Raw genomic sequence first — 55,549 nt, 5'->3', positions numbered from 1 at the left:
ATGTCTGAACCCGTAACCGCTCTCACCGGCTGTCTTGCGCCGGATGTCGACGGGCTGGACCCGATCTCGAAAGAGGGGCTTGAGGCGCTGATCGCGTCCGGCAAGGCCAACCCGAAGGCGATCAAGACGCTGAAATGCAAAACCGTCGCGGAAGGGCGTTTCCGTCACGCCAACTACATCCGCGATCTCGCCCCCTACATCGTGGACGAGCCGCCGGGGCTTCTGGGCGACGACACCGCGCCGAACCCGTCGGAGGCCTCTCTGGCCGCACTCGGCTCCTGTGTCGCCGTCGGTCTGCACGCCAACGCCATCGCACGCGGCATCAAGATCAAGAAGCTTGAGCTCGAACTCGAAGGCGATCTGAACATCACCGCCGTCTGGGGCACGGGCGACGTGTCCGAGAAGCCGGTGGGCTTCACCGATGTGCGCATCAAGGTCGATATGGAAGCCGATTGCCCGCAAGAGGAAATCGACGCCCTGATCACCCATGTCACGCAATGGTCGCCGGTGTTCAACACCTTCTCGCGTCCGGTGAACATGGTCGCCGAGCGCGTCTGACACCCTTTCCGGGGGCCGTCCGAGAGACGCGCATAGGACGGCCCCCGCTTTTTCGAAACCCAACCTCTGGAGAGATGAGATGAACGTCGCCACCTCCCTCACGGCTTACGATTTCGACGAGATCGACCGTATTTCCCGCGAAGATCTCGCAAGCATCGTCCAAAAGATCGACGACGAACGGATCTACGCCGAAGACATCATGCGCGCATATGGCAAGGCCGGCGCTTACGGCACCCATGTGGGTGGGATCGAGGGCGAAGTCGATCTGACTTCGGCCATCCTGTCCATGGCGCGTGCCTCGGAAGAATGCCTCTCGACCGGGTTCTGTGTCTGGTGTCAGGACACTCTGGCCTGGTATATTTCCTCGTCCGACAACGATTTTCTGAAAACCGAGATCCTGCCGAAGGTGATCAAGGGCGAGGCTCTTGGCGGCACCGGCATGTCCAACCCGATGAAGGCCATGGGCGAGATCGAGAAGATGCGGCTCAAAGGCGAGCGCGTCGAAGGCGGCTACAAGGTCAAGGGCCTGTTGCCTTGGGTCTCCAACCTCGTTGAGGACGGCTATTTCGGCACGATGTTCCATGTGGATGTCGAGGGCGAAGAGAGCCCGAAACGCGTCATGGCGATCTTCCATGCCGGATGGGAGGGGATCAAGCTCAAGCTCGACCACGATTTCGTCGCCATGGGCGGAACCGCCACCTGCAACGTGCAATGCCGCGATGTCTTCGTGCCCGATGAGTACATTCTCGGCGACCCGGCGATGGAGTTCGTCAAACGCATCCGCCCCGGTTTCACCATCCTGCAATGCGGTATGGCGGCGGGGATCATCAAGAATTGCATCGAACTGATTGAACAGGTCGAAGCGCCGCTTGGCCATGTGAACCGGTATCTCGACAAACAGGCCTCCGATCTGCGCGCAGACTATGACGCGCTCGTCGCCGAGGTACTGGAGCTTTGCAAGACGCCTTACGATCTGTCCGACGCTTTCTACCTGCGCGTGCTCAGGGCGCGTCTGCGCGGTGGTGAACTGGCGATGGAGGCAGCGCACTGGGCACAGCTTCACATGGGCGCGCGCGGTTACGTCACTCAGGGCGCTGCCCAACGCCGCCTGCGCGAGGCTTATTTCATCGGTATCGTGACCCCCGCGACCAAGCATCTCAAGATGCTGATCGCCCAGATGGAAGGTTGAGTTTCCGTCTGGATTTTTCCGCACAAAATTCCCCATGGGGGAGGGCGCGTCTCTCCCCCCAATAATCAAAACACAGGTCACACAACGTCAAACGGAACCAACAACAGGGAGCCGCCGCATGGACTCTGCGCTCATTACCCCGACTGATCTGAAGACCCTTTCCGACGCCGATCTCGCGGTCATCATCGACACGCGCGATCCCGAAAGTTTCGCCGCCGGGCACATCCCCGGTGCGGTGAACATGCATGACATCTTTACTTTCCTCGCCACGTCGGACGCCTCCGGTATGGCCGCGCTCAAGGAGAAATTCGCCGCCGAATTCGGTGCTGCCGGTCTCGACGGCGAGAAAACCGCCGTGATCTACGAGGCGGCGATGGACGGAGGTTTCGGCCAGTCCTGCCGTGGCTTCTACTTGTTGTCCTTCTTGGGTTACCCGAAGGTCAAGGTGCTGCACGGCGGGTTCGCCGCATGGACCGCCGACGATCTTCCGGTTTCGACCACTGCCGTCACGCCGACACCGGCAGGCTTCGAGATCGTTGAGGCCGCAGGCGCGATCATGATGGATGCCGCCGACATGAAGGCCGCAATCGGCGATCCGGAGGCGGTGATCCTCGATGTGCGCGACATCGACGAATGGATCGGCACCTCATCCTCGCCCTATGGCGTCGATTTCTGTCCGCGCAAGGGCCGCATTCCGGGCGCGGTCTGGATCGAATGGTATCGCATGATGAAACCATCCGCCCATGGCAAGATGATGAAATCGCGCGAGGAAGTCCTCGCCGAATGCGCCACCGTCGGCATCACGCCCGACACGCCGGTCAAGCTTTACTGCTTCAAGGGCGCGCGCGCCTCGAACACGTTTTTGGCCCTCAAGGAGGCCGGGATCAAGGATGTCGCGATCTATTTCGGCTCCTGGAACGAATGGTCGCGCGATATGTCGCTTCCCATCGAAGAGGGGCTGCCCTTCGGCGCCTGATCTCAAATACCCAAATGAAACATCTGAACTTACGGAGACATACAGATGACCACCCGTGCAGAACTCACCGAGAAAATCATCGCCCACAAGGTGTTCAACGACATCAAATGGGCCGACGTCGCCAAGGCGGTCGGGCAATCCAAGGAATGGACTACCGCCGCGCTGATGGGGCAGATCTCGCTTACGAAAGACCAGATCGCCAAGGTCGACAACGCCATGGGGATCAATTTCTCGGACGAGGAAGTCGCCCTTCTGATGACCGTGCCTTACCGTGGTTCGCTGCCGACCGCCGTGCCGACCGATCCGCTGATCTATCGCCTCTATGAGGTGGTGAACGTCTACGGCACCACGATGAAAGCGCTGATCGAAGAGGAATTCGGCGACGGCATCATGTCCGCCATCGACTTCACCATGGATATCTCCCGCACCGAGGACCCGAAAGGCGACCGCGTCAAGATTGTGCTCGACGGTAAATTCCTGCCTTACAAAATGTACTGATCTATCTGGGCGCGGGCTCTTCCCGCGCCCGTTGTCTCACCGAGGAAGAGTTATGACGCATATCGCCGTGATCGGCGCGGGGCAGGCCGGCTCCGCCCTTGCCGCCAGACTGCGCGCTTTGGGCTATGAGGGACGCTTGACGCTCATCGGAGCCGAAGCCCAGCCGCCCTATCAGCGCCCGCCCTTGTCGAAGAAATACATGTCCGGCGAGATGGAGTTGGACCGATTGTTCCTGCGTCCCGAAAGTTTCTATGAGGAACAAGGGATCGCGCTTTTGACCGGCACGCGGGTGACGGGAATTGATCCTGAGACGATGGTCATCACGCTGTCGGACGGAACCGAAATGCCGGTCGATCAGATCGCGCTGACCACCGGGGCCGATCCGATCTGCTTGCCGCCTGCCATGGGCGGTGGCGAAGCCGGGATTTACACCATGCGTTCTCTGGCCGATGCCGATGCCATGGCGCATGAATTCCTCGCGGGGCGGCGGGTGTTGATCGTCGGCGGTGGCTATATCGGGCTTGAGGCGGCGGCGGTCGCAGCGCTCAAGGGGCTTGACGTGACGCTGGTCGAGATGGCCCCGCGCATTCTGGCGCGCGTGGCCTCTGTTGAGACCGCCGACTGGATCAAAGCCCTGCACAAATCGCATGGCGTGGACATTCGCGAGGGCTGTGGCCTTGAAAGGCTGTCAAAGGGCGCGACCGGGTTCTCCGCCGAGTTGTCGGATGGTGCGACGCTTGAGGTCGATTTCGTGGTCTGTGGCATCGGTGTGCGCCCCGGAACGGCGTTGGCCGAAATGGCGGGTGTCGAGATCGACAACGGGATCAAGGTCGACGCATTCGGCCAGACTTCGCATCCGAAAATTTTCGCGGCGGGCGATTGCGCCTCCTTCCCATGGAAGGGGCAGCGCATCCGGCTTGAGAGTGTGCCCAATGCCATCGAGCAGGCGGAAGCGACGGCGGGCACGATGTTGGGTCAGGGCGTGCCTTATGTGGCGAAGCCGTGGTTCTGGTCGGATCAGTATGACGTCAAACTGCAAATCGCCGGGTTGAACACCGGTTTCGACAATGTGGTGGTGCGCCCCGGAGACAAGCCGGGGACGCAGAGCCACTGGTATTTCAAGGGCGCGGAATTGCTCGCGGTCGACGCAATGAACGACCCGCGCGCCTATATGCAGGGCAAGCGTTGGATCGAGGCGGGACAGTCGCCGGAGAAAGGTGCGCTTGCGGACACGTCCGTTCCGCTCAAATCCGTGCCGTTGCGGGCGGAGGAGACCGCCTGAGCGGGGCGGGGATCACACCCCGCCCGAATGCACGATCTCGTAATAGATTTTCTCAAGCTCTTCCTTGTGCTCGGCCTCCTCATTGGCGAGGAAGGTGAAGGCCTCTTTCAGGGGGCCTTCCGGCGCGGTTTCGGCCAGTTCCGTGTATTGCTCCATCGCGGCGGTCTCCCGCATCAGGGCGTATTGCAATACCTCTTGATCGTCCGGGTTCTCGCCCAGATCGGGTACCTGCACGCAGTCGGAAAATTTGCCATCCGCCACCGGGCGCTGGATTTTCTCCGCCATCACCTCGGAGACTTTCGGGTCGTTGGCGAGCTTGGTGAACAGGTCGACGTGGCCCTGTTCTTCTTCCGCAAGTTCGTCCACCAACCATCTGATGTTCTTAGACACTTTCGGGGCGAGCGATTGATAAAAATCGCGCGCCACCACCTCGAAGGACGTGGCCGTGTCCATGATCTCCCTGACCGTGGTCAGCCCGGTCAGCTTGGCCTTGTTTGCTTCGCTCATTGCAATTTCTCCCGTTTTGCCGCCAGCATTTTGCCGACCGACCGCGCGACGCGGTGACCGTCGGCGACCGCATGAATGACATCGGGGCCCGATGTTACATCGCCAGCAGCCCAGAGCCACGGCTCCGAGGTCTGGCCTTCGCTGTCGATCATGATCCGACCGCGGTTCCATTCGAGTTGTTCTGTCAGATCCGCGCCCAAAAGCGAGATGTCGGACATTTGCCCGATGGCCTCGACCACCATGCCAGCGGGGTGGATCATCTCGTCCGTCTCGTCATATTTCGGGGCAAACCGGCCTTCTTCATCAAAAATCGCTTTGACCTTCCAGGTTCTGAGCCCCGTGACCGTGTCGCCCGCAACGGTGATCTCCTGTGGCCCGCGGGCCGGGTAGATCACGCAACCTTCTTCCTGTGCCTCTTCGATTTCCTCGCGGTCGGCGAGGAAACGGTCGAGTTCTTCCAAAGCGGTGACGGTGACGCCCACCGTGCCGTATATGATCTTTTGCAGCCGGGCCATGGAGCGCGCGATGTCCATCGCCACGTTGCCACCGCCGATCACCGCGACCTGTTCCGGCACCGGGACTTCTTCGCCTGCCGTGATCCGGCGCAACAGGTCAATCGCAGCCTCGGCTTTCTCCGACCCCGGAACGCGGGTCGAGCGGCCTTGGTGCAGCCCGATGGAGAGCACCACGGCGTCATAGGCTGTCTTCAGTTGGTCTATGGAAATTTCCTTTCCAACCCGCATGTTGCAGCGAATCTCGACACCCATGGCCTCAATTACGGAAATCTCGTGATCCAGAACGTCATAGGGCAGGCGGTATTCCGGGATGCCATAGCGCATCATGCCTCCGGGTTTATCCAAGGCTTCGAAGACCACGACTTTATGCCCCGCACGCGCCAGATCATAGGCCGTGGTCAGCCCCGCAGGCCCCGCGCCGATGATCGCGATTTTCTGCCCGGTTTCCGGCACGTCGGGTTTCCGGATCAGGTCGAAATAGCGCTCGCGCGGCACGCTATCGGTGATCGCGCGTTTGAGCCAGCGGATCGCAATCGTATCGCCTTCATGCATCGCGGCGCAAGTGGTTTCGCATTTGTGGGTACAGATGCGGCCACAGGCCTGAGAGAAAGGGTTCGTCTCGTAAAGCAATCGCAGGCCACCCTCGAAATCGCCGTCGCGCACCTTCGCGATATAGTCCGGGATGTCCATATGCGCTGGGCAGGTGGCCACACACAGCCCGCATTCGACGCAGCGGTCGGCTTCGATCACGGCCTGTTCGGGGGTAAACCCGTCGACAATCTCGCAAAAATTGCCGATCCGCTCCTCAGCGGGCATTTCGCCCATCGGCGCGCGGGTGGTGCCGGTCAGGCGGCGTACATCTTCGCGCTGATAGCCTTTGACATCGAGGTCCCATGACTTTCCGTCTGCACCGGGCACGAATCGGAACGCGTCCGGGTCGCTGTCGACCCAGGTGTATTCGTTGGACATGGTGAGCGAGCCGGTCATGCAGACATCCACGCACAGGGCGCACCAGCAGCAGCGACCATAGTCGATCATCGGCCTGAGGCCACTATCGCCGGGACCCGCGTGTTGTCCCTCGACCGGCACCATGTCGATGGCGGCGTTCTGACAAATTTCTTCGCAGGAGCCGCAGCCGATGCATTTGTCCATGTCGTTCTGGTGAAAGCCGCGATAACGGTCGGCGCCCGGACGATTGAACGGGTCCTTGATGGTCACCGGATCGTCGATGACATGTTTCCACGCGGTGAAAGGGGAGAGAACATCACGAAGGGACATGGGCTTACCTCTCGATCTCGGGCGGATAGGTGTGCAGCGACACCATGAGGGCTGCGACGTCGGAAATATTGGTGCCGGGGATCAGATGTTCGAGCAGAGCCATGGCATGGGTGTAGCTCGGCCCCCGGACATTGACGCGGCGGGGGTAGCCCGTGCCGTCCGTCACCAGATAATAACCATATTCGCCGCGCGAGCTTTCGCCCTTGATATAGGTCTCGCCGCGCGGGATTTTCCAATGCAGCACATTCGGGAGGTTCGTCATGACCTCGCCTTCTTTCGGCATTTTACGAAGGATCTGTCGGATAAGCTGGATCGTCTCAAGCAGGTCTTTGTAACGCACGAGGGTGCGGGCGTAGATGTCTGAGGCCTCTTCCGTGTGGACGGTGAACTCAAGCTGGTCATAGACCAGATAGGGGCTGTCCTTGCGCACGTCTTTCGCCACGCCGCCGGCGCGGGCATTGGGGCCTGTCACGCCGAAACGCTCGAACAAAGCGGGGTCGATCACGCCCACGCCCTGTGTGCGGGTTTTGAACACCGAGCTTTTGAACATCAGATTTTCGGCATCCGCCAGATAGCGCTCGGCGGTTTGCAGAACCTCTTCCATCCGCGCTTCGAACCCCTCGGGCAGATGCGCGCGCACGCCGCCGGGCAGGATGAACATGTGATAGATGCGCGCGCCCGTGAGTTCCTCGAAACGGTCCAGCATGATGTCGCGCACATAGGTCATCCACTGGCCGACCACGCCGAGGCCAAGCGCGCCGGAGATGCCGCCCATGGCCATCATGTAGCTGTTGAACCGGCCCATTTCCAAAATGAGCGTTCTGATCCAACTGGCCATTTCGGGAACTTCGATCCCCGCCAGTTCCTCGACGGCGGCGGCGTAGCAATATTCATTGAAATCCGGCTCCGGCACACAGACGCGGCACACAATCGGGAAGACCTGAATGAAGGTGCGACGCTCCATGAGTTTCTCGAAACCCCGGTGCAGATAGCCGACATGGGTCTTGCCCTCGACGACCTCATCGCCACAGACGGTGAGTTCGACCGACATATTGCCGGTGATGCCGGGGTGGTTCGGGCCATGCCAGAGTTTCAGGTATTTGCCGGTTTCCAGATCGACTTCGAGTTTGCCATCGGGTCCGGGGGCGGGATATTGCGAGCGATCGGGTTTGAAGGAGAACATCATTTGGCTCCTTTCGGATAGCTCGGATACAGCGTCTTTTGCATATGCGTTTTCGGATCATGGGTGACGCGCCCCGGACGGTCGTTATAGGTCTGCTGCGAATAGGCCAAAGTATCGAAATCGCGCCGGTAGGGGGGCAGGTCGGTCCAGCCCTCCAAGATGAACTCTTCGTCCACACGGGGGCTGCCGGGGAATTTGATGCCGAACATTTCGCGCAACTCGCGCTGATAGGTGGCGGCGGTGGGCCAGAGATCGTGGATCGTATCCCCTGTGGCGTCCTCGCGGTCGAGCAGGACGCGCAGGCCGAGCGAAAGATTGGCTTCGCGGTTGTTCACCATATAGGTGAGTTGAAAAAGTTGTTCCTCGATCCAGTCGACGGCAGTGAGGAAAGTCAGATGCGTGAACCCCTCCATGTCGCGCAGTTCCGTGAGGATCGCGCGAATCTCATCGCGGCGCACGGTGACAAAGCACAGGTCGGTCCGCTGGAATGTCGGCGTGCCGAGATGATAGCGGTCCTTGAGGCGGTACAGAATTTCTCTCATCGTGCTCACCAATTGTAATCCGGCATGTCCCAGTCCTTGATCACCGCCTTTTGGTTGGCTTTGTACTGGTCGAAATTCTCGGCGTATTTGTTCGCGCCTTCGCCCTTGCCTTCGCGGATCACGCGTTTGAGTTCCATGAACCCGTGCAAGAGCGCTTCGGGGCGGGGCATACAGCCGGCGACATACATATCCACGGGCAGGTAATCGTCGAGCCGCTTGATCGTATTGTAGCTGTCCCAATACATGCCGCCGTTGATCGTGCAGGAGCCAAGCCCCATGACGTATTTCGGCTGCGGCATCTGCTCATAGGCGCGAATGGCGCGTTTGAGGGTCTTGACCGACAGGTAGCCGGAGATCACCAAAAGGTTCGCTTGCCGGGGCGTGGGCCGCCATTGGATGCCATAGCGATAGGCATCGAAGCGCGGCGTCATCAGCGGGCGCATCTCGATCGCGCCGCAGCCGGTGCCAAAGCCCAGAATCCAGAGCGAATTCGCCCGCGCCCAGTTGTAGAAATCCTCGACAATCTTGGAATAGGCCTTGGGGTGCACCTTGGGCTTGGCCTCGCAGAAATAATCGCGCAGCGGGTCGATGTCGATTTCCTGCCCGTCGGGTGTGGTCACCTTGCGTGGGCGCAACTCTTCGCGGAGTGGCACTTCGGTGTCGGTCTTGCGGAACTTGTCGTCAACGTCTTTCATGGTGTCACCCTCACACGGTCAGGATGGCGAGGACGCCGAGAGGCAGCCCCCATTTGAGGAAGAAACGGATGCTCTGCTCGACCCTAAAGCGGGGATGCACGACGCCGATCACGACGGAAATCATGTAGAGGCAGAACACCTTGATCGCGAACTCGGCCCAGCTTGTGGCGCCGCCGAAGAACAGGTTCATGTAGATCACCGTTTTGGCGACCGGGAAGAGCACGCGGTTGGTCTGCATCAGCGCCAGATAGGACGAGTGATACTCGGTCGGCGGGCCGATGGGGATTTCCTGCGGCGCCATGGCGACATCGAAAGGCGAGCGCATCATCGTGCCGACGAAAGCCACCATCGCGGCCACGGTCGCAAGCGGGTTGGTGAAGAGCGTCCAGTTGAAGATGGAGCCCTGCTGGGCGGCGACGATTTTGGTGATGTCGAGCGTGCCGTATTGCAACGACAGGGCATAGACGCCCAAGGCCAGCGGCAGTTCCGCCATGGTCACCTGCGCGAGGCCCCGCGACACACCGATGGCGCTATGCGGATGCCCGCTCTCGCCCGCGCCCAAGGCCATGCCCAGCGTGCCGAAGAACACGAAGTACAAAGCAAGGATCAGATCGCCCGCATAGGAGAAATTCTGATGCCATTCGGAGCCGTAGATCGTCGGCACGAACATCAAAAGACCCACGCCGCCCGTCAGCCGGAACACCGGCCCGAGGTAATACATCACGCCATGGGAGATCTTGGACCGCAGCGCGATGTTTTTCAAAAGGTCAACATAGTTCTGCCAGACCGGGATGCCGTAACGCCCACCGACCCGCGCACCGATTTTACGCACCACGGCGGTCATCACCATGCCGTAGTTGATCACGATGAACAGCGTCAGCAGGGCATAGGCGATCTGGACCCATTCGAAATTCGGAAACGCGGTCATGACGAGGCTCCCATGCTGATCAGGTAGACGGCGACGACAAAGAGCATGAGTTGCACCGCATAGGTCTGGCCATTGCCGGTGTAGAATTTGCGACTGAACTCGGCGGTGCCATGAAGTGCGTTCGACACGCCGGTCCAAAAGCTCGTGGACACGGGCATCTCAAGGAACCCCATGGCCTTGCGGTAGGGCGCAAAGAAGTTCCATGCGAAATGCGTGGTCTGCGGTTTGAACGGGCGCTCCGCCGAAAAGACGATGTTGAACTGTTTTACGTGCTGGGCGTTGTGGTTCATCCAGACGAGGAGCAGAAGCACGGTCACAAAGACCACGATGATCACACCCCAGATCGCCACCGGGTTCCATGTGCCGTATTGGCTGTCGATGATGCGGCCCGTCCAGACGAGCGGCCGGTCGCCAAAGAGCGTGCCGATATAGCCATCGACCCGCTGTAGCACCATGCCGGGCAGGGCGGCGAAGGCGATCAGGAAGGCCACGAAAATCATCTGCGGCAGGATGATCCAGAACGGCGCTTCCTTGACCTTGCGCAGTTCGTCTTTTGGCTGACCGAGGAAGATCGTATGGATCAGTCGGAAGAGATAGAGAAAGCCCACGGGACCCGCCATGAAGATGAGGATCATCGGCAGGCGCAGATCGGTCGACATGATCGCATTGTAGAAAATCCAGCGCCCACCAAAGCCCGACAGCGGCGGCACGCCCGACATGGCGATGATGCCGACGAGGACGGAGACGAAACTGTAGGGCATGAGCGTGATGAGCCCGCCCATCTTGTACATGAGCTTGGTATGAGTACGTTCCTTGACGCCGCCGACGGCGAGGAAGAGCATGGATTTATAGACGAAGTGGTTGATCGCGAACATCATGGCCAGGAGCCAGCCAAGATGGTTCATCAGTGCAAGGCCAAAGACCGCATAGCCCATTTGGGAGATCGAGCTATAGGCCAGAAGGCGTTTGGCGTCTTCCTGAAAGGCCGCAAGAACCGCGCCGATGAAGGCCGAGATCGCCCCGAGCCAGACGAGCAACACGGTGAGATCGACGCCGTAAAGCTCTTGGCGGCCCATTTCCATCAAGAGGACGAAAAGCCCGAAAAGCCCGGCTTTGAGCAAGATACCGGAGACCATGGGAGAGACATCGGTCTCGGCCTCGGCATGTGCCCCCGGCAGCCAGATATGAAGCCCCATGATGGCGGTTTTCGTCAGGAACCCGATGGCCAGAAGGACAAAGACATAGGGCGCAATCTCGGGCGCAACTTCGGAGAGGTTTGCAAGCGGGATGACGAATTGCCCTTCGGAGGCGACGGCAAAGCCTGCAAGAAGGGCAAAGGCACCGCCCAGGGAGAAGGTGATGTAAGAGAGCGCATGCGGTTCGCTGTCATGGCCGCGCAGGATCAGGAAATACGAGCCGACGGTGAGGAATTCCCAAGCCGCGAAGAACTGAAAACTCGTCTCTGCCGTAACCAAAAGCGCCATGCCGGCAAACATCAGCATCGCAGGCGTATAAAAGCCCATGCGACGGCCTTTGGCATGGAAGGAGGCGAGCAAAAGCAGCGCGCCGCCCAGAACCATGATCGTCAGGAAGATCAGCCGCAGTGGATCGAGCCCGTCTTTCGAGAGAAAGAACCAAAGCACCAGCCCGGCGATGGCGATCACGTTTTTGATCCGCGCGGGCAGGATGTCGAGCGGCAGGAACAAAAGCGCGAAGAGTAGGGGCACAAGAGTCACGAGATTGTCGAGCCCGGAGATGGCGCCCCAGACAAAGCTCAACGCCCAGCCTGCCGTCATGGCAATCAGAACGACGGTCTCATGGCTGAGATTATAGGCGAGCGGACGTATTGCCTCGCGTTTGATCGCCATGCCGAACCAGCGGAACAGGACTGCGGCCTCGATCAGCGCGGCAATCAGGAAGATCGCGATCAGCGGATAATCGCCATAATCCGCCATAGCGTGCACCAGCGTCCATTTGGCGTAGAAGGCCGGGAAGGGTGGCAAGCCGGTGAGCATGGCGATGAAGGTGGCGAAGGCCACGACCAGAGCCGGGTTCTGCCGGAGCGCGGCCCAATCGGAGAGCTTGCGTGCCTTGACCAGACCCGAAAGCCAGAACAGCCCGGCCTTGGCGATGGCATGCGAGATCAGCAGCCCGCCCGCGACATAATAAAGCCCCGCATCCCAGTCATAGCCATAGCCCACGACCATGAGCACAAGCCCGATTTGCCCGACGGAGGAATAGCCCAGAAGGCGGCGATCATGATCTTGGGCTAGGGCGAGAATATTCGCGCCGACGAAGGTCACAAGACCAATGCCGGTGGCCAGAGGGGCCCAGTCGGGACCGGCGGCCTCGAAAAGCTTGAGCACGGCAAAGAGCGCGGCGGACCCCGAGGCGGCGGAGAACAGTGCCGAGAAACCGGGGTGTGCGGCCTCGTAGATGTCGAGCGCCCAGCCATTGGCGGGGAAGGGCTTGAGTTCGAGCACAAGCGCGATAAGCACGAGGAAGATCGCCAGAGACGCACCGGTGAACCCCATAGGTGTGGCGGCGATGTCGTCGATATTGAGCGAACCGTTGGCGTGATAGGTAAAGATCACGCCGACGAGCAGCAGGATCGAAATCACCTGAGATACGATCAGGTATTTGAACCCGGCCCCCAGTGCGCGCGTGTCCTGCGACAGGAGCACAAGACCGGCGGAGGCGATGACGATCAGTTCGATGAAGACGAAAAGGTTGAACAGGTCCCGCGTCATGATCAGGCCCGAAAGCGCCATGATCAGCACCATCAGGACCGCCATGGCCCGCCGTCCGAGGCGCATGAGATCGCGGCGCATGAAGACGGCGGAGAGAAGCCCGGTGAGCGTGACGACGGAAGTCAGCGCCGCTTCCGGCAGGCCCATGCGCAGGTTGATCGCGAAGGGCGGACGGGCGCCCGCGGTATAAATCTCCACGGGTTGCGCCTCTCCCAAGGCCAGAGAGACGGTCCAGGACAGGCCGACAAAGCTCATGAAACCCAGAGCGATCACGGTCAGGTAAAAGGCCATGCGTTCGGAACTGTCGCGCAGAAGCCCGAGGAGAAAGGCCGCACCGAGGCCAGCCGCGAGGATCAGAAGAGGGCTTACCATTTCAGCTCCGTAAACTCAGAGATGTCGAGGCTGCCGCGGGCGCGAAACAGCCGGTAGGCGTAGGCGAGCATCAAGGCGGTGACGCCGAGGCCGATGACGATGGCGGTGAGGACCAATGCCTGCGGCACCGGGTCGGTGATGCGGCTTGCGGCCTCCGCGACAGGGATGGTGTCGAGGATCGGGGCCTCGCGTCCCGGCAGATAGCCGACCGCCACCAACACCACGTTGACGCCGGTGTCGGCGATGGTGAAGCTGACGATCATGCGGATGATGTCACGGTTCGTCAAAGCGCCGTAAAGCCCGAGAAGGATGAGCAAAAATCCGGTTGCAAGGGAAAGCTGAACGAGGCTCATTGCGCGTCCTCCGTTTCTTCGAGCGAGGTCAGGATGGAGGAAAACTCCGCACCGACCTTGAGGCCGATCAGCGCATAGATCAGCGGGATGACCCCGGCCGAAAGGATCGAGCCAAAGCTGCCGAGCGGAAGGATACGGTTGTCCAGAAAGCCGCCCGCAAAGAGCATGCCGAGAAGACCTATGATCACATAGGTGAGGCCTGCGGAGCTTTCGATCCGTGAGATCAGCCGGTGCGAGAAACGCTGGGCCGGGTCGGACAGGAGCATCAGCAGTATGGCCGAGGCCACGATCGCGCCGCCCTGAAAACCGCCGCCGGGGGTCAGATGGCCGTTCAGGAAGACATAAGCACCAAAGAGCAGGATCACCGGGACCAGCATGCGCGTACCGGTGGTGAGCAATTCGCCCGAGGGCAAAAAGCCGGACCCGGAGCGGCTTTTCGGCGCTTTCGAATGCGCCAGAACCAGCCCGACGATGGCGGCGGTCAGAAACAGAACCGTGACCTCGCCCAGCGTATCGAGCCCGCGATAGGTGACGATGATCGCCGTCACAACGTTCTGCGCGCCGGTTTCCTGCACCGTCTGGCTGGCGTAATAGCTGGCTGTGCGGTTCAGGGTCTCGTCCGGCGTGTAACCGGCGAAAAGGGCATAGAAGACCGAGCCCAGAAGCAGCAGGAGAACGAGGGGAATGGCTTTGCGGGTGGTAAAGTTCATTTCGTGCCCTCCCTGCGGATGCGCCCGAGGACGAAGAAGAAGAGGAAGGTGGTGAGGCCCGAGCCGATGGCAGCTTCGGTCATTGCCACATCCGGCGCGGCCAGAAGCAGGAACATCACAGAGGCGAAGAGGGACACCAGCCCGGCGGACAACACCGCGACCACGGTTGAGCTGGTGAAAAGCGCGATCAGCGCGGCACCGAGGGTGGCGACGGCCAGAAGGGCGGCCATGAAGAGGAGAAGCGTCATGCCAGATCCTCCGCATCTTCCGCGAGGCAATCCTTGGAGGCCACGGGGGGCACACCGGCGCGGTGGGCGGCGCGGGCCAGAACCTGAGAACTCAGCGGGTTGGTGAACATGAGAAACAGCATGATCAACAGCAGTTTGATCGACCACGACGGCACGATCAAAGCCGCGCCCAGAAGCACCAGAAGAGTGCCCAGAGTGGTCGCCTTGGTCCCAGCCTGAATGCGGTTGTACACGTCGGGCATGCGCACGAGGCCAAGCCCACCCAGAGCGAGAAACACGGTGCCGCCCAGAAGGGAGAGCGCGCCGAGCGTGTCGAGAACACCTTCGAGGATCATTCTTCGCCTCCTTCGAGATAGCGGGCGGCGACGATCACGCCAAGGAAGGAAAGGAGCGCGTAAATCAGCGCCACGTCGAGATAGATCGACCGTCCCGTGATCAGAGCGGCAAGCACGATGCCGGTGACGGAAATGATCGTGAGCGCGTCGAACGCGACGACCCGGTCGGTGGCGCGGGGGCCCTTGACGAACCGCCATGCGGCGAGGGCGAAAGCGAGAGCGGCGACGAGGGCCGCGAGGGTGAAAAGCAGATCAGCCATACATCTTCTCCAGATAGCGCTCGAACTCAGCGACGATTTCCGCCGTGGCGGCATCGAGCTCGGTGTCACGGGCTGTGACCCAATGGACGTAAAGATGGTCGCCCCTGATCTCGCAGGTCAGCGTGCCGGGCGTCAGCGTGATCGCATTCGCGAGCAAAAGCCGCCCGACTGGATCGGTGAGCCTTGTGCGCACCTTCACGATGGCGGGGGAGATTGGCAGGGAGGGGGTCAGCACGAGGGTGGCGAGCGCCAGATTGGCCTTTACCAGTTCCTTGAGGAAATAGCCGATGAACAGGAAGGCCGCGCCGATCCCTTCGGGCGTCAGGTTGAAGCCTGATAGGAAAGAGAGATCGCGGGCGAAGAAGACCGCGATCGCCCCCGCGACGATCACGCCAGTAAAAAGGGTCGCGGGGGAGATCGAGCCGTTCAACATCAGCCAGAACAGGAGAAGCGTTGCGAAAAGCCGCGTCGCAAGTCGCCTCAGCGGCGGGGCGATGGGCCCCGTTTTGAGGCCTGTTTGTGTGGAAGTGCCAGTGTCGCTCATGAATGCGGCCTCCGGATGGCGTGGGGGCAAACCTTTTCCGTTCGGTGCCGCCCTGTGCGGTCCGGTCTGTCCGAAGACATGGCATGTTCGCAGACAGGCCATGACGTGGGAGAAGTGTTCGCGCTGTCCTGAGTGGGGTTAGATCACATATTCAAACTGCTTAATTTGACTTCGGACAAAGAAATGCGTTTTTTGCTGTCGTTGAAGGCGGTTTCAGACAGTTTTTTCGCAAGGGGCCCAGTGGATCTGTTTCCTTGTGCAGGGCTATGGCTTAGGAAAAAATGCACAGGCAAAATGAACGAGCGCGCTGCCGCGCCGCAGACTGAAAGGCGATCCATGACCTATCCCGCGATTCTGATATCCGCCCCGTATTTTTCGGAGGACGAAAAGGCGAGGATCGAGGCGGTGCGACCGGCGGTTCTGGCGGGGACGCCCGAGGCGCGCGCGGCGATGCCGGAAGAGGCACGTCTGGCGATCCGGGCTATTGCCAACAAGGGGCATAAACCGATTGATGGGGCAACAATGGACCTGTTTCCGAACCTAGCGGTGATTACGCAGTTCGGCGTGGGCTATGACGCCATCGACGTGGCGGCGGCGACAGCGCGCGGCATCACAGTGACCAACACGCCGGACGTGCTGAACGAGGATGTGGCCGATCTGGCGCTGGCCCTGATGCTGGCATGGTCGCGGGAAATCGTCAAAGGCGACGCCTGGGTGCGCGAGGGCACATGGGCCGCGGGCAGGGAACTGCCTCTGAACCGGAAAATGTCCGGCGCGCACGTCGGGATCGCGGGCATGGGGCGGATCGGCCGCGCCATCGCGGATCGCTGCGCCGCCTTCGGCATGCCGGTGCATTACACCTCACGCACCGCAAAGGACACGCCTGAGGGCTGGACCTATCATGGCGAGGATGTGGTGTCTCTTGCGCAGGCCGTGGAATGGATGGTCGTGGCCGTTGTCGGGGGGGACAAGACCAAAGGTTACCTGTCGCGCGAAGCCATTGACGCATTGGGTCCGCGCGGGGTGGTGATCAACATCGCCCGCGGTACCTGCATCGACGAAGAGGCGCTGATCGGGGCGTTGGAAGCGGGCCGGATCGCGGGCGCGGCGCTCGATGTGTTTTACAACGAACCGCATGTGGACGCGCGACTGATCGCGCTTCCGAATGTGCTCCTGCAACCGCATCAGGCCTCTTCGACGGTGGAGACCCGCCGCGACATGTCGATTGCGCAATGCGCCAATCTCAAAGCCTATTTCGACGGGGAACCTTTTCCCACTCCGGTGAATTAAACCTGAGTGCGGTGCTTCCCGGCAAAACACCGGATGTTTGTCGGGCATATGGGCATCGTGGGGCGGGAAATGGTTTTACTGAAAAAACATAAGGGGTAAGACGGAATATGGCGATCACGAAAGGAAAACGTCGGATGAAACATCTTCTGGTGCTTGGTGGGCTTCTGGCCTTGGCGGGCTGTGCGGCTCCGATGCCGGAAACCACCGTGGACGGATTTTTGATGGACGTACCGGAAAGCGTGATCGCGCTGGCCGATCCCTCTCAGAACCTCTCCGCGGTGCAGCTCAACCCGGCGGACGGATGCTACTGGTATCAGCATGAGGGTCCGGTCGAAACCACCATGTTGCCCCTGCGCGCCACCGACGGTCGCGTGATCTGCGCCCAGTCTCAGGGACAGCTCGAAACGGCGATGTGATCCGTGTCCGGCAGGGCATGCGACATTTTGAGATAAAGAAAAGGCGGTGGAGCACTCCATCGCCTTTTTCGTTGCCGGGTTGTCTTTTGTGCACGATTCAACTCGTCGCCGTCACGTATTGTTCGGCCGGGTAGAGATGCGCCGTCGCACCGGTGTCGACGCGTTCGTAGAGGTCGATGACATGGGCCATGACCATGCGCACGCAGCCGGAGCTGGCGCGGGTGCCGATGGAGCGCGGGTAAGGGGTTCCGTGGATGCGCAGGTAGGTGTCGCGGTTGCCGATATAAAGGTAGAGCGCGCGGGAACCGAGCGCATTGCGCGGTCCCGGCTCCATGCCATCGGCATATTGCGCATAAATTTCCGGCTCGCGTTTGATCATGTTCGCGGTGGGCGTCCAGGTCGGCCATTTCGCCTTGCGTTTGATCGTGTAGGTGCCGGGGGTGTAAAGCCCGTCGCGCCCGATCGCCACGCCGTAGCGCATGGCGGTGCCGCCTTCCTCGACGAGGTAGAGATAGCGGGCCACGGCATCGACATGGATATCGCCGGGGGTCAGACCGGCTCTGGCCTCGACCCGGCGCGGCAGGAAGCGGGTGTGCAAGCCCCAGGGGTTCGAGGTTTCGAGATCAAAACCGGCAGGGGTCACCTGCGCATCCCACGCCTCCCAGTCGCTTTGGGTGGCCGCCATTGCGGGAGAGCCAGTCGCCACACCGAGCGCTGTGGCGGAAAACAGTGCGGTGGAGGTCTGGATGAAGTGGCGGCGTGTCAACATGGCAGGGTCCTTTTAAGACGTCTTTTCAGGCGGAAGAGCAGCTTTCCGCATTCTCTCATACCTAGGCGAAACCCCCGAAAACGCAAGTTGTTCCAAAATATGTGCGGGGAGTGTTGTATCCGGTGTTCAGACATCCAGATGATAGGGCTGGATCAGTGTATCCGAAGGAATTTTCCATGCGGTATGAATCTTGCGGATCATATCGAGAGAAAGGCGTCTTTTTCGGGACATCACTTCGCTGGCGCGGGGGCGCGATCCAAGGACGCGGCCAAGCTCGGTGATGTTCTTGTGCGTTTCTTCCATGTAGAACTGAAGCGCCTCAACCGGGTCGGGTGCCTGAATGGAATGATGGCGATCTTCGTAGCTTTCGATCAGGTCGGTGAGGACATCGAAACGGTCTGCGTCCGGGGTTCCCGGCGCAGGCGGCGTCACGAAATAGGGCTCGATCTCAGCAAGCGCCCATGTCAGGTCTTCTTCGGTTCTGATTGGTCGAATGTTGTCCATCATACCTCTCCGGGGTCGATTGCATCGTATTCTTTATGCGTTCCGACGAATTTGATCAGCACGCGATAGTAGGGGCCGTAGGCGACATAGGCAACGATGCGATAATCATTGCCCTTGATGTTGAACACGATCCGATTGCCGACCTGATCTGCCGAGTTGAAACTCTTTTTGACATCGGCAAAATTTTCCCATTGTACGGACAGCACATGATCATGCCAGGCCCTCAACGGCTTTTCTGCACGCGGATATTTGGTCCAGAACTCGCGTAACGTGCGTTTCGACAGAACTCTCATGATTTTGTTTAGTTCCCAAAATGGGAAACGTCAAGAGTAATTCCCATGGTGGGAATTTTGCACTCGAAGCAAACACCCGATCCAGCAAGGACCGGGTGCTTTTTTCAGGACATCGTTGCGTTACAGGATCAAAACGACCCTGTGCCCATCACCCGGCTCGGGTCGGGGCCCTTTTCCATCTCGGCGAATTCCTCATAGGTGCGGTATTTGTCCCGAATACCGTTCTGCGCCAGTTCCAGAAGTTCGGCAGCTTCCTCGGGGCGGGTCTGGGTAAGCTGGCGGTAGCGCAGCTCGCCGTAAGCGTAGTCCTTGAACGGCAGCGTCGGGCGGGGGCTGTCGAGCATGAAGGGCGGTGTGCCGGTGCCATGCAGCGCCGGGTCGTAGCGCAGGAGCGGCCAATAACCGGATTTCACGGCCTTTTGCTGTTGGTTGAGACCTTTGCGCATGTCGATCCCGTGCGCGATGCAATGCGAATAGGCCAGAATGATCGAAGGACCGTCCCAAGCCTCGGCCTCCCGGAAGGCGCGGAGCGTCTGTTGCGGGTTCGCGCCCAAAGCGACCTGAGCCACGTAGACATTGCCGTAAGCGATGGCCTGAAGTGCCATGTCCTTGCGGTTGGTGCGTTTGCCGGCGGCGGCGAATTTGGCGATGGCGCCCAGAGGTGTTGCCTTGGAGGCCTGACCGCCGGTGTTGGAATAGACCTCCGTGTCCATCACGAGGATGTTGACGTTGCGCCCTGAGGCGAGGACGTGATCGAGCCCGCCATAGCCGATGTCATAGGCCCAGCCATCGCCACCGACGAGCCAGATGGCGCGTTTGACGAGATGGTCGGCGAGCGAGAGCAGGTGTTCGATATCCTCATTGCGGGGCAGGGCGAGAAGTTTGGTTTTAAGGAGGCCCACACGCTCACGCTGCGCCCGGATTTCGCTTTCACGGACCTGTGGCGCGGTGAGGATCGCATCGACAAGCTCCTGACCCACGTCGGGGGTGAGTTTGCGCAAAAGGTCCTGCGCCAGAGCGGTTTGCTTGTCGGCGGCAAGGCGGAAACCGAGACCGAATTCCGCGTTGTCCTCGAACAGCGAGTTGGCCCATGCGGGGCCGCGACCCTCTGCGTTTTTGGACCAGGGTGTCACCGGCAGGTTGCCGCCATAGATCGAGGAACAGCCGGTGGCATTGGCGACCATGAGGCGGTCGCCGAAGAGCTGGCTCAGGAGCTTGACATAAGGCGTCTCGCCACAGCCCGCACAGGCGCCAGGGAATTCGAACAGCGGTTCGAGGAACTGAACACCGCGCACATTGGCGAAATCGACGCGGGAGCGGTCATTGACCGGCAGGCTCTCGAAGAAGGCGATGTTTTCGCGCTCACGCTCCGGCAGGTCTTCCTTGAGGTGCAGGTTGATCGCCTTGCGGCTCGGGTCGTCCTCGGAGATCGCCGGGCAGGCCTCGACACAGAGGCCGCAGCCGGTGCAGTCTTCAAGGTAGAATTCGAGCGAGAATTCGGCGCCCGGGTAGCCGCGGGCGTTGACCGGGGCGTGCTTGAACCCTTCGGGCGCGCCCTCCAAAAGCTCCGCATCGAAATATTTCGCGCGGATGACGGAATGCGGGCAGACAAAGGAACACTGGCCGCACTGGATGCAATCCTCGGCAATCCAGACGGGGACCTCGTCAGCGACGTTACGTTTTTCCCATGCGGCAGTGCCCGACGGGAAGGTGCCATCGACGGGCAGGGCGGAGACGGGAATGTCGTCGCCGATGCCCTCCATCATCTTGGCGGTGACGTCGCGGACGAAAGAGGGTGCGTCGTGGGGGACGAGGGAGGGGCGCTCGATCACGCTGGTGGGGGTCGTGGGCACTTTGATTTCGTGCAGGCCTTTCAGCGCGCCATCGACGGCGGCAAAGTTCTTCTCGACCACCTCGCGGCCTTTTTTCGAATAGGTCTTCTCGATCGCGTGCTTGATTTTCTCGATGGCCTCATCGCGGGGGAGCACACCGGAGAGGGCGAAGAAACAGGTCTGAAGGATCGTATTGGTGCGCCCGCCAAGCCCCAGTTCGCGCGCGGCGGCAGTGGCGTCGATGACGTAGAATGTCAGCCCCTTGTCGATGATCGCCTGTTGCACGGAGCGCGGCAGGCGGTCCCATGTGGCCTCAGCGCCGTAAGGGGAATTCAAAAGGAAGGTCGCGCCGGGTTTGGCGAGTTTCAGCACGTCCATTTTCATCAGGAAATGGAACTGGTGACAGGCAACAAAGTTGGCGGACGAAATCAGATAGGGGGCCTCGATGGGCTCCGGGCCGAAACGCAGGTGGCTTTCGGTTACGGCGCCGGATTTGTGACTGTCGTAGACGAAATACCCTTGGGCGAAGTGGTCCGGTTCGGCGGCAATGATCTTGACCGAGTTCTTGTTCGCGCCGACCGTGCCGTCCGCACCGAGGCCGTAGAACACCGCGCGGACCACGTTGTCTCTCTCGATATCATAAGAGGTGTCGACCTTCAGAGAGGTGAAGGACACATCATCGTTGATGCCCACGGTAAAGTTGGTTTTCGGTTTGTCTTTCGACAGGTTGTCGAACACCGCCTTGACCTGTGTAGGGGTGAAATCCTTGGAACTGAGACCATAGCGCCCGCCGATCACGCGCGGCATGATGGCGCGGCTGCCGGTTGCGACGGCTTCCGCCAGCGCGGAGACTACGTCGAGATAGAGCGGTTCGCCCGTGGTGCCCGGCTCTTTCGAACGGTCGAGCACGGCGATTTTCTCCACCGTCTCGGGCAGGATGGAGAACAGGTGTTTCGCGGAGAACGGTCGGTAGAGCCGCACCGCGATCATGCCGATTTTCTCGCCTTTTGCCACCAGATCCTCAACGGTTGCCCGGATCACATCGGTGCCCGAGCCCATGGCAAAGACCACGCGGGTCGCATCCGGTGCGCCGGTGTAATCGAAAGGCCGGTATGTGCGCCCGGTCATCTGGCCCAGCTTCATCATCTCCTCTTCGACGATGTCGGGGACTGCGGCGTAGAACGGGTTGGCGGCTTCGCGCGACTGGAAGAACACGTCGGGGTTCTGGGCGGTGCCGCGGATGAACGGGTTTTCGGGGCTCAGTGCGCGTTTGCGATGGGCGCGCACCAGATCGTCGTCGATCATCGCCCGAATCTGGCTATCGGGGATGAGCGAGAGCGTGTTGACCTCATGGCTGGTGCGGAAACCGTCGAAGAAATGGATGAAGGGAATGCGGGCCTTGAGGGTCGATGCGTGCGCGATGAGCGCCATGTCATGGGCTTCCTGCACGGAAGAGGCGGCGAGCATGGCAAAGCCCGTGGAGCGCGCGGCCATCACGTCGGCATGATCGCCGAAGATCGACAGCGCATGGGTCGCGAGAGAGCGTGCCGCGACATGGAAGACGGTGGGGGTCAGTTCGCCGGCGATCTTGAACATATTGGGCAGCATGAGCATGAGGCCCTGCGAGGCGGTGAAGGTCGTGGTCAGCGCACCCGCTTGCAAAGATCCGTGCACCGTGCCTGCGGCACCGCCCTCGGATTGCATTTCCTGAATGACGGGAATGTCGCCCCAGATGTTTTTGACACCCTGCGCGGTCCAGTCATCGGCCAGTTCCGCCATCGGCGAGGAAGGGGTGATCGGGTAGATCGAGCAAACCTCATTCACCCGATACGCGACATGGGCCACGGCGGCGTTGCCATCCATTGTGGCCTGAACGGGGGCGTTTTCACGGTCAAGCATGGGAGACCTCCCCTTGAATGGTCGTCTCTGAAATCATTTCGAGCGCGTGGCAGGGACATTGATCGAAACAGGACTGGCAGCCGGTGCATTTTTCCGGGTCGATCTCGTAGCCCTTGCCTTTGCCCAATTTGACGATGGCGTCTTCCGGGCAGGCGGCGTAGCAGTTGTCGCATTCATAGCAGGAGCCGCAGGAGTAGCAGCGGGACGCCTCGTAGCGGGCTTCTTTCTCCGACAAGCCGCTCAGGACCTCATCGAAGCTGTGGCGTTTGCTGGTCGCCAGCGCGGCCTGCTCCTTCGGGTCCACATCGGAATAGACCGGCAGGTGCAGCATGTCGGCGGTGACCAGCGCGGGCGGCGCGGAGGCGACGTAAACCGTTCCCGCAAGCCATGCGTCGATGTGCCGGGCGGCCAGTTTGCCGTGGCCGGTGGCGATGGTGACGGATTGCTGGTCGGGGACCATGTCGCCACCCGCAAAGACGCCTTCGCATCCTGTCATGCGGTTCTCGCCGACTTCCACGGTGCCGTTCCAACTGAACTCCAGCCCCGGCATGGATTTGAGGAAGGAACTGTCGGTTTCCTGCCCCAAAGCCAGCACGACGGCATCGGCGGTCAGGGTTTCGAACTCGCCCGTCGGGTGCGCACGACCGTCTTCGCCGATTTCCATGCGCTCGACCTTCAATTCGTCGCCGTCGATCTCCTTGATCGTGGTGAGCCACTTGATTTTCACACCTTCGGCCATGGCCTCGTCGGCCTCGAATTCATGGGCGGGCATGTGCTGGCGGTCGCGGCGGTAGACGATCAGGGTCTCGGTGGCGCCGAGGCGTTTCGCGGTACGCGCCGCGTCCATCGCGGTGTTGCCGCCACCATAGACCACGACGCGACGCCCCAGAAGCGGGGCTTCGCCTTTCGATGTGTCGGACAACAGGTTTACGGCGTCGAGAATTTTGGGCGCTTCCTTCGCAGGGATATCGACATGCTTGCCCGCGCCCGCACCGATGGCGAGATAGACGGCGTCGAACCCGCCCGCCTGCTTTTCGACCATCAGGTCGGTGACCTTGTGGTTCAGGGTGATCCTGACGCCAAGTGCCTCGATCCGGGCCACATCCTGTGCCAGTTCCTCGCGCGGCATCCGGTAGGCGGGAATGCCGAAATGCATCATGCCGCCCGCGACCGGTCCGGCCTCGCGAATCTCGACCTCATGGCCCAGACGCGCGAGGTGGTAGGCACATGAAAGCCCCGAGGGACCTGCGCCCACCACCAGAACCTTTTTGCCCGACGGCGGGTTCACAGGTTTGAATTGCCAGCCCTGTTCATTGGCCATGTCGCCCAGAAAGCGTTCGACCGCGTGGATCGAGACGGCCTCGTCCACTTCGCCACGGTTACAGCCCCCCTCGCAGGGATGATAGCACACCCGACCATGCACGGCGGGCATTGGGTTTTGTGCCGTGAGGATTTCCCAGGCCGCGCGATAGTTTCCCGCCGTGGCTTCCGCCAGCCATTCGCGGATGTTTTCCCCAGCCGGGCAGGCCGCCGCGCAGGGCGGGGTAAGGGTCACATATTGCGGGATCTGGCTGCGGATCGGGCCGGTACCGGTGGTCTTGGTCTGATCTACCAGTGGCGTGAAATCGGCGCGCTTGGTGCCGGCTTTTTTCTCGGCGTTCTGGGTCATGGCTGGGCCTTCATAGTGTCTGGCGCTTGGCGTGATGTCGTATGTGCTGTTCGCGTCTTTTGGGGCACCATTACGGGGAAACGGGCGCGGAGCGTTGATATATATCAACCCTTGCATGAGTTGGCATCGCCCCGCAACTCTATGATTTTTGATCTCTTTTTTTTGAAACGAAATGTCGCATCGGATGTGCATCTTTTAGGCGCTGCGCATGAAACTTGCGTGACAGGGGGGGATTTCGACCGGTCTTTACTTTTGTGTTGGAAATAAATAAATGACTGGTCAGTTAGTTGTTGAGGGTGCGACTCGGAAAGGTACGATCATGTCGGATCGGGAACGCGATACGGGCGAAAACGCGCCGAAATTTCGCCGTCGCAAGGAGGCGCGGCCCGATGAGTTGCTCGACGCCGCTCTCGATCTCTTCACCGAGCAGGGCTTCGACCGCACCACGGTGGAACAGATTGCGCGACGGGCGGGCGTTTCGAAAGGTGCGCTCTATCTCTATTTCCCCTCGAAGGATGCGGTGATCGAGGCGCTGGTGGACCGCGCCGTCGGTCCCATCGTGGGCGAGGTCGTGACGCAGATCGAGGGCTACCGCGGCGATCCGCGTGTGCTTCTGAAACGCTTCGCGCCGCTTTTTGCCGCGCGCATGTCCGACCCGCGTATCGTCGCCGTGCCGAAACTCGTGGTGCGTGAAGCGGTGAGCCATCCGCAACTTGCACAGATGTACCGCGAGCGGGTGATCGGGCGGGCCGTGCCCGCGCTCACCGCGCTGTTCCGGCAGGGTAGCGAGGATGGGTATATCCGCCCTGTCGATCCGGACATGGCGGTGCGTTGTCTTCTGGGGCCGGTGCTCATGCACCTGCTGCTGGCCGATGTCTTCGGCATTCGGGTCGAGGGTGCGACACCCGGGGACATCGGCATTGCACGGCTCCTCGATGCGCATCTGAGCATTTTCTTCGCGGGGCTTGAACCCGCCCCCGAACAGGAGGCCCCTCATGGCTGATCTTCCGAGCTGGTTCGTCTCCGTCATTGCGGCGATTTATCCGGGCTTCAACCCGCCGCCCGCGCATGTCTATGACGGCTATATCGAGGGCGAATTCACCTATGCGGCCCCGGCGTCTGGCGGGCGGATCGAAAAGATCGGCGTGACGGAGGGCGATCGGGTCGGCAAGGGCGTGCTTTTGTTTTCTCTTGAGGGCGAACAATATGCGGCGGCCTTGCGCACGGCAGAGGCGCAGTTGGCGCAGGCGCAGGCGACGTTTGAGAACCTGTCGACCGGCTCGCGGGAGGCGGAGATCGCGGTGACGCGGGCCTCTTTGGATCAGGCGCGGGTGGCGGAGGATATTGCGAAAACCCGGCTGGAACGCGGTGAGGCCCTGCTCGCGAAAGGGGCGACGACGCAGGCAGGCGTGGACGATTTGCAGGCCGCGCTTGATGAGGCGCAGGCGGCGGTCGCGCAGCTTGAGGCGGAGTTGAAGGTCGCGGAGCTTCCGGCGCGCGATGCCGAACGGCGCGCAGCGGAGGCGGCGGTGGCCGCGGCGCAGGCGCAGGTCGATCTGGCGCGTTCCGACCTTGACGACCGGCAGGTGTTCGCCCCTGTGACCGGGCAGGTGGAGAAGGTGTTTTATGAGATCGGGGAAGTGGCGAGCGCGGGGTCGCCGGTGGTTTCGATCCTGCCGCCGGATCAGATGACGGCGCTGTTCTTTGTGCCGGAAGCGGAGCGCGCGGACCTCGCGATAGGGGGCGTGGTGGCGATTTCCTGCGAAGGGTGCCTCGACGATTTGAGCGCGAAGATCACGCGGCTGGCCTCCGATCCGCAATACACGCCCCCGATCCTCTACACGAGCGATCAGCGCGGGCGATTGGTCTATCGCGTCGAGGCGGAAGTGCTTGATCCGGAGGGTGTTCTGCCGGGGCAACCGGTAACTGTGGATGCGCGGGTGGCGGTGAAAGAATGACCCGCGAACTGGCCATATCGGTCACCGGGCTGACCAAGATTTTCGGCGACCGCAAGGTGGTCGACGGCTTCGATATGGAGGTCGCAAAGGGCACTATATACGGCTTTCTCGGCCCGAACGGTTCAGGGAAAACGACGACGATCCGCATGATGTGCGGGCTTCTGACGCCGGACGGGGGCGAGGGGCAATGCCTTGGCCTCGACATCATTCGCGACAGCCGCGAGATCAAGAAGCGCGTCGGTTACATGACCCAGAAGTTTTCGCTCTACGAGGACCTGACCATCGCCGAGAACCTCGATTTTGTGGCGCGGATGTTCGGGATGAAGAACCGCAAGGCGATTGTCGCCGAGGCGGTGCGCGATCTCGGGCTTGAGGGGCGGGCGGGGCAGCTTGCCGGGACGCTCTCGGGCGGCTGGAAACAGCGGCTCGCGCTGGCCGCTTGTATGATCCACAACCCCGATCTTTTGCTTCTCGATGAACCGACCGCCGGGGTGGACCCGAAGGCGCGGCGCGATTTCTGGGATGAAATCCGGCGACTGGCGGCAAAAGGCGTCACTGTGCTGGTTTCGACGCATTACATGGACGAGGCGGTGCAATGCGATCACATTGCTTATATCGCCTATGGCAAGAAGCTGATCGACGGGGCGGCGAATGCGATCCCGGGCCAGATCGGGTTGTCGACCTTTGTGGTCACGGGGCCGGAGTTGACCGCATTGGAAGACCGGCTGGAGGCCGAGGGAGCGGCGGGGCAGGTCATTCGATTCGGTGCGGAACTGCATGTCTCCGGTACGGATCGCGCGGCGCTTGTGGCATTGGCAGAACGTGAACGGGCGCGCGGCAGCCATGAATGGACGGAAAAACGCGCGGGGCTGGAAGAGGCCTTCATCTACCTTATGGCGGGTGCGAAGGACAATTTCGGCGCGGAGGTAGCAGGATGAGACGCAAACGCGCCCTCTTCTCCTTCGCGCGTTTTCTTGGCGTTCTGGTCAAGGAATTTATCCAGATGAAGCGCGACCGGGTGACCTTTGGCATGATGATCGGCATTCCGGTGATGCAGCTTCTGCTTTTCGGCTATGCCATCGACACCGACCCGCACAACCTGCCGACACTCATTGAGGTGGCGGATGAAAGCCCGGTGGTGCGTAGCCTGACGGCGGCGATGGACACGTCGGATTATTTCGATTTCATCGGCATCGTAACGTCCGAGGCGGAAGGCGTGGAGGCGCTGAAGGACGGGATGGCTTCGGTCATCCTGACCGTGCCACCAGCGTTCGAGCGCGACATGATCCGTGGGCTGGTGCCGGAGATTTTGCTGACCGTCGATGCCTCCGACCCGGTGGCCGCCTCCGGCGCAATCGGGGCGATGAGCGGCGTGGTGGAGACGGCCATGGCGCAGAGCCTGACGGGCGCACTGTCGGGATCGGCCAGCACGGATGCGCCCTTCGATCTGATCGTGCACCGGGCATTCAATGCCGAACAGGAGACCTCGACCAACATCGTGCCGGGGCTTCTGGCAATCATCCTGTCGATGACGATGATTCTGATCACCGCCGTGGCCATCGTGCGCGAGAGCGAGAAGGGCACGATGGAAAGCCTGATCGCCACGCCCGTGCTGGCCTCCGAGGTGATGCTGGGGAAAATCCTGCCCTACGTCTTCGTCGGCTATGTGCAGACCTTCGTCTTCCTGCTGGCGGCGCGCGCGCTGTTCGATGTGCCGTTTTCCGGCTCGTTTCTGGCGTTTTTCGCGGGGTTCAACCTTTATATCGTGGTCAATCTCGCCATCGGGTTTCTGGTCTCAACGCTGGCGCGGACCCAGATGCAGGCCATGCAACTGTCGTTTTTCACCATCCTGCCGACCGTGCTCCTGTCCGGTTTCATGTTCCCCTTCGCGGCGATGCCGGGCTGGGCACAGGCTTTGGGAACGGCGATTCCCGCCACGCATTTCCTGCGGCTGGTGCGCAAGGTGATGCTCAAGGGGGCGGGCTTGCCGGAGGTTGCGGGCAATATGGGAGCAATTGCGGTGATCCTGCTGATCGTGGTGGTGGTGGCCCTGCGGCGCTACCGTCAAACGCTTGATTGACCTTGGAAAATCCCAAAGGTCTGGAGCGGTCGGGTGTGGGGCCGTATTGTAGGTCACGGAAGTTTCATATTCCTATCAAAACAATCAGGATTGACTTGTCTGACTAAAGAAGTCAGTTACTTGGGGAGTGCGTGAAGACCACGCGGATTGGAACGACCTGTCCGTGCGCCAAAGTGGCGCGGGACGCCAAGATAGGGACAAGACCTGATGAAACGTATGATGACGGCCATGATCGCCGCCACCCTGCCTGCCACCGCCTTTGCCGGCGAAGCCGAAGTGGTGACCAACTATGCGGATATCGCCCATGCCGCCTATGAGGACAGCCTGATCAAAGCCAAGGAACTGGATGCCGCCATCGAAGCCTTCGTCGCGGCACCGTCCGAAGCAACGCTGGCTGCGGCCAAAGCCGTCTGGATCGAGGCGCGCGTGCCTTATCAGCAGACCGAGGTCTATCGTTTCGGCAATGCCATCGTGGACGATTGGGAGGGCAAGGTGAACGCTTGGCCGCTCGACGAAGGTCTGATCGACTATGTGGACGGTTCCTATGGTGGTGCGACCGATGAGAACCCGCTCGCCGTGCTGAACGTCATCGCCAATCCGACCTTCGAGATTTCCGGCGAGGAGATCGACGCGACCGAGATCACCCCGGAGCTTCTCTCCGAGACCCTGCATGAGGCGGACGAGGTCGAGGCCAACGTGTCCACCGGTTATCACGCCATCGAATTCCTGCTCTGGGGACAGGATCTGAACGGTACCGATCATGGTGCGGGCGAACGTCCCTACACCGATTACCTGACGGGCGACGATTGTACCGGCGGCAACTGTGAGCGTCGTGCGCAATATCTGACGGCGGCCTCCAAGCTTCTGGTTTCCGATCTGGAATGGATCACCGAACAATGGGCCGAAGGTGGCGAGGCCCGCGAAGCCGTGGTGTCCGATCCGGCGGCGGGGATCACCGCGATGCTGACCGGCATGGGCTCGCTGTCCTATGGCGAGCAGGCGGGCGAGCGCATGAAGCTCGGTCTCATGCTGAACGACCCGGAGGAAGAGCACGATTGCTTCTCCGACAACACTCACAACTCGCATTTCTACGACGGTATGGGCATCCACAATGTCTACACCGGGCAATATGTCCGTGTTGACGGCACGCTGGTGAAGGGCGAAAGCCTTGAAGACCTGCTGACCGCGAAAGACCCGGAACTGGCCGCTGACCTGACCGCTGCTGTGGATCATTCCATGGCTGAGCTGGGCCAGATCAAGGCCGCCGCCGAGGCTGGCTTCTCCTATGATCAGATGCTGGGTCGTGGCAACGCGGCAGGCGAAGAACTGATCATGACGGCGGTCGACGCGCTGGTCGCCCAGACCCGCCAGATCGAGCGTGCGGTGACGGTGCTGACCGCGGGCGAGATCGAGGTCGAAGGCTCCGACAGCCTCGACAACCCGGAAGCCGTCTTCCAGTAAATCTTGGCGGACAGGCTGTGAGGACGTTCCTTTCGGCCTGTCCATTGAGGCAGGGGGCATCCTGTCGAGCAGAACACCCAAATACGATAACCGGAGCCTGTCATGATCGTCTGTTCCTGCAATTCCATCTCGGATCGCGACATTCACGCCGCGATCGACTGGATGCGGGCGTCCGACCCGGAGACGATCATCACGCCCGGCAAAGTCTACCACGCTTTGGGAAAAAGACCTGATTGTGGGGGCTGTATGTCGCTTTTCCTTTCCACCATGCGTCAGAATGATAACCTTGTGGTGCCTGCCGAATTGCGCGGGCTCAAGGAACACCGCATGAAGAGAGGATAACCCCTATGAAAGGCGACGCGAAGGTCATTGAGTACCTGAACGCAGCACTCCGGTCGGAACTGACCGCGATTTCCCAATACTGGGTGCATTTCCGGCTCCAGGAGGACTGGGGGCTGGCGAAAATGGCGAAGAAGTCGCGCGAGGAGAGCATCGAAGAGATGAACCACGCCGACAAGCTGATCGAGCGCATCCTGTTCCTCGAAGGCCATCCCAACCTCCAGAAACTCGATCCCTTGCGGATCGGCGAAACCCCGAAAGAGACGATGGAAGCGGATCTGGCGGGCGAACACGATGCGCTCACACTCTATCGTGAGGCGCGCAGCTATTGCGAATCTGTCGGGGATACGGTCTCGAAGAACCTCTTCGAGGAGCTGATCACCGACGAGGAAGGCCATGTTGATTTTCTCGAAACCCAGCTCGACCTCTACACCCGTCTTGGCGAGCAAGGCTATGCGCTGCTTAACGCAGCACCTATGGACGAAGCCGAATAAGGCCGTTGTCACGCTGACCCTGTCCCTGATGGGGCAGGGTGTCTTGGCCGATCCTCTCCCGACAACCGATCCCCATTTGCCCGCCGTGCAGCGCACGCAGGCCGAGCGCGCGCGCGTGGCGGCGGTGACCGCGCCCGCGATGGATTTCTCCGCCCCCGAGGCTTTCGAGGCCAACCCGGGTGGATCGGGAACAGTGGCGGATACCGGGGACAACAAGGTCTTCACCCTGCCGCCCGCAAATCTGCCCTTCGACAGCAAACTTGATTTCGAACTGGGCAATGCGCTTTTCGCGAAGCTTTGGGTGTCAGCTCCCTCCTCGACAAAAGCTTCCGACGGGCTGGGGCCGCTTTACAATGCGCGCTCCTGTCAGCGCTGCCATGTGAATGACGGGCGCGGCCATCCGCCGGAACATGCCGAAGACGAGCGCACTTCGATGTTTCTGCGTCTCTCCGTGCCGGCGGGGGATGCACCGCTGAGCGCGCTTGAGACCTACCTGGCGCATCTCGACGGGGCGCAGGCGACGGAGCGTACGCGGCCCGTTCCGGGCTATGGGTGGCAGTTGCAAGACCTGTCTCTGGCGGGGTTCACGCCCGAGGGGCGGATGGAGATCGCCTATGAGGAAATCCCCGTCACGCTTTCGGGCGGCGAAACAATTTCTATGCGCAAGCCTTTGTATTCGATTTCAAATCCGGGATATGGGGCGTTACCGGACGATGTTCAGATTTCGCCGCGTGTGGCCAATCAGATGATCGGGCTGGGTCTGTTGGAAGCGATCCCGGCGGAAGACATTCTGGCCCTGGCCGATCCGGAGGACGCCGATGGCGACGGTATTTCCGGCCGTCCGAATCTCGTCTGGTCGCGACGCTATGAGCAGGTGATGCTGGGCCGCTTCGGCTGGAAGGCCGGGGAGCCGACGGTGGAGGAACAATCCGCCTCGGCCTTTCATGGTGACATCGGAATTTCCTCGCCGCTCTTCCCGCAGCCCTCGGGCGATTGCACGGCGGAGCAGGTGGATTGCCTGAATGCGCGGAACGGGGCGAATGATGCGCGGGGCGATGAGATCGACCAGACCGGCATGGACCTCGTGACCTTCTATGCGCGCAACCTCGCCGTGCCCGCGAGGCGCGACGTGGATGACCCCGAGGTGTTGCGGGGCAAGGCGCTGTTCCATGACACAGGGTGCGCGTCCTGCCATACCCCAAAGCACGTCACCGCACGGCTTGAGGGCGCGGAGAACGCGCCGCAATCGTTTCAGTTGATCTGGCCTTACACCGATCTGCTTTTGCATGACATGGGGGAGGGGCTGGCCGATAACCGCCCGGAGCACCGCGCCACCGGGCGCGAGTGGCGCACAGCACCTTTGTGGGGGATCGGTTTGACGGCGCGGGTTTCCGGGCATACCACCTATCTGCATGACGGACGGGCACGCAATCTTCTGGAAGCGGTGCTCTGGCACGGAGGCGAGGCGCAAAACGCCCGTGATGCCGTGACGGAGATGCCGCCCGAGGACCGTGCCGCCCTGATCCGTTTTCTCGAAAGTCTCTGAAGGAGCACACGATGCGCAAACTGGCTGCTTTATGTTTCCCGCTCATGCTGGCCGCACCTCTGGCCGCCGATCCCCTGAGTGATCTCCTGAGCGAGGCGCTGGAGCGTGCGGTGAATGAACATACGGTGCCGGCGGTGGATCATTTCGACGTGGCCACGGCGCTTTTGTCCGATGTGGCGGGGGACAATTGCCTGCCCAATGCGGTGAAACCCGCTTATAATGAGGCTTTTGACGCCTGGATGGGGTTGCAGCACCTGCATTTGGGGCCGGTCGAGGCCAACGGGCGCATCCTTGCCATTGCCTTCTGGCCCGACAAGAAGGGCATGATCCCGCGTACACTGGCGGGCTATATCGCCGATGAAGATCCGGTGATCGAAGATCCAGAGGAGTTTGCCCAAGCCTCCATCGCGGTGCGCGGGCTCTTTGCGCTCGAATACATGCTCTATGACGAGCAGTTCAATGACTACAGCGAGGACAGTTATTCCTGTCATCTGGTGCAGGCGGTGGCCCGTGACCTGCATCGCATGGGCGCGGCAATCAAGGCGGAATGGGAGGCGCCCGACGGTTTTGCCCAGACGCTTTTGCTTGCGGGGGAAGCGCCGCATCCGCTTTATCTCACCAGGACGGAAAGTGTGCAGGCGCTTTACACCATGCTGACCTCTTCGCTGGAAGTGACCCGCGATCAGCGGATCGGGCGGCCTATCGGGTCTTTCGAGAAGCCGCGCCCGACGCGGGCCGAAGCCTATCGCTCGGACCGGGCGCAGCGCAACGTGGTGTTGCAACTCCAAGCCGCCCGTGATCTGGCGCGCAAGCTGGCACCGGGAGAAATGCCCTTGGCCGAGGCGGCGTTCGAGAAGACGATCGCGCTGGCCGAGGGGCTCAACGATCCGGGGTTTGCCGGTGTGGAGGACCCGATGGGGCGGCTCAAGGTCGAGATCATCGGCCAGAATATCACCACTATCCTCGGCCATCTCGCCAATGAGGTCGGCGCGCCTCTGGGGGTGTCGGCCGGGTTCAACGCTTCGGACGGTGACTGATCCGTCCGCGTTTCGTGCTTGAAAACAAAAAGATACTGGATAACAGCTATGACATCACGCCGCACTTTCCTCAAGGCCGCGCTCGCCGCCACAGTCGTTCCGCGGCTGAGCTGGGCGGATGCGGGATCGCCCGCCTTTCTCGGGGCCGCGAAGGATGCTTCCGGCGATTACGCGCTTTACGGGCTCGACGCGCAGGCGCAGATCCTGTTCCGCGCGCCTCTGCCCGCCCGCGGTCATGCCGCCGCCGCCCATCCGTTCAAACCCGAGGCCGTGGCTTTTGCCCGTCGTCCCGGCACCTTTGCCGTGGTGGTGAACTGCGCCACCGGGCGGATCACCCACCGGCTCGACGCGCCCGAGGGGCGGCATTTCATGGGGCATGGACTGTTCGTGGAGAATGGCGATCTGCTTTTGACGCCGGAGAACAATTACGCCGAGAAAAAGGGTATTCTCGGCATCTGGGATCGCCGCAAGAATTACGCGCGTGTCGGCGAGGTGGCGACCCACGGCATCGGGCCGCATGACGTGAAACAGCTTTCCGACGGCACGCTGGTCGTGGCCAATGGCGGGATTTTCACTCATCCGGATATTGGTGAGGGACGGCAGAAACTCAACATCGACGTGATGGAACCGTCGCTGGTCTACCTGTCCTCCGACTATACGCTGGTCGAGAAACATGTCCTGACGCCTGAGCTGCACAAGAACTCGATCCGCCACCTGTCGCTTGCACCCGACGAGCAGGTCGCCTTTGCGATGCAATGGGAGGGGGACGAGATGGATCTCGTGCCGCTTCTGGGGCTGCATCGGCGTGGCGAAGAGGTGGTTCTGGCCGAAGCCGATCTGGGTGAGCAATATGCGATGAAGGCCTATGCCGGTTCCGTGTCGCATTCCGGCGATGGCACGGAAGTGGCGATCAGCTCTCCGCGCGGCGGGCGTATCCATCGTTTTGCGCCGGACGGGACGTTCCTCGGTGCTGTGGTGCGGGGCGATGTCTGCGGGCTTGCGCCAATGGGCGACGGCTATCTCGGCTCCGACGGGTTCGGTGCGCTTCTGGCGATGAAAGAGGACATGCGGCCTCTGAATGCGGTGCCGGGGCTTGCCTGGGACAACCACTTGGTGGCGCTGCCCGAACTTGCGGCATGAGCCGAAGGAGCAGGTCGATAAAATTTTACAAAAATTTTGTCCAAATTTGAGGCAAAGCGGCAACACCGGGCGCAAGCAATTGTGTCCGGTTGCCATTCCGGTGGCGGAGATGATCTCTAACGGATTGTTATTAAAGCGAGATGAGGCATGTGGCGTGATGTGGTGTTGTCCCATGCGCAAGGCCCGGAATTCACGGAGCCTTGCTCAAAGCGCGGGCGCTCTTGCAGCCCCCCCGGTCCAACACTAAGACTCAGGTAACACTTCCGCGCTAACACATCAGACGAAGCAACAGGCAGGGCCCGATGAAAGATCCGATTGATATCTATATGAACACCCTCGTTCCCATGGTGGTCGAACAGACGAGCCGTGGCGAACGCGCCTATGACATCTTCTCGCGCCTGCTGAAAGAGCGCATCATTTTCCTCAACGGGCCGGTGCATGACGGCATGTCCTCGCTGATCTGCGCCCAGCTTCTGTTCCTCGAAGCGGAAAACCCGAAAAAAGAGATCGCCATGTATATCAACAGCCCGGGCGGTGTGGTGACCTCGGGTCTTTCGATCTACGACACGATGCAATACATCCGTCCGAAAGTGTCCACTCTGGTGATGGGGCAGGCGGCCTCCATGGGCTCGCTTCTGCTGACCGCCGGTGAGAAAGGCATGCGTTTCTCCCTGCCGAACTCCCGCGTCATGGTGCACCAGCCGTCCGGGGGCTATCAGGGGCAGGCGACCGACATCATGATCCACGCGCAGGAGACGCAAAAGCTCAAGGATCGCCTGAACCAGATCTACGTCAAACACACCGGGCAGGAATTCCAGACCATCGTCGATGCGCTGGAGCGCGACAATTTCATGTCGCCGGAAGACGCCAAAGCGTTCGGCTTGATCGACGAGATCGTCGAAAGCCGCGCGCCGGTCGAAGACTGAGACAGGGCGTGAGGCGATCCGGTGCGGCGTGGCATGCGATGTCCCGGCGCACCTTGCCTCCGGCCGGGCGTATTCAGGCGAATGGGATTTTGCCATTGTGCCCGAAAAACCACTGTCCTACACTTTCGGGGACAGCTATGGAATTAGGTCTCCTTCGGGAGGCCCGCGCGCCGGGGTGGTTTTCGACCATCGAGGCGTAGATTGCGGCTCGTAATGGCCCGTAACGGGATGTGAGACGCGACACGGAAAACCCGCCCGGCCTCCGCGCCGGTCGACAGGCAATATTAGAGAGCCCGCCCGGGCTCAGGGGAATGTGATGAGCAATTCGTCCAGTGGCGACAGCAAAAATACGCTCTACTGCTCGTTCTGCGGCAAGAGCCAGCACGAGGTGCGCAAGCTGATTGCGGGTCCGACCGTTTTCATCTGTGACGAATGCGTAGAGCTTTGCATGGATATCATCCGTGAAGAGACGAAAACCTCCGGTCTGAAATCCTCCGAAGGCGTACCCTCGCCACAGGAAATCTGCCAGGTGCTCGACGATTACGTGATCGGTCAGGCGCGCGCCAAACGCGTGCTCTCGGTGGCGGTGCACAACCATTACAAACGTCTCAACCACGCGGCCAAGGGCGCGGGCGATATCGAGCTTGCCAAATCGAACATCCTGCTGATCGGCCCGACCGGTTGCGGGAAAACCCTTCTGGCACAAACTCTTGCCCGTATCCTCGATGTGCCGTTCACGATGGCCGACGCAACCACGCTGACCGAAGCCGGTTACGTGGGCGAGGATGTCGAGAACATCATCCTGAAGCTCTTGCAGGCCTCCGAGTACAACGTCGAACGCGCACAGCGCGGCATCGTCTATATCGACGAGGTCGACAAGATCACGCGGAAGTCCGACAACCCCTCGATCACCCGCGACGTGTCGGGCGAGGGGGTGCAGCAGGCGCTTCTCAAGATCATGGAAGGCACCGTGGCGTCTGTGCCGCCGCAGGGCGGGCGCAAGCATCCACAGCAGGAATTCCTGCAAGTCGACACGACGAACATCCTGTTCATCTGTGGCGGTGCGTTTGCCGGTCTCGACCGCATCATCGCGCAGCGCAACAAGGGCACGGCGATGGGCTTTGGCGCCGATGTGAAGGACAATGACAGCCGCGGCGTCGGCGAGTTGTTCAAGGAACTGGAACCCGAAGACCTGTTGAAATTCGGTCTGATCCCGGAATTCGTCGGTCGTCTGCCGGTGCTCGCCACGCTCGAAGACCTCGACGAAGATGCGTTGGTGACCATTCTGACCGAGCCGAAAAATGCGCTTGTGAAACAGTATCAGCGCCTGTTCGAGCTGGAAGATGCGAAACTTTCCTTCACGGAAGAGGCGCTGACGGCGATTGCCAAACGCGCGATCGAGCGCAAGACCGGTGCGCGGGGGCTGCGTTCCATCCTCGAAGACATCCTTCTCGATACGATGTTCGAGCTTCCGGGCATGGACAATGTGACCGAGGTGGTGGTCAATGAGGAGGCGGTTACCTCGCCCGCGAAGCCGCTGATGATCTATTCCGACGAAGAAAAGAGCAAGGAAGCGACGGCCTCCTGACGCGGATGCGAATATTCAAAGGCCCCGCCATTTCGGCGGGGTTTTGCTTTGCGGGCGCGCCACCCCGCAAAACCCGTACCACGCCGCCGCTCCCCTCTGGACCTCCGCGCGCGGATGGTCCATAGAAAGACCAAGCGACATTCGAAAGGTGACGACGTCATGGGGATTTTGAACACGGCTCTGCGCTCTCTCATCTGGTGGAAAGACGGGACCATCGGCACCCAGTTCTTCACCTGGCGTCACGGCATCAAGGTCGGTGAGGACGCCCAGGGCAACACATTCTACCGCAACGAAGACGACACCCGCCGCTGGGTCGTCTACAATGGCGAGATCGAAGCCTCCCGCATCAGTCCCGACTGGCATGGCTGGCTGCATCACACCTTTGCGAACCATCCCGGTCACGAACCGCTCCCCCACAAGCCTTGGGAAAAGGAGCATGTGGAGAACCTGACCGGCACGCCCGCGGCCTATGCGCCCGCAGGTTCCATCCGTCGCGCCCATCCCGTCGAACGGCGTGACTACGAGGCCTGGCAGCCGGAATAATGGCCGAGAACCCGACAGAGGTTGCGGTCGGTGCGGGCGTCATCGCGCTTGCGCTTGGCTTTCTGGTCTACGCCGGACAGGTCACGGGCTTTGGCGTCTCCGCGCCCGATCACTATCGCCTGACCGCCTCCTTCCGCTCCGCCGAGGGGATTTCCACTGGCACGGATGTGCGTCTGGCGGGGGTCAAGGTGGGCACGGTCACCGGACTCGACCTCAATCGCGATACCTTCCGGGCTGAGGCGCAACTGACGCTCAACGCCGATGTGCTTTTGCCTGATGACACGGCGGCGATGATTTCCTCAGAGGGGCTTCTGGGTGGCAATTTCGTGGAACTGGTGCCCGGCGGCTCGATGTTCAATTTCGAGGACGGGCAGGTGATCGCCGACACGCAGGGTTCGGTCAGCCTGATCAACCTCTTGCTGAAATTCGTCACCGGCAGTGACGAGGGGAGTGCGGAATGACCCGACTGGCGACCCTCATGAGTGCGGCACTGATTGCGGCCACCCTGCCGGCTCTGGCGCAGGAGGGCGGTTTCACCGACGATCTCGAAACCGGGCTGGATCAGATCACCATCACCCCGCTCGAAGAGGGGGAAGAAGTCGGTGGGTTCGGGGCCGGTGGGCTATCGCTCGAAGATCTGCAAAACCTGCCGAACGGCGATTTCCAGCAGGAGTTGCGCGACATCACCACGGAAATTCAGGAGCATGTGGTTTCCTCTTCCGGGGCGACGGTCCGCGCGCTCGACAAACTGACGGGCGCGGTCGCGGATCTGACGATCGAGACCGGGCAGAGCCAGAGCTTTGGCCGGATCGAGGTGTTCCTCGGCGATTGCCGCTATCCGGCGGACAACCCCTCGGGCAATGCCTATGCCTATCTCGTGGTGCGCGCTCAGGGCAGCGAGGCTCCGGTGTTTTCCGGCTGGATGGTTGCGTCTTCGCCGGCGCTCAACGCCATGGATCACCCGCGTTACGACATCTGGCCGCTTACCTGCGACATACCGACAACACAAGCTCAGGAGTGAGCGGCGCGTCCAGTGCCGTGATATCTGCCCGCGTTTCCAGAGCTTTGCGCAGGAGCGCGCGATACCGGGCGCGCGGAATCTCAATGCCGCCAAGGCTGGCGAGATGCTCGGTCAGGAATTGCGTGTCGAAGAGGGTGAAGCCGGTGAGGCGCAGTCGGGCCACCAGCCAGGCGAGCGCCAGTTTCGAGGCATTGGGCACACGCGAAAACATGCTTTCGCCGAAAAACGCCGTACCGAGCGCCAGCCCGTATGTGCCGCCGACAAGCCTCTCGCCGTCCCAGACCTCGATGGAATGACCGAAACCCATGTCGTGCAATTGGCAATAGAGGTCAAAGATCGTGGTGTTGATCCACGTTTCCGGCCGGTCGGCACAGCCCTCCATAACACCCGCGAAGTCGCGGTTCAGCGTGAGGCTGTAGCGCTCCTGCCGAATGAGACGAGCAAGCGAGCGGGAGACGTGAAACCCGTCCAACGGAATGATGCCACGTTCGCGCGGATCGACCCAGAAAAGGCTGTCGTCCTCACGGCTTTCCGCCATGGGAAAAACGCCATTGGCATAGGCTTGCAGGATCAGGTCCGGGGTCAGTTCGACGTGGTTCATGGGCCGAATGTGGCGGGGTTTCGGGCAAAAGAAAAGGCCGCCCGGTGAGGCGGCCTCAGGTCTCACGAAACGGATCTCAGCCGAACTGTGCGGCGAGCCATTTTTCCAGCCAGTGGATGTTGTAATCTCCGGTCTGGATGTCCTTTTCCTGCAACAGCGCATGGAACAGCGGCACGGTGGTGTCTACCCCGTCGACGATCAACTCGCCCAAAGCGCGGTTCAGGCGGGCCAGAGCCTCCTCCCGGTCGCGGCCATGCACGATCAGCTTGCCGATCAGGCTGTCGTAATAGGGCGGGATCGAATAGCCGGTATAGAGCGCCGAATCCATCCGCACGCCAAGACCGCCCGGCGCGTGATATTGCGTCACCTTGCCGGGGCAGGGCGCGAAATTCGGCAGGCGTTCGGCATTGATCCGCACTTCGATGGCGTGACCGTTGATCTTCAGGTCTTCCTGCGAGAAGGACAGCTTCTCTCCAGAGGCCACGCGGATTTGTTCGCGCACGAGGTCCTGACCGAAGATGGCTTCGGTCACCGGGTGCTCCACCTGAAGGCGTGTGTTCATCTCGATGAAATAGAACTCACCGTCCTCGTAGAGGAATTCGATGGTGCCCGCGCCCTTATAACCCATCTCGGCGATGGCTTTGGCGCAGATGCCGCCGATCCGGGCGCGCTCTTCGGGCGTGATGCAGGGGCCGGGGGCCTCTTCGAACACTTTCTGGTGACGGCGCTGCAAGGAACAGTCCCGCTCGCCAAGGTGAACGCCGCCGCCCTGACCGTCGCCGAAGACCTGCACCTCAATGTGACGCGGCTTCTGGAGATATTTCTCCATGTAAACCTCGTCATTGCCGAAGGCGGCTTTTGCCTCGGACCGCGCGGTGCGGAAGGCGATCTCAAGTTCTTTCTCGTCGAGGGCCACTTTCATACCGCGACCACCGCCGCCAGCGGTCGCCTTGATGATGACCGGATACCCCATCTCGGCGGCGGTCTTCTTGGCGGTCTCCACATCGGGCACACCGCCCTTGGAACCGGGAACGACCGGGATGCCGAGTTTTTCAGCGGTGGCCTTCGCGGTGATCTTGTCGCCCATCTGGCGGATGTGCTCGGCGGAGGGGCCGATGAAGGTCAGATCGTGATCTTCGACGATCTGCACGAAGGCAGCGTTTTCCGACAGGAAGCCATAGCCCGGGTGGATCGCCTGCGCCCCAGTGATCTCGCAGGCTGCGATGATCGCCGGAAAGTTCAGGTAGGACTGGGCCGAAGAGTTCGGGCCGATGCACACGGCCTCGTCGGCCATGCGCACATGCATGGCGTCGGCATCGGCGGTGGAATGGACCGCAACCGACTGGATGCCCATCTCGCGACAGGCGCGGATCACCCGAAGGGCGATCTCGCCACGGTTGGCAATGAGGATTTTATCGAACATCGGGGTGCCCCTTATTCGATGATCATCAGGGGCGCGCCGAATTCGACCGGCTGGCCGTCATCCACGAGAATACGCTTCACGGTCCCGGATTTCGGTGCGGGGATGTGGTTCATGGTTTTCATCGCCTCGACGATGAGAAGCGTCTGCCCCTCGGAAACCTGATCGCCGACCTTCACAAAAGAGGCAGCCCCCGGTTCCGGCGATAGGTAAGCGGTGCCGACCATCGGCGAGGCCACGGCGTTCGGGTCCTCGGACGGATCGGGGGCGTTGGGCGCGGCGGGGGTGGCTGCGGCGGCGACCGGTGCGGCCGGAGCAGCGGCGACGGGTGCCGGGGCGGCAACTGTTTGCACGATGGCCTGCGGTGCGGCACGGCTCACGCGGACGTTCAGGCTGTCATTGTCGCCATATTCTCGCATGACTTCGAGTTCGGTGAGATCATTGGCGCTGAGAAGTTCGGCAAGCGCCTGGATGAAAGCCACGTCGGCGTCGTTTTGCTTTGTCATATGTTCCACTCGGGTTATGGCCCGCCCGGCTGTCATGTTGGTCGATGGGCCCGGGCTGATTTGTCTTCTGTCCCACGTATATAGGGGTTGTGACGTTGCGTGAAAACCCGATATCGCGGGTTAGGGCCGGTGCTGTAAGGCAAACTCTGCCCATGTTTTGAGCGATTGCGCATCATTATTTGGCGCAGGCTTTCGGAAAAGACCGAAAATAACCGAAGTTAAAATTTTACCACTTGATAAAAATATACCCCCTGTCACGGTGACTCACAAGACAAGCAAGCCAACAGGGAGCAAGCCCTATGTCCAACACGCCGTTGACGCCCGGTGTCCAGCCCGGACGCCTGCCTGCGGAACGCTATCCGGCGCAGTTTTCCGACCTGCATCCGGTGCTCGACCATCATGAGGCGCTGGTCGCCGCAGACCGCTGTTACTTCTGTCACGATGCGCCCTGCATGACCGCCTGTCCGACCTCGATCGACGTGCCTTTGTTCATCCGGCAAATCCTGACCGGCACGCCGGAAGCCGCGGCGAAGACCATTTTCGAGCAGAACATCCTTGGCGGTATGTGCGCCCGCGTCTGTCCGACGGAGACACTTTGCGAAGAAGTCTGTGTGCGCGAAGTGGCCGAAGGTAAGCCGGTGGAGATCGGCCGCCTGCAACGCTACGCCACCGACTCGCTGATGGCGCAGGGCGTGCATCCCTTCACCCGCGCGGAACCGACCGGCAAAAAGGTCGCCGTGGTGGGGGCTGGCCCTGCGGGGCTCTCGGCGGCGCACCGGCTGGCGATGTATGGTCACGAGGTCACGATCTATGACGCGCGGCCCAAGTCCGGGGGGCTCAACGAATACGGCATCGCGTCCTACAAGGCGCCCGATGGCTATGCCCAGAAAGAGGTCGACTGGCTGATGCAGATCGGCGGGATTTCCGTTGTGAATGGTAAGAAACTGGGCGAGGGTCTGACCCTTGAGGGGCTGAAGGCGGACTATGATGCAGTCTTCCTCGCGATCGGTCTGGCGGGCGTCAATGCGCTTCGGGCCGAGGGCGAAGACAAGGACGGTGTTCTGGATGCGGTGGATTTCATTTCCGAACTGCGTCAGGCCGAGGACCTGTCGAAACTGCCTATCGGGCGCAATGTCGTGGTGATCGGCGGCGGCATGACCGCTGTGGATGCCGCCGTTCAGGCGAAACTTCTGGGCGCGCAGAACGTTTCCATGGTCTATCGCCGGAGCCGGGCGCGCATGTCCGCGTCAGAATACGAACAGGACCTTGCGACATCGAAAGGCGTGCAGATTTTTTATAATGCCGCCCCCGTGGCGGTTTACGGCAACGGGTCCGTGGCTGAGGTCGAGTTCGAATATACCTCCGAGGAGGGTGGTGGCCTGAAAGGTACGGGCGAGACCTTCCGTCTGCCCGCAGATCAGGTGTTCAAGGCCATCGGTCAGACCCTCGATGGTGCGCCCGAAGGCATTGAAATCACAGGCGGCAAGATCGCGGTCGATGCCATGGGGCGCACCTCGATTGTCGGCGTCTGGGCCGGGGGCGATTGTGCCTCGGGCGGCGAAGACCTGACGGTGACGGCGGTGGCCGAGGGCCGCGACGCCGCGAGAGACATCCACGCCAAGCTGATGGAGGGCTGAGCTATGGCCGATCTGACGAGCACTTTTTGCGGCATCAAAAGCCCGAACCCCTTCTGGCTGGCTTCCGCGCCGCCGACCGACAAGGAATACAACGTCCGCCGCGCCTTTGAGGCCGGGTGGGGCGGGGTCGTCTGGAAAACGCTGGGCGAGGAAGGCCCGCCGGTCGTGAACGTTTCCGGCCCGCGTTACGGTGCGATCTTTGGCGCAGACCGGCGTCTTTTGGGGCTCAACAACATCGAACTGATCACCGACCGTCCGCTTGAGGTGAACCTCGAAGAGATGACGCGGGTGAAAAAGGATTACCCGGACCGGGCGCTGATCGCTTCCGTCATGGTGCCTTGCGATGCGGAGAGCTGGAAGAACATTATACCCCGCATCGCCGAAACGGGCTGTGACGGGTTTGAGCTGAACTTTGGCTGTCCGCATGGCATGGCCGAGCGGGGCATGGGCTCCGCGGTGGGGCAGGTGCCGGAATATATCGAAATGGTGACGCGCTGGTGCAAGGAGACGACTGACTTGCCGGTGATCGTCAAGCTGACGCCGAACATCACCAATATCCTCTACCCGGCGGAGGCGGCCAGGCGCGGCGGTGCCGATGCGGTCAGTCTGATCAATACGATCAACTCGATCACCTCCGTGAACCTCGACACCTTCAGCCCGGAGCCCATGATTGACGGCAAGGGCACCCATGGCGGCTATTGCGGCCCGGCGGTGAAACCCATTGCGCTCAACATGGTGGCCGAGATTGCGCGTAACCCGGAAACTGCGGGCCTGCCGATCTCCGGCATCGGCGGCGTGACCACATGGCGCGATGCGGCGGAATTCCTCGCGCTCGGGGCCTCGAACGTGCAGGTCTGTACGGCGGCGATGACCTACGGGTTCAAGATCGTGCAGGAGATGATTTCCGGCCTCAGCCAGTATATGGATGAGAAGGGCTTCACCTCGGTCGCGGAGATTTCCGGTCGTGCGGTGCCGAATGTCACCGACTGGCAATATCTCAACCTGAATCATGTCACCAAGGCGGTGATCAATCAGGACGACTGCATCAAATGCGGGCGCTGCTATGCGGCCTGCGAGGACACCTCACACCAGGCGATCGAGATGGGCGCGGATCGCACCTTCACCGTCAAGGATGACGAATGTGTGGCTTGTAACCTATGCGTCAACGTCTGCCCGATTGAGGGCTGTATCACCATGAAAACGCTTGAAAAAGGCGAGGTGGATGAACGCACTGGACGCAAGGTGGGCGACTATGCCAACTGGACGACCCACCCAAATAACGTCGCGGCCTGCGTGGCGGAATGAGGGAGCCCGCGCGGAGGGGGGGCCTCCGCGCATTCCTCTGAGGCCCGCATGCCAAATGTTCGAAGTGGCCCGATCTGTCGGGGTAAAGTTCGGACACAGATTCACTGGACCCCGTGCTTTATCCCTTGGCGCGGGGTTCTTTTTGACGAAGTAGGCCAGTCAGCGTCCCTGTCCGAACGAACCGTGAAACCCTGTTGCTCTGTCCAGTCATCAGTCTAAGGCGCGCCGTCCTGACGCGGGAGCGGGATCACCCGTCATAGGGCGTTTGCAAAACCGCAGCGGGGCTGGCATAGCGGGCTTCGGGGTGCTGAGCCTCCGACGGGATGGCTGTCAGAGCGGTTTGCGTGTCTTTTGAGACCTTTTCGACGGTCTCTGTCGAAGGCGTTGCATTCGCCGTCGCAGTTTGCGCCGGGGCAATGGCCGCTTCGTCCGCACTTTGAGTGCGTTTTGCGGCGATTTCCGCCAACGCATTGCGCAGGTCCAGTTCAACCTCAAGCACCGAGGCCTGAAAAGCCGGTGTCGGGCCAACGAGGGCGTCCTCCGGCAGTTTCTCACCAAAGATCGCAGCGGGCTCACCGTTGTCCGAAACCGTCACCGCCTCGCTCCGAGAGGTCTCAGCCGATTTCGGATAGGTGATGTCGGTGCCGTTCTGGCCGGGAAGTTCGTTCCCCTTGGTATAAGTTGCCGTCCCGTTCAGCGCGGTTCCCGTCACTTGTGGCACGGCTGGCTCCGGTGGATCGGGAGGTTGCCGAAAGGCAAATCCGCCCCCGCCGAAAGCCGGCACGCCCGTTACATTGGTCATGCTCGTGCTCCTTTTTTTTCAGGAGCCCCCACCATCTTTCTTTATAAAGAGTTATGGTATCCCAAGGGTTAAGGCCCACGGGAATTTTTATTTATGCTTAACGAGATGTGACCTGCGGGATGGCGTGGCCGCTTACGGTGTGAGCATCCGGCGGAACAGCGTGTCGAGATGCGCGCGTGCGGCTTCGAAATGGCTGTCGCCTTCCGGGTGGAGAATGCCCCGGATCTGCGCGTCGAAATCGGCGTAATGTTGGGTTGTGGCCCAGATCGAGAAGATCAGGTGATAGGGATCGACCGGCGCAATGCGCCCGGCGGTGATCCAGTTCTCGATCACCTCGGCCTTTTCATCGACCAATTCTTTCAACTCACCCTCGATCTTGTCCATGATATTGGGAGCGCCCTGCACGATTTCATTGGCAAAGAGACGGCTCTCGCGTGGGTATTCGCGGGCCATTTCCAGTTTGCGCAAAACATAGGCAAGGATCTCTTCGACCGGCTCACCATCTGCCTGCATTTTGCGCAAAGGATCGAGCCAGGTTTGCATCAAACCGTCGATCAGCTCGCGGTGAATCGCCACTTTCGAGGGGAAATAGTAAAGCAGATTGGGTTTCGAAAGCCCCGCTGCCTTGGCGATCTGGTCCAGCGTCGAACCGCGAAATCCATGCTGGGAAAACACGTCCAATGCCGCTTCCAGGATGGTTTCTGTATTCTTTTTCTGGATTCTCGTCCGTGGTTGTCGTCCCGGCATATGGCGTTCGATTCCCATTCCATCCCCATTTCGTCGTCGTTTACCGCTTATTGTTTGCTAAAAAAAGCGCCAAACATAAGAGGGAATCGCCTTAAAACCGCACTTATGCCCTCTTTGCATGGTTTTTCGGCAAGTGCATGGTTTTGTGTCTTCGTCGGCTGCTGTTAGGGTTCTCTTGACCAAATGGTCAAACCTGCGGGGTGAATGGCGATGACGGGGCAGGGCCGCAAAGCGCGCATGCCAGATGCCTGACCGGTGAGGCCGATCCTTGCAGACCCGAGAAGAGACATTTGAAAGGACATCCCATGGCCGCCGCTGGTGAAAACCTCAAGATCAACTCCGAACGTCTTTGGGACAGCTTGATGGAGATGGCGAAGATCGGCCCCGGCATCGCGGGTGGCTGCAACCGCCAGACGCTGACCGACGAGGATGCCGAAGGGCGCAAACTGTTCCAGACATGGTGCGAAGAGGCGGGGCTGACGATGGGTGTCGATGCCATGGGCACGATGTTCATGACCCGCGAGGGCACCGATCCCGATGCGCTGCCGGTCTATGTCGGATCGCACCTCGATACCCAGCCCACGGGTGGGAAATACGACGGGGTTCTGGGCGTGCTGGGCGCTTTGGAAGCCGTGCGCACGATGAACGATCTGGGGATCAAGACGAAGCACCCGATCGTGGTCACGAACTGGGCCAATGAGGAGGGCGCACGGTTTGCGCCTGCGATGCTGGCTTCCGGTGTGTTCGCGGGCAAGCATACGCTCGATTACGCCTATGGGCGCACCGATCTCGAAGGCAAGAGCTATGGCGAGGAACTGGCACGGATCGGTTGGAAAGGCGACGAGGAGGTCGGTGCGCGCAAGATGCATGCTTACTATGAGTTGCACATCGAACAGGGGCCGATCCTGGAAGCCGAGGGCAAGGACATCGGTGTCGTGACCCATTGTCAGGGGTTGTGGTGGCTCGAATTCACCCTCACCGGCAAGGAGGCGCATACCGGCTCGACGCCTATGGCGATGCGCACCAATGCGGGGCTGGCATTCGGCCGCATTCTCGAAATGGTGCAGGACGTGGCGATGGAGTACCAACCCAATGCGGTGGGGGGCGTCGGTCAGGTGCAGTTCACCCCGAATTCGCGCAACGTGCTGCCGGGAAAAGTGGTGTTCACCGTCGACATCCGGACGCCGAACCTCGATAAACTCAACAAGATGCGCGCGATCATCGAAGAACGTGCGGCGCAGATTTGCGAGGAGATGGGGGTCGGGTGTTCCGTTGAGCCCGTAGGCCATTTCGATCCGGTGACCTTCACACCGGAACTGGTGTCCAATGTGCGTAACGCCGCTGAAAAGCTCGGCTATTCGCATATGGATATTGTCTCTGGCGCGGGGCACGATGCCTGCTGGGCCGCGGCTGTGGCGCCGACGACGATGATCATGTGTCCCTGTGTCGACGGTCTGTCGCATAACGAGGCCGAAGATATCAGCCCGGAATGGGCCGCAGCGGGGGTCGATGTGCTGTTGCATGCGGTGCTGGAAACCGCTGAGATCGTCGAGTGAGTATTTGAGCCATCAGAAAGCCAGAGCGCGCAGACAAGCGCGCCGCTTTTGCCAACAAGGAGTGAGACATGAGCAAGGTGATCAAGGGCGGTACGATTGTCACCGCCGATCTGACCTATAAGGCGGATGTGAAAATCGAGGATGGCAAGATCGTCGAGATCGGGCCGGACCTGACGGGTGACGAGATTCTCGATGCGGAAGGTTGCTATGTGATGCCGGGCGGGATCGACCCGCACACGCACCTTGAGATGCCCTTCATGGGCACCCATTCGGCGGATGACTTCTATGCGGGCACCCGTGCGGCTCTGGCGGGCGGCACCACGATGGTGGTCGATTTCGCGCTGCCCGATCCGGGGCAGTCGCTTTTGGATGCGATCAAGGTCTGGGACAACAAATCTGCACGCGCCTGTTGCGACTATTCCTTCCACATGGCGATCACATGGTGGGGCGAGCAGGTCTTTGACGAGATGAAGACCGTGACCGAGAAGGGCATCAACACGTTCAAACATTTTATGGCTTACAAGGGCTCTCTGATGGTGAACGATGACGAAATGTTCGCCTCCTTCAAACGCTGCGCCGAGCTGGGGGCGACGCCTTTGGTCCATGCCGAGAACGGCGATCTGGTGGCGGAGATGACTGCGAAGCTTCTGGCCGAGGGCAACACCGGGCCGGAGGCGCATGCCTATTCGCGGCCCTCGCAAGTGGAAGGCGAGGCTACCAACCGTGCGATCATGATCGCCGACATGGCTGGCGCGCCGCTTTATGTGGTGCATACCTCCTGCGAGGAGGCGCACGAAGCCATTCGCCGGGCCAAGATGAACGGCAAACGGGTCTGGGGCGAGCCGCTGATCCAGCACCTCGTGCTTGATGAAAGTGAGTATTTCAACGAAGACTGGGACCACGCCGCGCGCCGCGTGATGTCGCCGCCGTTCCGCAACAAGAAACATCAGGACAGCCTCTGGGCGGGTCTCGCCTCCGGTACGCTCTCCTGTGTCGCGACCGATCACTGTGCCTTCACGACCGAGCAGAAACGCTATGGCGTCGACGATTTCTCGAAAATCCCGAACGGCACGGGTGGGCTTGAGGATCGCTTGCCGGTGCTCTGGACCTACGGGGTCGAGACGGGGCGGATCACGATGAATGAATTCGTTGCTGTAACCTCTACGAATATCGCGAAAATCCTGAACTGTTACCCGCAGAAGGGCGCGGTTCTGGTGGGCGCGGATGCCGACCTGATCGTCATGGACCCGAGCATGTCGAAAACCATCAAAGCCGAGACACAGGCCTCCTCCATCGACTATAACGTCTTCGAGGGGATCGAGGTCAAAGCACTGCCGCGTTACGTGCTGACTCGCGGCTATGTGGCGGTCGACAAAGGGGAGCTGAAGGCCAAGGAAGGCCATGGCGAGTTCGTTGCCCGCGATCCGAATGCGACGGTGAACAAAGCGCTGTCCAAGTGGAAAGAGCTGACCGCACCGCGTCCAGTAGAACGGGCGGGTATTCCGGTGACGGGCGTTTGAGACAAGCTGGGCAGGGCCGATAAAACGGCCCGCCCGATATGGGGATGGTCCGGGAAAAATATTCCGGCAAGAACAAAGACATAAGCCAAATGAAAAAGCCAGTAATCGACGCGCAGGGGGTGGACCTGACGTTCCAGACGAACGACGGGCCGGTGCATGCGTTGAAAGACGTGAATTTGCAGGTCGACAAGGGGGATTTTGTCTCTTTCATCGGGCCGTCGGGCTGCGGCAAGACGACATTCCTGCGCTGTATCGCGGCGCTGGAGACGCCCACGGGGGGCAAGCTGACGGTCAACGGCTTGAGCCCGGATGAGGCTCGGAAATCAAGAGCTTATGGCTATGTGTTCCAGGCGGCGGGGCTCTATCCGTGGCGCACGATTGCGGGCAATATCCGCCTGCCTCTGGAGATCATGGATTTCCCGAAGCCGGACATTCCGGAACGGGTTGAGAAGGTGCTCGACCTCGTGGATCTCAAGGGGTTCGGCAAGAAATACCCATGGCAGCTTTCCGGCGGCATGCAGCAACGCGCCTCGATTGCCCGCGCGCTTGCCTTCGATGCGGAAATCCTGCTGATGGATGAACCTTTTGGCGCTCTGGATGAGATCGTCCGCGACAAGCTCAACGAGGAGCTTCTCAAGCTTTGGGCGGCGACCAACAAGACCATCGCCTTTGTCACCCATTCGATCCCCGAGGCGGTGTATCTCTCGACGAAAATCGTCGTGATGTCGCCGCGCCCGGGGCGGATCACCGATGTCATCGAAAGCACGCTTCCCAAGGAGCGACCACTCGAAATTCGCGACAGTGAAGAGTTCATCAAGATTGCCCACCGGGTGCGTGAGGGCCTCAGAGCGGGGCATGCGGAATGAGTGCGAATTCGGCGAAAACCGCTGTCGGCAAAGTGTCGGATGTGTGTCGGACTTCTGTCGGGCTCCGCGATGTTTCTTTTGTCGTCAAATATCCCGGGGGAATGCCGAAGGCATGGGGGCAGAGCCCCCTTTGGTATGAGGGCCGGGCATGAACAAGATCATCCCTGTTCTCACCGTCCTAGCCGTGATCGTCGCCGTCTGGTACGCCGCCGCGATCAGGATGAACAGCCAGTGGACCTATGATCAGGCGGCGCGCGCGGGCACAGAAGTGACCCTTAGCACTCTGGTCAAAGACACGCTGGCGCAGGAACGCCCCAAACTTCCGGCGCCGCATCAGGTGGTGGCCGAACTGTGGAACACCACGGTCGAGAAAAAGATCACATCGAAACGCTCTCTCGTCTATCATGGCTGGATCACGCTGTCGGCGACGCTTCTGGGGTTCGGGATCGGTACGTTGGGCGGGATCGCTCTGGCGGTCGGCATCGTGCATAACAAGGCGATGGATCTGGGCGTGATGCCTTGGGCGATTGCCTCGCAGACCATCCCCATTCTGGCGATTGCGCCGATGATCATCGTGGTGCTGAACTCGATGGGCATCTCGGGACTGATCCCGAAGGCGATCATTGCGGCCTATCTGTCGTTCTTCCCGGTCGTCGTGGGCATGGTGAAGGGGCTGCGCGCGCCGGATCAGATGCAGCTCGATCTGATGAAAACCTACAACGCGTCCGGGGCGGAAACCTTCTGGAAACTACGGCTGCCGTCTTCCATGCCCTACCTGTTTACCTCGCTGAAAGTCGGGGTGGCGGCGGCGCTTGTGGGCACCATCGTGGCGGAGCTTCCGTCAGGGGCGACACGCGGGCTTGGCGCGCGGCTGTTGTCCGGATCCTATTACGGTCAGACGATTCAGATCTGGTCGGCCCTCTTTGCCGCAGCGGCGCTCGCCGCCGCTCTGGTGATCGTGGTGGGAATTTTGGAACGTGCGGTTCTCAAGAAGATGGGGATGGCGCAATGAACCTGCTTTACATCCTTCTCGTCCTCGCGGTCTGGCTCGGCCTGTGGTGGCTCAACACGCGCTTTGCGCTGCATAAAAGCACGCAATGGATCGTTCCGGTTCTTTTCGGTATCACACTGATTTTGCTTTGGGAAATGGTGGTGCGGCTGTTCGGGGTTTCGCCGGTGATCCTGCCGGCGCCCTCGGCGATCTGGACCAGACTCGTGAGTTCCATGCCGATCCTCTGGCAGGATTTCGTGCAGACGATCTTCAAGGGTGCGCTTTCCGGCTATGTGCTCGGCTGTGGGGCGGCGTTTGTCACCGCAGTGCTGATCGACCGTTCGCCTTTCCTGCAACGCGGCCTTCTGCCGATCGGCAATTTCATCGCGGCGCTGCCGATTGTCGGCATCGCACCAATCCTCGTGATGTGGTTCGGTTTCGATTGGCAATCCAAGGCTGCCGTGGTCGTCGTCATGGTGTTCTTCCCGGTGCTGGTGAACACGGTGGCGGGGTTGCAGGCAACTGAGGCGATGCAGCGCGATCTGATGCGGACTTATTCGGCCTCATACGGGCAGACGCTTCTGAAGCTGCGGCTTCCGGCGGCCATGCCCTTTGTTTTCAACGGGCTTAAAATTGCGACAACACTGGCGCTGATCGGTGCGATTGTCGCCGAATTCTTCGGCTCGCCCATCAAAGGCATGGGGTTTCGGATTTCCACCGAAGTCGGTCGTCTCAACCTTGATATGGTTTGGGCGGAGATTGCGGTGGCTGCTGTCACGGGATCGGTCTTTTACGGGCTGGTGTCGCTGATCGAAAAGGGGGTGACCTTCTGGCACCCGTCCCAACGCGGGTAACCGCATTTGCAATGGCACGGGGGGGAACGCCTCGGCCGAATTTACAACTTGGAGGTTGTACGACGATGAAAAAGCTACTGACGAGCGCTGCCGCTCTGGCTGCCTTGACATCTTTTGGGGCGAGCGGAGCCTTCGCCGCCGACGAGGTGACGCTACAGCTCAAATGGGTCACCCAGGCCCAGTTCGCGGGCTATTACGTGGCGCTGGAGAAAGGCTATTACGAGGCCGAGGATCTCGATGTGACGATCAAGGCCGGTGGCCCGGACATTGCGCCGGTGCAGGTTCTTCTGGGCGGTGGTGCCGATGTCATGGTCGACTGGATGCCGTCCGCTCTGGCCGCGCGTGAAAACGGCGCGCCGGTGGTAAACATCGCACAGCCGTTCAAATCCTCCGGCATGATGCTGACCTGTCTGAAAGAGACCGGCATTGAGGGACCGGAGGATTTCCCGGGCAAGACGCTGGGTGTCTGGTTCTACGGCAACGAATATCCGTTCCTCTCCTGGATGGGTAAACTCGGCATTCCGACCGATGGCTCCGACGGCGGTGTGACGGTCCTCAAACAGGGTTTCAACGTCGATCCGCTGCTGCAAAAGCAGGCGGCTTGTATCTCCACCATGACCTATAACGAATATTGGCAAGTGATCGACGCTGGCATTTCCGCCGACGATCTGATCACTTTCAAGTACGAGGATCAGGGCGTGGCGACGCTGGAAGACGGTCTTTACGTGCTCGAAGACAACCTCGCGGACGAGGCATTCAAGGAGAAGATGGTGCGTTTCGTGAAGGCCTCCATGGAGGGCTGGAAATACGCCGAGGAGAACCCGGAAGAGGCCGCCGAGATCGTGCTTGAGTACGATGAAACCGGTGCGCAGACCATGGAACATCAGGTGCGCATGATGTCTGAAGTGGCAAAGCTCACGGCTGGTTCGAACGGTGCGCTGAATGTGTCCGATTACGAACGGACCGTGGCGTCGTTGCTGGCCGGCGGTTCCGATCCGGTGATCACCAAGGAACCGGAAGGTGCCTATACGCTTGAGATCACGGACGCGGCGCTTCAGTAAGCCTTTGCGCTTTACATAAAAAAAGACCCGCCCCGAGGACCATCGGGGCGGGGTTTTCGCCTTGCGGCGAAAGGGCAGGACGGTTTTTCCGTCATATGGTCAAGGCTTACGAGTTGATCGCCTGTTCAATAGTCATCTCGCCTTCGACCTCCGTATACTCGGACACGTCGACGTCCGGCATGGCTTCGAGCTCGGCTTCGGTATGGCCTTGGACCATCACCGTGTCCTCGTCGACGATGGAGAACTGATCCACCGGGACCAGCACGTCATGTTCGCCGATGCCGAGGAAGCCACCCATGCCGACCACGGCCATGATCTCGCCTTCCGCTTTGACGATGGCGTCGATCTCGCCGATGTCGTTGCCTTCCTGCGACAGAACTTTGGTGCCGACGATTTCGGTCACGGTCTCATCGCCGAAAGTTGCGAGCGCATCGGCCAGTTTCTCGGCGCCGCTCTTTGTGGCGTCCCAGGCTTTGCTTGCGGCATCGCCCGTGGCTTCGACCATGTCGGACGCACCGTCCTCGGTCTCCTGCATCAGGTCTGCGTTTTCGTCTTCGGTGGTCTCCGCTCCGGTCTCAACGTCTGCACCCACGGTGGCGTCCGCACCCACGGTGGTATCGGCCTCGGTGTTCTGTTCGATGGTGACGCCATCGGAGTTGACCTCGGCCTCGGTCTGGCTGGTCATGTCGGCCAGCGCCGGGGTGGCGACCAGGGTGATGGCGGCAACGGTGGTCATCAGTTTCTGCGTCAGGGTTTTCATCGTATTCTCCTCTCTGTCATGCGTTTGCATGTGGTATGCAAAAACAATGATTGAGGCGTCCGGGGAGTTCCGGGGAAATTTCAAAAACCCAGTTTTTATTTGATATTGCTATATATTTTCATTGTTTTGGCGGATCTGAATTTGGGAGAACTCCCGGTTGAGCGTGGAGAGGATTTTGTAGAATCCCTGGATTTCCTCTGCACTGAAGCGCTTGGAGAAGGCCGCGATCTCACAGGCCTCGCGGCTGCGGATCGCCGTGATGATCGCGCGGGCCTCTTGCGAGAGGCGGTAGCGTTTTGAGGCGCGATGGCGCGGATTCTCAACGCGTTCCAACTTGCCGTCCTCATGGAGTGCCTTGATCTCGCGCCCGACGAATTGTCGGCTGACATCGAGATGTGCGGTGATCTGGGGCGCGGAGGCTTCGCCCATTGACAAGAGCGCCTCAAGGATGGCGCGCTGACCGACCGTGATGCCGGTCCCGGCAAGGTCGTATTCGACCCGCGCGGTGATGTTGCGCAGGAGCGGCCGGGTCAATTGAATGCCCGCGTAAAGCTGATCGGTGAGACTTATCGCTGTCATCGTCGGACTCCTTTGCTTGCGATTGTGCGACGTGGCTCCTATATTGTCAACTTAGTTGACATATTGTGTGGAAAGGATGCGCGATGAAATGGTCTTCCCTGAGCGAACGGCAAATCCTTAAGGCACAGGCGGAAGGACGGCTCGACAATCTGAAAGGGGCAGGCAAACCGCTCGACACACGTAGCGGCAATGACACGGACGCGGCGGGGTTTCGCATCATGGCGGAGGCGGGCGTGGTGCCGCGTGAGTTCGAGATGCGCAAGGAGATCGAGGCGCTGAACGCGCAGTTGAAGGATACGGTGGAGATGGAGGCGCGCAAGGCGCTGTTCCGGCAGATCGCGCAGGTACAGCTCCGGCTCGACATCGAGGTCGAAGCACGGCGGAAATATTACCGGACAGGGGATTAAAGATGGGGATGAGAGCAGCGGTCACATCAGCGCGGCGGGGGAGAGGACGCGGGCCGTGGCGCCGGTGCGCAGCTTGAACCGAGCGAGATCGGGCGCGCGCCTTGTGTCGATCGTTCCGAGATCGAGCCGCCGCACGCCTTCGAGTTTCAGCCGCTTGATCGCCTCCCAAAGGATCAGATTGTGGGCGTTCACCGCACGTCCACGCGGGCCGGTGTGGCCGATCTGATAAGTGGCAGAAGTGCCGTGCAGGATGAACAGCATGAACGCGTCGTCCACTTCGAACAGACGCAGGGATTTCGGCGCAACATCTTGCAGGGCAAGGGCGAATTCGGGCGGCAGTCCGCGATAGCGCCGTTGTGCCTGCTGATGCTTTTCCAGCAAGAGATAGGGGCGCAAGACCGAAGGCGAGGGCGCGAGACGGGTCACGCGAAGCCCAGATTTTTCAGCCTTTTTCAAGGCATTGCGCCATTTTCCATTGAGGCTGAGGCGCATGTCGGAGAGGGTCGGGCGCAAATCGAGTTCCACCACTTCGGGCGGGGGTGTCAGGCCGAGGCGACCGAATGTCCCGGGCAGGCGGCTGTCCGGGCTCATGAGTTTAAGGCCAAAAGGCAGGGCGGCCCGAAGGCTGTGGACCACGGCGCTCTCAACCGCTTTGTCGGGCGCGCGGGTCAGAAACAGCGGGCCGCGGAGCGCGACGCTGATTTCTGCGCCGAAGGTCGGGCGCATGAGAACCTGCGCCAAAGCGATGGGCGTGCGGTGATCATAGATGACAAAGCGCCGGGCGTCGCGCCCGATGCGTTTGGCGGCCTCACCATAGAGCCAGCGCTGCGACAGCGGCGCATCGACCGTGTCGGCCAGCTCCTCCCATTGGGTTTCGTCTGTGATCTCGCGTGTTTCCATACCGGATGCTGGGCCGATCAGGGTTAAGATTCTGTGTTGGTTGCGCTCTGTGGGACGATTTTTTGTGGAGAAGCTGCGGTTGCTACAATTTTCATGAAATGTCACAGGTCCGCGCCCGGGAATTAAGCGTTTGGAAGGGGGACGTGCGGGAGGCTGATGGTCTGCAACAGGGGGCGCCCGTGCAATATCAGAGATTCCCGAAAGATCTGAACGCAGCGGCGGTTCTGGCGTTGGTATGGCATATCAGCCCGAAAGCGGGGCTGCGCGCGCATTGGACGCATGTGGTGCGGTCCTGAGGGGTCGGCTTTTTTGCAAAGAGAAAGGTCGCCCAGAGGGACGACCTTTGCGATTTCTGGGTCTGCATTCACAATGTGAACAACATTACAGGTCCGTGCGCCTCACTTTTTGAGGTTATACAGCGAATTCTGTATCAACTCGTCGACGACTTGTGGTTCGGCGAGGGTTGAGATGTCGCCGAGGGAGCCTGTGTCGTTTTCGGCGATTTTGCG

57 protein-coding genes are annotated in these 55,549 nt (G+C 60.8%); 31 read left to right on the top strand and 26 right to left on the bottom strand.

From position 1 onward, the window contains the following. The 5 genes from C8N42_RS14640 to C8N42_RS14620 all read left to right on the top strand — a co-directional run bounded on the left by C8N42_RS14640 (position 1) and on the right by C8N42_RS14620 (position 4,503). Positions 1-558, top strand: coding sequence for an OsmC family protein (locus C8N42_RS14640; protein WP_107817324.1), 558 nt, complete (start codon positions 1-3; stop codon positions 556-558). A 79-nt stretch (positions 559-637) separates the two neighbouring features. Continuing rightward, positions 638-1,747, top strand: a complete 1,110-nt coding sequence (locus C8N42_RS14635) for an acyl-CoA dehydrogenase family protein (protein ID WP_107817323.1) — start codon at positions 638-640, stop codon at positions 1,745-1,747. Between the two features lie 118 nt (positions 1,748-1,865). Continuing rightward, positions 1,866-2,723 (top strand): sulfurtransferase, encoded by an 858-nt coding sequence (locus tag C8N42_RS14630; protein ID WP_107817322.1) that lies wholly within the window; start codon positions 1,866-1,868, stop codon positions 2,721-2,723. 45 nt (positions 2,724-2,768) lie between these two features. Continuing rightward, positions 2,769-3,221 (top strand): cyanase, encoded by a 453-nt coding sequence (gene cynS, locus C8N42_RS14625; protein ID WP_107817321.1) that lies wholly within the window; start codon positions 2,769-2,771, stop codon positions 3,219-3,221. A 52-nt stretch (positions 3,222-3,273) separates the two neighbouring features. Next, positions 3,274-4,503 (top strand): NAD(P)/FAD-dependent oxidoreductase, encoded by a 1,230-nt coding sequence (locus tag C8N42_RS14620; protein WP_107817320.1) that lies wholly within the window; start codon positions 3,274-3,276, stop codon positions 4,501-4,503. Positions 4,504-4,515: 12 nt separating this feature from the next. Here C8N42_RS14620 and C8N42_RS14615 read toward each other — a convergent pair whose 3' ends face one another. The 13 genes from C8N42_RS14615 to C8N42_RS14555 are packed head-to-tail and all read right to left on the bottom strand — an operon-like array spanning position 4,516 to position 15,723. Next, positions 4,516-5,010, bottom strand: coding sequence for a ferritin family protein (locus C8N42_RS14615; RefSeq protein WP_107817319.1), 495 nt, complete (start codon positions 5,008-5,010; stop codon positions 4,516-4,518). Then, entirely contained in the window at positions 5,007-6,803 is a 1,797-nt protein-coding gene (locus tag C8N42_RS14610; protein WP_107817318.1) for an FAD-dependent oxidoreductase, read from the bottom strand. The genes C8N42_RS14615 and C8N42_RS14610 overlap by 4 nt, the downstream gene beginning before the upstream one ends. Positions 6,804-6,807: 4 nt before the next feature. Further along, entirely contained in the window at positions 6,808-7,989 is a 1,182-nt protein-coding gene (locus tag C8N42_RS14605) for an NADH-quinone oxidoreductase subunit D (RefSeq protein ID WP_211309198.1), read from the bottom strand. Next, a complete protein-coding gene (locus tag C8N42_RS14600; protein ID WP_107817316.1) occupies positions 7,986-8,528 on the bottom strand; it encodes an NADH-quinone oxidoreductase subunit C in 543 nt (180 codons plus the stop codon). Before C8N42_RS14600 ends, C8N42_RS14605 begins: the two co-directional genes overlap by 4 nt. Positions 8,529-8,533: 5 nt before the next feature. Continuing rightward, positions 8,534-9,223 carry an NADH-quinone oxidoreductase subunit B gene (locus tag C8N42_RS14595; RefSeq protein WP_107817315.1) on the bottom strand — a complete coding sequence of 230 codons (690 nt, stop codon included), beginning with the start codon at positions 9,221-9,223 and terminating at the stop codon, positions 8,534-8,536. Positions 9,224-9,233: 10 nt separating this feature from the next. Continuing rightward, a complete protein-coding gene (locus tag C8N42_RS14590) occupies positions 9,234-10,151 on the bottom strand; it encodes a respiratory chain complex I subunit 1 family protein (protein ID WP_107817314.1) in 918 nt (305 codons plus the stop codon). Continuing rightward, positions 10,148-13,273: a proton-conducting transporter transmembrane domain-containing protein gene (locus C8N42_RS14585; protein WP_107817313.1), complete on the bottom strand. Its 3,126-nt coding sequence runs from the start codon at positions 13,271-13,273 to the stop codon at positions 10,148-10,150. Before C8N42_RS14585 ends, C8N42_RS14590 begins: the two co-directional genes overlap by 4 nt. Beyond that, entirely contained in the window at positions 13,267-13,626 is a 360-nt protein-coding gene (locus C8N42_RS14580) for a sodium:proton antiporter (RefSeq protein ID WP_107817312.1), read from the bottom strand. The genes C8N42_RS14585 and C8N42_RS14580 overlap by 7 nt, the downstream gene beginning before the upstream one ends. Further along, positions 13,623-14,336: a Na(+)/H(+) antiporter subunit B gene (locus C8N42_RS14575; RefSeq protein WP_107817311.1), complete on the bottom strand. Its 714-nt coding sequence runs from the start codon at positions 14,334-14,336 to the stop codon at positions 13,623-13,625. The genes C8N42_RS14580 and C8N42_RS14575 overlap by 4 nt, the downstream gene beginning before the upstream one ends. Then, the gene (locus C8N42_RS14570; protein ID WP_107817310.1) at positions 14,333-14,584 is read right to left on the bottom strand and encodes a Na(+)/H(+) antiporter subunit B; all 252 of its coding nucleotides are present in this window, start codon (positions 14,582-14,584) and stop codon (positions 14,333-14,335) included. The genes C8N42_RS14575 and C8N42_RS14570 overlap by 4 nt, the downstream gene beginning before the upstream one ends. Further along, positions 14,581-14,919: a monovalent cation/H(+) antiporter subunit G gene (mnhG, locus tag C8N42_RS14565; protein WP_107817309.1), complete on the bottom strand. Its 339-nt coding sequence runs from the start codon at positions 14,917-14,919 to the stop codon at positions 14,581-14,583. The genes C8N42_RS14570 and mnhG overlap by 4 nt, the downstream gene beginning before the upstream one ends. After that, positions 14,916-15,179 (bottom strand): MrpF/PhaF family protein, encoded by a 264-nt coding sequence (locus C8N42_RS14560; RefSeq protein WP_107817308.1) that lies wholly within the window; start codon positions 15,177-15,179, stop codon positions 14,916-14,918. Before C8N42_RS14560 ends, mnhG begins: the two co-directional genes overlap by 4 nt. Further along, positions 15,172-15,723, bottom strand: coding sequence for a Na+/H+ antiporter subunit E (locus C8N42_RS14555; RefSeq protein ID WP_107817307.1), 552 nt, complete (start codon positions 15,721-15,723; stop codon positions 15,172-15,174). Before C8N42_RS14555 ends, C8N42_RS14560 begins: the two co-directional genes overlap by 8 nt. A 336-nt stretch (positions 15,724-16,059) precedes the next feature. Here C8N42_RS14555 and C8N42_RS14550 point away from each other — a divergent pair, with 336 nt between their 5' ends. Together C8N42_RS14550 and C8N42_RS14545 are read left to right on the top strand one after the other, a co-directional pair. After that, positions 16,060-17,013, top strand: coding sequence for a 2-hydroxyacid dehydrogenase (locus C8N42_RS14550; protein ID WP_170109314.1), 954 nt, complete (start codon positions 16,060-16,062; stop codon positions 17,011-17,013). Positions 17,014-17,147: 134 nt separating this feature from the next. Then, positions 17,148-17,429 carry a hypothetical protein gene (locus C8N42_RS14545; protein WP_107817305.1) on the top strand — a complete coding sequence of 94 codons (282 nt, stop codon included), beginning with the start codon at positions 17,148-17,150 and terminating at the stop codon, positions 17,427-17,429. Between the two features lie 97 nt (positions 17,430-17,526). Here the strand turns inward: C8N42_RS14545 and C8N42_RS14540 are convergent, their stop codons facing one another. The 5 genes from C8N42_RS14540 to C8N42_RS14520 form a co-directional block, all read right to left on the bottom strand. Continuing rightward, on the bottom strand, positions 17,527-18,198 hold the full coding sequence (locus tag C8N42_RS14540) for a L,D-transpeptidase (protein ID WP_107817304.1): 672 nt from the start codon (positions 18,196-18,198) through the stop codon (positions 17,527-17,529). A 126-nt stretch (positions 18,199-18,324) separates the two neighbouring features. Further along, positions 18,325-18,705 (bottom strand): helix-turn-helix domain-containing protein, encoded by a 381-nt coding sequence (locus C8N42_RS14535; RefSeq protein ID WP_245890159.1) that lies wholly within the window; start codon positions 18,703-18,705, stop codon positions 18,325-18,327. Then, positions 18,702-18,995 carry a type II toxin-antitoxin system HigB family toxin gene (locus C8N42_RS14530; protein WP_107817303.1) on the bottom strand — a complete coding sequence of 98 codons (294 nt, stop codon included), beginning with the start codon at positions 18,993-18,995 and terminating at the stop codon, positions 18,702-18,704. Before C8N42_RS14530 ends, C8N42_RS14535 begins: the two co-directional genes overlap by 4 nt. Before the next feature lie 128 nt (positions 18,996-19,123). Beyond that, the gene (gene nifJ / locus C8N42_RS14525) at positions 19,124-22,726 is read right to left on the bottom strand and encodes a pyruvate:ferredoxin (flavodoxin) oxidoreductase (RefSeq protein WP_107817302.1); all 3,603 of its coding nucleotides are present in this window, start codon (positions 22,724-22,726) and stop codon (positions 19,124-19,126) included. After that, entirely contained in the window at positions 22,719-24,395 is a 1,677-nt protein-coding gene (locus C8N42_RS14520) for an NAD(P)-binding protein (RefSeq protein ID WP_107817301.1), read from the bottom strand. Before C8N42_RS14520 ends, nifJ begins: the two co-directional genes overlap by 8 nt. Before the next feature lie 319 nt (positions 24,396-24,714). Between C8N42_RS14520 and C8N42_RS14515 the strand changes: the two genes are divergently transcribed. From C8N42_RS14515 to C8N42_RS14445, 15 genes are all read left to right on the top strand, one after another. Beyond that, positions 24,715-25,398: a TetR/AcrR family transcriptional regulator gene (locus tag C8N42_RS14515; protein WP_107817300.1), complete on the top strand. Its 684-nt coding sequence runs from the start codon at positions 24,715-24,717 to the stop codon at positions 25,396-25,398. Beyond that, positions 25,391-26,353, top strand: coding sequence for an HlyD family secretion protein (locus C8N42_RS14510; RefSeq protein ID WP_107817299.1), 963 nt, complete (start codon positions 25,391-25,393; stop codon positions 26,351-26,353). The genes C8N42_RS14515 and C8N42_RS14510 overlap by 8 nt, the downstream gene beginning before the upstream one ends. Then, complete coding sequence (locus tag C8N42_RS14505; RefSeq protein WP_107817298.1) at positions 26,350-27,291, top strand: ABC transporter ATP-binding protein; 942 nt, start codon at positions 26,350-26,352, stop codon at positions 27,289-27,291. The genes C8N42_RS14510 and C8N42_RS14505 overlap by 4 nt, the downstream gene beginning before the upstream one ends. Beyond that, entirely contained in the window at positions 27,288-28,433 is a 1,146-nt protein-coding gene (locus tag C8N42_RS14500) for an ABC transporter permease (protein ID WP_107817297.1), read from the top strand. The genes C8N42_RS14505 and C8N42_RS14500 overlap by 4 nt, the downstream gene beginning before the upstream one ends. 207 nt (positions 28,434-28,640) lie before the next feature. Further along, on the top strand, positions 28,641-29,894 hold the full coding sequence (locus C8N42_RS14495) for an imelysin family protein (RefSeq protein ID WP_107817296.1): 1,254 nt from the start codon (positions 28,641-28,643) through the stop codon (positions 29,892-29,894). A 102-nt stretch (positions 29,895-29,996) separates the two neighbouring features. Further along, a complete protein-coding gene (locus C8N42_RS14490) occupies positions 29,997-30,236 on the top strand; it encodes a (2Fe-2S)-binding protein (RefSeq protein WP_107817295.1) in 240 nt (79 codons plus the stop codon). Between the two features lie 5 nt (positions 30,237-30,241). Continuing rightward, positions 30,242-30,727 (top strand): bacterioferritin, encoded by a 486-nt coding sequence (bfr, locus tag C8N42_RS14485; RefSeq protein WP_107817294.1) that lies wholly within the window; start codon positions 30,242-30,244, stop codon positions 30,725-30,727. 28 nt (positions 30,728-30,755) lie between these two features. Beyond that, a complete protein-coding gene (locus tag C8N42_RS14480; RefSeq protein WP_245890171.1) occupies positions 30,756-32,273 on the top strand; it encodes a di-heme oxidoreductase family protein in 1,518 nt (505 codons plus the stop codon). Between the two features lie 11 nt (positions 32,274-32,284). Then, the gene (locus tag C8N42_RS14475; protein ID WP_107817292.1) at positions 32,285-33,310 is read left to right on the top strand and encodes an imelysin family protein; all 1,026 of its coding nucleotides are present in this window, start codon (positions 32,285-32,287) and stop codon (positions 33,308-33,310) included. A gap of 48 nt (positions 33,311-33,358) precedes the next feature. Next, complete coding sequence (locus C8N42_RS14470) at positions 33,359-34,450, top strand: DUF1513 domain-containing protein (protein ID WP_107817291.1); 1,092 nt, start codon at positions 33,359-33,361, stop codon at positions 34,448-34,450. 302 nt (positions 34,451-34,752) lie between these two features. Further along, positions 34,753-35,376 carry an ATP-dependent Clp protease proteolytic subunit gene (locus C8N42_RS14465; protein ID WP_107817290.1) on the top strand — a complete coding sequence of 208 codons (624 nt, stop codon included), beginning with the start codon at positions 34,753-34,755 and terminating at the stop codon, positions 35,374-35,376. A gap of 316 nt (positions 35,377-35,692) precedes the next feature. After that, positions 35,693-36,964, top strand: coding sequence for an ATP-dependent Clp protease ATP-binding subunit ClpX (clpX, locus tag C8N42_RS14460; protein WP_066711131.1), 1,272 nt, complete (start codon positions 35,693-35,695; stop codon positions 36,962-36,964). A gap of 159 nt (positions 36,965-37,123) precedes the next feature. Continuing rightward, positions 37,124-37,507: an NADH:ubiquinone oxidoreductase subunit NDUFA12 gene (locus C8N42_RS14455; RefSeq protein ID WP_107817289.1), complete on the top strand. Its 384-nt coding sequence runs from the start codon at positions 37,124-37,126 to the stop codon at positions 37,505-37,507. Next, entirely contained in the window at positions 37,507-37,968 is a 462-nt protein-coding gene (gene mlaD / locus C8N42_RS14450) for an outer membrane lipid asymmetry maintenance protein MlaD (protein WP_107817288.1), read from the top strand. The genes C8N42_RS14455 and mlaD overlap by 1 nt, the downstream gene beginning before the upstream one ends. Beyond that, a complete protein-coding gene (locus C8N42_RS14445) occupies positions 37,965-38,528 on the top strand; it encodes a DUF2155 domain-containing protein (RefSeq protein WP_245890156.1) in 564 nt (187 codons plus the stop codon). Before mlaD ends, C8N42_RS14445 begins: the two co-directional genes overlap by 4 nt. Here C8N42_RS14445 and aat read toward each other — a convergent pair. The 3 genes from aat to accB form a co-directional block, all read right to left on the bottom strand. Beyond that, the gene (aat, locus tag C8N42_RS14440; RefSeq protein ID WP_107817287.1) at positions 38,491-39,129 is read right to left on the bottom strand and encodes a leucyl/phenylalanyl-tRNA--protein transferase; all 639 of its coding nucleotides are present in this window, start codon (positions 39,127-39,129) and stop codon (positions 38,491-38,493) included. The genes C8N42_RS14445 and aat overlap by 38 nt on opposite strands. 76 nt (positions 39,130-39,205) lie before the next feature. Beyond that, positions 39,206-40,552: an acetyl-CoA carboxylase biotin carboxylase subunit gene (gene accC, locus C8N42_RS14435; protein ID WP_107817286.1), complete on the bottom strand. Its 1,347-nt coding sequence runs from the start codon at positions 40,550-40,552 to the stop codon at positions 39,206-39,208. A gap of 11 nt (positions 40,553-40,563) precedes the next feature. Further along, positions 40,564-41,055 carry an acetyl-CoA carboxylase biotin carboxyl carrier protein gene (gene accB, locus C8N42_RS14430; RefSeq protein WP_107817285.1) on the bottom strand — a complete coding sequence of 164 codons (492 nt, stop codon included), beginning with the start codon at positions 41,053-41,055 and terminating at the stop codon, positions 40,564-40,566. A 299-nt stretch (positions 41,056-41,354) separates the two neighbouring features. Here accB and C8N42_RS14425 point away from each other — a divergent pair, with 299 nt between their 5' ends. Continuing rightward, complete coding sequence (locus C8N42_RS14425; protein ID WP_107817284.1) at positions 41,355-42,692, top strand: NAD(P)-dependent oxidoreductase; 1,338 nt, start codon at positions 41,355-41,357, stop codon at positions 42,690-42,692. A 3-nt stretch (positions 42,693-42,695) separates the two neighbouring features. Next, positions 42,696-43,997: an NAD-dependent dihydropyrimidine dehydrogenase subunit PreA gene (gene preA / locus C8N42_RS14420; protein WP_107817283.1), complete on the top strand. Its 1,302-nt coding sequence runs from the start codon at positions 42,696-42,698 to the stop codon at positions 43,995-43,997. A gap of 247 nt (positions 43,998-44,244) precedes the next feature. Here preA and C8N42_RS14415 read toward each other — a convergent pair whose 3' ends face one another. Together C8N42_RS14415 and C8N42_RS14410 are read right to left on the bottom strand one after the other, a co-directional pair. Continuing rightward, positions 44,245-44,799, bottom strand: a complete 555-nt coding sequence (locus C8N42_RS14415) for a hypothetical protein (protein ID WP_107817282.1) — start codon at positions 44,797-44,799, stop codon at positions 44,245-44,247. Between the two features lie 132 nt (positions 44,800-44,931). Continuing rightward, positions 44,932-45,546 (bottom strand): TetR family transcriptional regulator C-terminal domain-containing protein, encoded by a 615-nt coding sequence (locus tag C8N42_RS14410; RefSeq protein ID WP_425430529.1) that lies wholly within the window; start codon positions 45,544-45,546, stop codon positions 44,932-44,934. 305 nt (positions 45,547-45,851) lie between these two features. Between C8N42_RS14410 and C8N42_RS14405 the strand changes: the two genes are divergently transcribed. From C8N42_RS14405 to C8N42_RS14380, 6 genes are all read left to right on the top strand, one after another. Next, positions 45,852-47,102, top strand: a complete 1,251-nt coding sequence (locus C8N42_RS14405) for a Zn-dependent hydrolase (RefSeq protein WP_107817280.1) — start codon at positions 45,852-45,854, stop codon at positions 47,100-47,102. A 68-nt stretch (positions 47,103-47,170) separates the two neighbouring features. Continuing rightward, positions 47,171-48,622 carry a dihydropyrimidinase gene (hydA, locus tag C8N42_RS14400; protein WP_107817279.1) on the top strand — a complete coding sequence of 484 codons (1,452 nt, stop codon included), beginning with the start codon at positions 47,171-47,173 and terminating at the stop codon, positions 48,620-48,622. 89 nt (positions 48,623-48,711) lie between these two features. Further along, entirely contained in the window at positions 48,712-49,488 is a 777-nt protein-coding gene (locus C8N42_RS14395; protein ID WP_107817366.1) for an ABC transporter ATP-binding protein, read from the top strand. 148 nt (positions 49,489-49,636) lie between these two features. Continuing rightward, positions 49,637-50,500: an ABC transporter permease gene (locus C8N42_RS14390; protein ID WP_107817278.1), complete on the top strand. Its 864-nt coding sequence runs from the start codon at positions 49,637-49,639 to the stop codon at positions 50,498-50,500. Beyond that, a complete protein-coding gene (locus tag C8N42_RS14385; RefSeq protein ID WP_107817277.1) occupies positions 50,497-51,333 on the top strand; it encodes an ABC transporter permease in 837 nt (278 codons plus the stop codon). Before C8N42_RS14390 ends, C8N42_RS14385 begins: the two co-directional genes overlap by 4 nt. Positions 51,334-51,398: 65 nt before the next feature. After that, on the top strand, positions 51,399-52,394 hold the full coding sequence (locus tag C8N42_RS14380) for an ABC transporter substrate-binding protein (RefSeq protein WP_107817276.1): 996 nt from the start codon (positions 51,399-51,401) through the stop codon (positions 52,392-52,394). 106 nt (positions 52,395-52,500) lie between these two features. Here C8N42_RS14380 and C8N42_RS14375 read toward each other — a convergent pair whose 3' ends face one another. Together C8N42_RS14375 and C8N42_RS14370 are read right to left on the bottom strand one after the other, a co-directional pair. Further along, positions 52,501-53,154 (bottom strand): PRC-barrel domain-containing protein, encoded by a 654-nt coding sequence (locus tag C8N42_RS14375; RefSeq protein ID WP_170109312.1) that lies wholly within the window; start codon positions 53,152-53,154, stop codon positions 52,501-52,503. 108 nt (positions 53,155-53,262) lie between these two features. After that, positions 53,263-53,733: a MarR family winged helix-turn-helix transcriptional regulator gene (locus tag C8N42_RS14370; RefSeq protein ID WP_107817274.1), complete on the bottom strand. Its 471-nt coding sequence runs from the start codon at positions 53,731-53,733 to the stop codon at positions 53,263-53,265. 83 nt (positions 53,734-53,816) lie between these two features. Between C8N42_RS14370 and C8N42_RS14365 the strand changes: the two genes are divergently transcribed. Then, positions 53,817-54,140, top strand: coding sequence for a DnaJ family domain-containing protein (locus C8N42_RS14365; protein WP_107817273.1), 324 nt, complete (start codon positions 53,817-53,819; stop codon positions 54,138-54,140). A 21-nt stretch (positions 54,141-54,161) separates the two neighbouring features. Here the strand turns inward: C8N42_RS14365 and C8N42_RS14360 are convergent, their stop codons facing one another. Further along, a complete protein-coding gene (locus C8N42_RS14360; protein WP_107817272.1) occupies positions 54,162-55,040 on the bottom strand; it encodes a GNAT family N-acetyltransferase in 879 nt (292 codons plus the stop codon). Positions 55,041-55,549 lie beyond the last annotated feature (509 nt).

Source organism: Celeribacter persicus (genome assembly GCF_003050785.1).
In the GTDB taxonomy this organism is placed as follows: Bacteria; Pseudomonadota; Alphaproteobacteria; order Rhodobacterales; family Rhodobacteraceae; genus Celeribacter; species Celeribacter persicus.
This window is presented reverse-complemented; position numbering and strand designations above follow the sequence as displayed.

Excerpts from the sequence above, each read along its gene's own strand:
- C8N42_RS14640 (WP_107817324.1), top strand. The coding sequence starts at position 1 with ATGTCTGAACCCGTAACCGCTCTCACCGGCTGTCTTGCGCCGGATGTC.
- C8N42_RS14635 (WP_107817323.1), top strand. The coding sequence starts at position 638 with ATGAACGTCGCCACCTCCCTCACGGCTTACGATTTCGACGAGATCGAC.
- C8N42_RS14630 (WP_107817322.1), top strand. The coding sequence starts at position 1,866 with ATGGACTCTGCGCTCATTACCCCGACTGATCTGAAGACCCTTTCCGAC.
- cynS (WP_107817321.1), top strand. The coding sequence starts at position 2,769 with ATGACCACCCGTGCAGAACTCACCGAGAAAATCATCGCCCACAAGGTG.
- C8N42_RS14620 (WP_107817320.1), top strand. The coding sequence starts at position 3,274 with ATGACGCATATCGCCGTGATCGGCGCGGGGCAGGCCGGCTCCGCCCTT.
- C8N42_RS14615 (WP_107817319.1), bottom strand. The coding sequence starts at position 5,010 with ATGAGCGAAGCAAACAAGGCCAAGCTGACCGGGCTGACCACGGTCAGG.
- C8N42_RS14610 (WP_107817318.1), bottom strand. The coding sequence starts at position 6,803 with ATGTCCCTTCGTGATGTTCTCTCCCCTTTCACCGCGTGGAAACATGTC.
- C8N42_RS14605 (WP_211309198.1), bottom strand. The coding sequence starts at position 7,989 with ATGATGTTCTCCTTCAAACCCGATCGCTCGCAATATCCCGCCCCCGGA.
- C8N42_RS14600 (WP_107817316.1), bottom strand. The coding sequence starts at position 8,528 with ATGAGAGAAATTCTGTACCGCCTCAAGGACCGCTATCATCTCGGCACG.
- C8N42_RS14595 (WP_107817315.1), bottom strand. The coding sequence starts at position 9,223 with ATGAAAGACGTTGACGACAAGTTCCGCAAGACCGACACCGAAGTGCCA.
- C8N42_RS14590 (WP_107817314.1), bottom strand. The coding sequence starts at position 10,151 with ATGACCGCGTTTCCGAATTTCGAATGGGTCCAGATCGCCTATGCCCTG.
- C8N42_RS14585 (WP_107817313.1), bottom strand. The coding sequence starts at position 13,273 with ATGGTAAGCCCTCTTCTGATCCTCGCGGCTGGCCTCGGTGCGGCCTTT.
- C8N42_RS14580 (WP_107817312.1), bottom strand. The coding sequence starts at position 13,626 with ATGAGCCTCGTTCAGCTTTCCCTTGCAACCGGATTTTTGCTCATCCTT.
- C8N42_RS14575 (WP_107817311.1), bottom strand. The coding sequence starts at position 14,336 with ATGAACTTTACCACCCGCAAAGCCATTCCCCTCGTTCTCCTGCTGCTT.
- C8N42_RS14570 (WP_107817310.1), bottom strand. The coding sequence starts at position 14,584 with ATGACGCTTCTCCTCTTCATGGCCGCCCTTCTGGCCGTCGCCACCCTC.
- mnhG (WP_107817309.1), bottom strand. The coding sequence starts at position 14,919 with ATGATCCTCGAAGGTGTTCTCGACACGCTCGGCGCGCTCTCCCTTCTG.
- C8N42_RS14560 (WP_107817308.1), bottom strand. The coding sequence starts at position 15,179 with ATGGCTGATCTGCTTTTCACCCTCGCGGCCCTCGTCGCCGCTCTCGCT.
- C8N42_RS14555 (WP_107817307.1), bottom strand. The coding sequence starts at position 15,723 with ATGAGCGACACTGGCACTTCCACACAAACAGGCCTCAAAACGGGGCCC.
- C8N42_RS14550 (WP_170109314.1), top strand. The coding sequence starts at position 16,060 with ATGACCTATCCCGCGATTCTGATATCCGCCCCGTATTTTTCGGAGGAC.
- C8N42_RS14545 (WP_107817305.1), top strand. The coding sequence starts at position 17,148 with ATGAAACATCTTCTGGTGCTTGGTGGGCTTCTGGCCTTGGCGGGCTGT.
- C8N42_RS14540 (WP_107817304.1), bottom strand. The coding sequence starts at position 18,198 with ATGTTGACACGCCGCCACTTCATCCAGACCTCCACCGCACTGTTTTCC.
- C8N42_RS14535 (WP_245890159.1), bottom strand. The coding sequence starts at position 18,705 with ATGATGGACAACATTCGACCAATCAGAACCGAAGAAGACCTGACATGG.
- C8N42_RS14530 (WP_107817303.1), bottom strand. The coding sequence starts at position 18,995 with ATGAGAGTTCTGTCGAAACGCACGTTACGCGAGTTCTGGACCAAATAT.
- nifJ (WP_107817302.1), bottom strand. The coding sequence starts at position 22,726 with ATGCTTGACCGTGAAAACGCCCCCGTTCAGGCCACAATGGATGGCAAC.
- C8N42_RS14520 (WP_107817301.1), bottom strand. The coding sequence starts at position 24,395 with ATGACCCAGAACGCCGAGAAAAAAGCCGGCACCAAGCGCGCCGATTTC.
- C8N42_RS14515 (WP_107817300.1), top strand. The coding sequence starts at position 24,715 with ATGTCGGATCGGGAACGCGATACGGGCGAAAACGCGCCGAAATTTCGC.
- C8N42_RS14510 (WP_107817299.1), top strand. The coding sequence starts at position 25,391 with ATGGCTGATCTTCCGAGCTGGTTCGTCTCCGTCATTGCGGCGATTTAT.
- C8N42_RS14505 (WP_107817298.1), top strand. The coding sequence starts at position 26,350 with ATGACCCGCGAACTGGCCATATCGGTCACCGGGCTGACCAAGATTTTC.
- C8N42_RS14500 (WP_107817297.1), top strand. The coding sequence starts at position 27,288 with ATGAGACGCAAACGCGCCCTCTTCTCCTTCGCGCGTTTTCTTGGCGTT.
- C8N42_RS14495 (WP_107817296.1), top strand. The coding sequence starts at position 28,641 with ATGAAACGTATGATGACGGCCATGATCGCCGCCACCCTGCCTGCCACC.
- C8N42_RS14490 (WP_107817295.1), top strand. The coding sequence starts at position 29,997 with ATGATCGTCTGTTCCTGCAATTCCATCTCGGATCGCGACATTCACGCC.
- bfr (WP_107817294.1), top strand. The coding sequence starts at position 30,242 with ATGAAAGGCGACGCGAAGGTCATTGAGTACCTGAACGCAGCACTCCGG.
- C8N42_RS14480 (WP_245890171.1), top strand. The coding sequence starts at position 30,756 with ATGGGGCAGGGTGTCTTGGCCGATCCTCTCCCGACAACCGATCCCCAT.
- C8N42_RS14475 (WP_107817292.1), top strand. The coding sequence starts at position 32,285 with ATGCGCAAACTGGCTGCTTTATGTTTCCCGCTCATGCTGGCCGCACCT.
- C8N42_RS14470 (WP_107817291.1), top strand. The coding sequence starts at position 33,359 with ATGACATCACGCCGCACTTTCCTCAAGGCCGCGCTCGCCGCCACAGTC.
- C8N42_RS14465 (WP_107817290.1), top strand. The coding sequence starts at position 34,753 with ATGAAAGATCCGATTGATATCTATATGAACACCCTCGTTCCCATGGTG.
- clpX (WP_066711131.1), top strand. The coding sequence starts at position 35,693 with ATGAGCAATTCGTCCAGTGGCGACAGCAAAAATACGCTCTACTGCTCG.
- C8N42_RS14455 (WP_107817289.1), top strand. The coding sequence starts at position 37,124 with ATGGGGATTTTGAACACGGCTCTGCGCTCTCTCATCTGGTGGAAAGAC.
- mlaD (WP_107817288.1), top strand. The coding sequence starts at position 37,507 with ATGGCCGAGAACCCGACAGAGGTTGCGGTCGGTGCGGGCGTCATCGCG.
- C8N42_RS14445 (WP_245890156.1), top strand. The coding sequence starts at position 37,965 with ATGACCCGACTGGCGACCCTCATGAGTGCGGCACTGATTGCGGCCACC.
- aat (WP_107817287.1), bottom strand. The coding sequence starts at position 39,129 with ATGAACCACGTCGAACTGACCCCGGACCTGATCCTGCAAGCCTATGCC.
- accC (WP_107817286.1), bottom strand. The coding sequence starts at position 40,552 with ATGTTCGATAAAATCCTCATTGCCAACCGTGGCGAGATCGCCCTTCGG.
- accB (WP_107817285.1), bottom strand. The coding sequence starts at position 41,055 with ATGACAAAGCAAAACGACGCCGACGTGGCTTTCATCCAGGCGCTTGCC.
- C8N42_RS14425 (WP_107817284.1), top strand. The coding sequence starts at position 41,355 with ATGTCCAACACGCCGTTGACGCCCGGTGTCCAGCCCGGACGCCTGCCT.
- preA (WP_107817283.1), top strand. The coding sequence starts at position 42,696 with ATGGCCGATCTGACGAGCACTTTTTGCGGCATCAAAAGCCCGAACCCC.
- C8N42_RS14415 (WP_107817282.1), bottom strand. The coding sequence starts at position 44,799 with ATGACCAATGTAACGGGCGTGCCGGCTTTCGGCGGGGGCGGATTTGCC.
- C8N42_RS14410 (WP_425430529.1), bottom strand. The coding sequence starts at position 45,546 with ATGCCGGGACGACAACCACGGACGAGAATCCAGAAAAAGAATACAGAA.
- C8N42_RS14405 (WP_107817280.1), top strand. The coding sequence starts at position 45,852 with ATGGCCGCCGCTGGTGAAAACCTCAAGATCAACTCCGAACGTCTTTGG.
- hydA (WP_107817279.1), top strand. The coding sequence starts at position 47,171 with ATGAGCAAGGTGATCAAGGGCGGTACGATTGTCACCGCCGATCTGACC.
- C8N42_RS14395 (WP_107817366.1), top strand. The coding sequence starts at position 48,712 with ATGAAAAAGCCAGTAATCGACGCGCAGGGGGTGGACCTGACGTTCCAG.
- C8N42_RS14390 (WP_107817278.1), top strand. The coding sequence starts at position 49,637 with ATGAACAAGATCATCCCTGTTCTCACCGTCCTAGCCGTGATCGTCGCC.
- C8N42_RS14385 (WP_107817277.1), top strand. The coding sequence starts at position 50,497 with ATGAACCTGCTTTACATCCTTCTCGTCCTCGCGGTCTGGCTCGGCCTG.
- C8N42_RS14380 (WP_107817276.1), top strand. The coding sequence starts at position 51,399 with ATGAAAAAGCTACTGACGAGCGCTGCCGCTCTGGCTGCCTTGACATCT.
- C8N42_RS14375 (WP_170109312.1), bottom strand. The coding sequence starts at position 53,154 with ATGAAAACCCTGACGCAGAAACTGATGACCACCGTTGCCGCCATCACC.
- C8N42_RS14370 (WP_107817274.1), bottom strand. The coding sequence starts at position 53,733 with ATGACAGCGATAAGTCTCACCGATCAGCTTTACGCGGGCATTCAATTG.
- C8N42_RS14365 (WP_107817273.1), top strand. The coding sequence starts at position 53,817 with ATGAAATGGTCTTCCCTGAGCGAACGGCAAATCCTTAAGGCACAGGCG.
- C8N42_RS14360 (WP_107817272.1), bottom strand. The coding sequence starts at position 55,040 with ATGGAAACACGCGAGATCACAGACGAAACCCAATGGGAGGAGCTGGCC.